Source organism: Candidatus Vicinibacter proximus, assembly GCA_016713905.1.
Lineage (GTDB): Bacteria > Bacteroidota > Bacteroidia > Chitinophagales > Saprospiraceae > Vicinibacter > Vicinibacter proximus.
Map to the genome: position 1 here is coordinate 1,033,358 of JADJOE010000001.1, position 57,671 is coordinate 1,091,028.

At 38.4% G+C, this 57,671-nt stretch carries 40 protein-coding genes (2 of these 40 running past the window's edge); 20 read left to right on the forward strand and 20 right to left on the reverse strand.

The window, feature by feature from the left end; translation table 11 throughout:
• The 3 genes from IPJ83_04125 to IPJ83_04135 all read right to left on the reverse strand — a co-directional run.
• A protein-coding gene (locus tag IPJ83_04125) for a RagB/SusD family nutrient uptake outer membrane protein (GenBank protein MBK7879729.1) crosses the window boundary here: on the reverse strand, nt 1-177 show its start. 1,290 nt of this gene lie to the left of the window's left edge; only the first 177 of its 1,467 coding nucleotides appear in the window; its start codon is at nt 175-177; its stop codon lies off the left edge, out of view.
• Nucleotides 178-202: 25 nt separating this feature from the next.
• Nucleotides 203-3,385, reverse strand: coding sequence for a SusC/RagA family TonB-linked outer membrane protein (locus IPJ83_04130; protein ID MBK7879730.1), 3,183 nt, complete (start codon nt 3,383-3,385; stop codon nt 203-205).
• Nucleotides 3,386-3,758: 373 nt separating this feature from the next.
• Nucleotides 3,759-4,688, reverse strand: a complete 930-nt coding sequence (locus tag IPJ83_04135; protein ID MBK7879731.1) for a TIGR01777 family protein — start codon at nt 4,686-4,688, stop codon at nt 3,759-3,761.
• A gap of 40 nt (nt 4,689-4,728) precedes the next feature.
• On the opposite strand from IPJ83_04135, the gene IPJ83_04140 reads away from it, so the two are divergent.
• Together IPJ83_04140 and IPJ83_04145 are read left to right on the forward strand one after the other, a co-directional pair.
• The gene (locus tag IPJ83_04140; protein ID MBK7879732.1) at nt 4,729-6,465 is read left to right on the forward strand and encodes a hypothetical protein; all 1,737 of its coding nucleotides are present in this window, start codon (nt 4,729-4,731) and stop codon (nt 6,463-6,465) included.
• Between the two features lie 4 nt (nt 6,466-6,469).
• On the forward strand, nt 6,470-7,501 hold the full coding sequence (locus IPJ83_04145; GenBank protein MBK7879733.1) for an ABC transporter permease: 1,032 nt from the start codon (nt 6,470-6,472) through the stop codon (nt 7,499-7,501).
• Between the two features lie 6 nt (nt 7,502-7,507).
• Here IPJ83_04145 and IPJ83_04150 read toward each other — a convergent pair whose 3' ends face one another.
• Nucleotides 7,508-8,926 (reverse strand): TolC family protein, encoded by a 1,419-nt coding sequence (locus IPJ83_04150; protein MBK7879734.1) that lies wholly within the window; start codon nt 8,924-8,926, stop codon nt 7,508-7,510.
• 488 nt (nt 8,927-9,414) lie between these two features.
• On the opposite strand from IPJ83_04150, the gene IPJ83_04155 reads away from it, so the two are divergent.
• From IPJ83_04155 to IPJ83_04215, 13 genes are all read left to right on the forward strand, one after another.
• On the forward strand, nt 9,415-9,651 hold the full coding sequence (locus IPJ83_04155) for a hypothetical protein (GenBank protein MBK7879735.1): 237 nt from the start codon (nt 9,415-9,417) through the stop codon (nt 9,649-9,651).
• Entirely contained in the window at nt 9,603-9,851 is a 249-nt protein-coding gene (locus IPJ83_04160; GenBank protein MBK7879736.1) for a hypothetical protein, read from the forward strand. Before IPJ83_04155 ends, IPJ83_04160 begins: the two co-directional genes overlap by 49 nt.
• A 387-nt stretch (nt 9,852-10,238) precedes the next feature.
• Nucleotides 10,239-12,443, forward strand: coding sequence for a T9SS type A sorting domain-containing protein (locus IPJ83_04165; GenBank protein ID MBK7879737.1), 2,205 nt, complete (start codon nt 10,239-10,241; stop codon nt 12,441-12,443).
• Between the two features lie 194 nt (nt 12,444-12,637).
• Nucleotides 12,638-16,543, forward strand: a complete 3,906-nt coding sequence (locus IPJ83_04170; protein MBK7879738.1) for a gliding motility-associated C-terminal domain-containing protein — start codon at nt 12,638-12,640, stop codon at nt 16,541-16,543.
• A gap of 104 nt (nt 16,544-16,647) precedes the next feature.
• Nucleotides 16,648-17,319, forward strand: a complete 672-nt coding sequence (locus IPJ83_04175) for a sigma-70 family RNA polymerase sigma factor (protein ID MBK7879739.1) — start codon at nt 16,648-16,650, stop codon at nt 17,317-17,319.
• A complete protein-coding gene (locus IPJ83_04180) occupies nt 17,306-18,223 on the forward strand; it encodes a tetratricopeptide repeat protein (protein MBK7879740.1) in 918 nt (305 codons plus the stop codon). The genes IPJ83_04175 and IPJ83_04180 overlap by 14 nt, the downstream gene beginning before the upstream one ends.
• 43 nt (nt 18,224-18,266) lie before the next feature.
• Nucleotides 18,267-20,231, forward strand: coding sequence for a tetratricopeptide repeat protein (locus tag IPJ83_04185; protein MBK7879741.1), 1,965 nt, complete (start codon nt 18,267-18,269; stop codon nt 20,229-20,231).
• Between the two features lie 165 nt (nt 20,232-20,396).
• Nucleotides 20,397-21,464 carry a CHAT domain-containing protein gene (locus tag IPJ83_04190; protein MBK7879742.1) on the forward strand — a complete coding sequence of 356 codons (1,068 nt, stop codon included), beginning with the start codon at nt 20,397-20,399 and terminating at the stop codon, nt 21,462-21,464.
• Between the two features lie 410 nt (nt 21,465-21,874).
• Nucleotides 21,875-24,622 (forward strand): CHAT domain-containing protein, encoded by a 2,748-nt coding sequence (locus IPJ83_04195; GenBank protein ID MBK7879743.1) that lies wholly within the window; start codon nt 21,875-21,877, stop codon nt 24,620-24,622.
• Between the two features lie 529 nt (nt 24,623-25,151).
• Nucleotides 25,152-26,642, forward strand: coding sequence for a hypothetical protein (locus IPJ83_04200; protein MBK7879744.1), 1,491 nt, complete (start codon nt 25,152-25,154; stop codon nt 26,640-26,642).
• Nucleotides 26,643-26,830: 188 nt separating this feature from the next.
• Nucleotides 26,831-27,331 (forward strand): hypothetical protein, encoded by a 501-nt coding sequence (locus IPJ83_04205; GenBank protein ID MBK7879745.1) that lies wholly within the window; start codon nt 26,831-26,833, stop codon nt 27,329-27,331.
• Between the two features lie 64 nt (nt 27,332-27,395).
• Nucleotides 27,396-27,881 carry a T9SS type A sorting domain-containing protein gene (locus IPJ83_04210; GenBank protein ID MBK7879746.1) on the forward strand — a complete coding sequence of 162 codons (486 nt, stop codon included), beginning with the start codon at nt 27,396-27,398 and terminating at the stop codon, nt 27,879-27,881.
• Nucleotides 27,882-27,886: 5 nt separating this feature from the next.
• Complete coding sequence (locus IPJ83_04215; GenBank protein MBK7879747.1) at nt 27,887-29,683, forward strand: tail fiber domain-containing protein; 1,797 nt, start codon at nt 27,887-27,889, stop codon at nt 29,681-29,683.
• A 356-nt stretch (nt 29,684-30,039) separates the two neighbouring features.
• Here IPJ83_04215 and IPJ83_04220 read toward each other — a convergent pair whose 3' ends face one another.
• The 8 genes from IPJ83_04220 to IPJ83_04255 all read right to left on the reverse strand — a co-directional run bounded on the left by IPJ83_04220 (nt 30,040) and on the right by IPJ83_04255 (nt 37,930).
• Nucleotides 30,040-30,969, reverse strand: a complete 930-nt coding sequence (locus IPJ83_04220; protein ID MBK7879748.1) for a winged helix-turn-helix transcriptional regulator — start codon at nt 30,967-30,969, stop codon at nt 30,040-30,042.
• 384 nt (nt 30,970-31,353) lie between these two features.
• Nucleotides 31,354-32,712 (reverse strand): hypothetical protein, encoded by a 1,359-nt coding sequence (locus IPJ83_04225; protein ID MBK7879749.1) that lies wholly within the window; start codon nt 32,710-32,712, stop codon nt 31,354-31,356.
• Nucleotides 32,688-34,097, reverse strand: a complete 1,410-nt coding sequence (locus IPJ83_04230; protein MBK7879750.1) for a DUF4062 domain-containing protein — start codon at nt 34,095-34,097, stop codon at nt 32,688-32,690. The genes IPJ83_04225 and IPJ83_04230 overlap by 25 nt, the downstream gene beginning before the upstream one ends.
• 426 nt (nt 34,098-34,523) lie before the next feature.
• Entirely contained in the window at nt 34,524-34,955 is a 432-nt protein-coding gene (locus IPJ83_04235; GenBank protein ID MBK7879751.1) for a (4Fe-4S)-binding protein, read from the reverse strand.
• Complete coding sequence (locus IPJ83_04240) at nt 34,952-35,356, reverse strand: OsmC family protein (GenBank protein MBK7879752.1); 405 nt, start codon at nt 35,354-35,356, stop codon at nt 34,952-34,954. Before IPJ83_04240 ends, IPJ83_04235 begins: the two co-directional genes overlap by 4 nt.
• An 11-nt stretch (nt 35,357-35,367) precedes the next feature.
• The gene (locus IPJ83_04245) at nt 35,368-35,937 is read right to left on the reverse strand and encodes a nitroreductase family protein (GenBank protein MBK7879753.1); all 570 of its coding nucleotides are present in this window, start codon (nt 35,935-35,937) and stop codon (nt 35,368-35,370) included.
• 9 nt (nt 35,938-35,946) lie between these two features.
• On the reverse strand, nt 35,947-36,819 hold the full coding sequence (locus tag IPJ83_04250; GenBank protein ID MBK7879754.1) for a pirin family protein: 873 nt from the start codon (nt 36,817-36,819) through the stop codon (nt 35,947-35,949).
• A 91-nt stretch (nt 36,820-36,910) separates the two neighbouring features.
• Complete coding sequence (locus tag IPJ83_04255; protein ID MBK7879755.1) at nt 36,911-37,930, reverse strand: aldo/keto reductase; 1,020 nt, start codon at nt 37,928-37,930, stop codon at nt 36,911-36,913.
• Between the two features lie 514 nt (nt 37,931-38,444).
• Here IPJ83_04255 and IPJ83_04260 point away from each other — a divergent pair.
• Both IPJ83_04260 and recQ read left to right on the forward strand, forming a co-directional pair.
• Nucleotides 38,445-39,914, forward strand: a complete 1,470-nt coding sequence (locus IPJ83_04260) for an anion permease (protein ID MBK7879756.1) — start codon at nt 38,445-38,447, stop codon at nt 39,912-39,914.
• A 72-nt stretch (nt 39,915-39,986) separates the two neighbouring features.
• Entirely contained in the window at nt 39,987-42,356 is a 2,370-nt protein-coding gene (gene recQ / locus IPJ83_04265) for a DNA helicase RecQ (GenBank protein ID MBK7879757.1), read from the forward strand.
• 332 nt (nt 42,357-42,688) lie between these two features.
• Here the strand turns inward: recQ and IPJ83_04270 are convergent, their stop codons facing one another.
• From IPJ83_04270 to IPJ83_04280, 3 genes are all read right to left on the reverse strand, one after another.
• Nucleotides 42,689-44,026, reverse strand: coding sequence for a hypothetical protein (locus IPJ83_04270; protein ID MBK7879758.1), 1,338 nt, complete (start codon nt 44,024-44,026; stop codon nt 42,689-42,691).
• A 124-nt stretch (nt 44,027-44,150) separates the two neighbouring features.
• Complete coding sequence (locus tag IPJ83_04275) at nt 44,151-44,849, reverse strand: Crp/Fnr family transcriptional regulator (protein MBK7879759.1); 699 nt, start codon at nt 44,847-44,849, stop codon at nt 44,151-44,153.
• 70 nt (nt 44,850-44,919) lie between these two features.
• Entirely contained in the window at nt 44,920-49,008 is a 4,089-nt protein-coding gene (locus IPJ83_04280; protein MBK7879760.1) for a gliding motility-associated C-terminal domain-containing protein, read from the reverse strand.
• 354 nt (nt 49,009-49,362) lie between these two features.
• On the opposite strand from IPJ83_04280, the gene IPJ83_04285 reads away from it, so the two are divergent.
• Nucleotides 49,363-49,926 carry a CPBP family intramembrane metalloprotease gene (locus IPJ83_04285; protein ID MBK7879761.1) on the forward strand — a complete coding sequence of 188 codons (564 nt, stop codon included), beginning with the start codon at nt 49,363-49,365 and terminating at the stop codon, nt 49,924-49,926.
• A gap of 186 nt (nt 49,927-50,112) precedes the next feature.
• On the opposite strand, the gene IPJ83_04290 is transcribed toward IPJ83_04285, so the two are convergent.
• Complete coding sequence (locus IPJ83_04290) at nt 50,113-50,808, reverse strand: NAD-dependent deacylase (GenBank protein ID MBK7879762.1); 696 nt, start codon at nt 50,806-50,808, stop codon at nt 50,113-50,115.
• Between the two features lie 150 nt (nt 50,809-50,958).
• On the opposite strand from IPJ83_04290, the gene IPJ83_04295 reads away from it, so the two are divergent.
• Nucleotides 50,959-52,284 (forward strand): serine hydrolase, encoded by a 1,326-nt coding sequence (locus IPJ83_04295; GenBank protein ID MBK7879763.1) that lies wholly within the window; start codon nt 50,959-50,961, stop codon nt 52,282-52,284.
• A 717-nt stretch (nt 52,285-53,001) separates the two neighbouring features.
• On the opposite strand, the gene IPJ83_04300 is transcribed toward IPJ83_04295, so the two are convergent.
• Nucleotides 53,002-54,300: a DUF5103 domain-containing protein gene (locus tag IPJ83_04300; GenBank protein MBK7879764.1), complete on the reverse strand. Its 1,299-nt coding sequence runs from the start codon at nt 54,298-54,300 to the stop codon at nt 53,002-53,004.
• Between the two features lie 52 nt (nt 54,301-54,352).
• Nucleotides 54,353-55,396, reverse strand: coding sequence for a 23S rRNA (adenine(2503)-C(2))-methyltransferase RlmN (rlmN, locus tag IPJ83_04305; GenBank protein MBK7879765.1), 1,044 nt, complete (start codon nt 55,394-55,396; stop codon nt 54,353-54,355).
• A gap of 191 nt (nt 55,397-55,587) precedes the next feature.
• Between rlmN and IPJ83_04310 the strand changes: the two genes are divergently transcribed.
• Nucleotides 55,588-56,595, forward strand: coding sequence for a DUF3089 domain-containing protein (locus tag IPJ83_04310; protein ID MBK7879766.1), 1,008 nt, complete (start codon nt 55,588-55,590; stop codon nt 56,593-56,595).
• A gap of 62 nt (nt 56,596-56,657) precedes the next feature.
• Here the strand turns inward: IPJ83_04310 and IPJ83_04315 are convergent, their stop codons facing one another.
• Together IPJ83_04315 and IPJ83_04320 are read right to left on the reverse strand one after the other, a co-directional pair.
• On the reverse strand, nt 56,658-57,122 hold the full coding sequence (locus tag IPJ83_04315; protein ID MBK7879767.1) for a hypothetical protein: 465 nt from the start codon (nt 57,120-57,122) through the stop codon (nt 56,658-56,660).
• Nucleotides 57,119-57,671 carry the 3' portion of a DNA-3-methyladenine glycosylase 2 family protein gene (locus IPJ83_04320; protein MBK7879768.1) on the reverse strand. 62 nt of this gene lie beyond the right edge of the window, so the window shows 553 of its 615 coding nt (coding positions 63-615); its start codon lies off the right edge, out of view; the stop codon is at nt 57,119-57,121. The genes IPJ83_04315 and IPJ83_04320 overlap by 4 nt, the downstream gene beginning before the upstream one ends.

The window sequence follows — 57,671 nt, forward strand, 5'->3', positions numbered from 1 at the left end:
GCTGTACAGATTGTTCACCTGAGCTAAAATTTTTCCCGGTGTGCTGAAAGCATTTTTTTCATCCACACTGGTCTTGGAAGTGGTGTCGAGGAAATCGTCATTGCACGCAGTAAAAAGTATGCACACAACAACAAAGGAACTCAAAAAAACTTTGGATAATTTATTTAGATTTTTCATGATTGCTGACAAATAGATAAAAAAATTAGAAACCAACATTTAATCCAACAGACATCACCTGCGCGTTAGGCGGTACATTCTGATCTTTTCCGGAGTGAATGGAATTTCCATTGATGGATACTTCCGGATCTGATCCCCGATATTTGGTCAGTGTAAATACATTCGAAGCCTGGAAGTAAACACGTGCAGAAGAAATTTTTCCATTGAAATATCTTGCTTTGAGTGGTATCTTGTAACCCAGCGCAATGTTTTTTAATTTCAAATAATCACCGTTTTCAACTTTGGAAGTAGCTGAAAAAGAGAATCCTGCGGAAACATTGTCGCCGTAATATAATTTCTGAATTTCGGTTTTTTGTCCCGGAGTGGTCCAACGTTCTTTAATGAATGTACCATTGTTAAAATATCTTTGATCTGAATTGGTGGCTCTAGTTCCGTTGTATAATTTATTACCCATCACATAGGTAAAATTCACATCGAGATCAAAGTTTTTATAAGTGAATCTGTTGTTGATTCCACCAAATAATTTTGGAAGGGATGGTCCCTGAATTACGCCATCTTTATAATTGTCGATAGCCGGTGCAGCTGTTCCATCCAGATAGGTCCATCTTGGCGAACCAATATGATTGTACTGAACTTCTCTACCCTCACTGTTGACAAACACCATCAATCCATTATCGGGATTAACGCCGACCGTCGGAACAGCAAAAATGGATCCAATGGAATAACCCACTCTGGTCATGTTTTGCACCCCGAAAATACTTGGCACGTAAACATCACTGACCAGTGAGGTTACTTTGTTGGTTAAAGTAGCCATGTTAAAATTAAGGTCCCATTTGAAATCTCCTTTCTGTACAGGCACACCATAAATGCCTAATTCCACACCTTCATTGTACATGCTGCCCACGTTGGCATTAATGAATCCGCCGGGAATACCGGTAGACAATGCCTGTGGTGCTTTCAGGATCAGGTCATCAATTAAATTTTTATAATAGTCAAATTCAATTCCAAGTCGATCATTGAACAAAGTCAAATCAAATCCCAAATCAAGTTTGGTGCTGGTCTCCCATTTCAAATCCGGATTTCCTGCCTGGGCATAGTTTAGTGTAGCAGAACCTCCATAAGTGGAAGATGTGTAAGCTCCGATGGCCGGATAATCACCAATTTCACTGTTTCCTACAATTCCATAACTTGCTCTTAATTTCAAATTGCTGACCCAATTTCTCAATGAGGATTCCTGAAAGAAGCTTTCCCGGGATACATTCCAACCAAGAGATCCACCTAGAAAATTTCCATATTTATTTCCGGCAGACAGTGCAGACAATCCATCTCTTCTGAAATTAAAACTCAACAAATATCTTCGGTCGAAGTCATAAGTAAGATTTGAAAAATAGGAAAGTAGTGCGTTTTCTGAATATACATTTCCGATCGGTGCTATGTTAACAAATCCACCCTGATAATTGGAATAATCCGGATCGGTAATGTTGGTACGCTGTGCACCCCAGGAATCGATGGTGGTGTGTATTCTTTCATAACCTACAAGCAATCCAAGGTTGTGTACATCTGCAAAAGCCTTGTTGTAGTTTAAAGTGTTTACCCAATCCGCGCGGTAATATTTGGAAAAAACATTGGTGGCACTTCCGTTGGCACTGGCTCCTCCTCCGTGCAATGGATTGAGAAATGATTTGTTTTGCACCTGAAGATTGTTGAGACCATAACTGGTTCTGAACGTAAGGTTATTTAAGATCTTCCATTCAGCAAATACATTTCCCAAAAAAGTATTGTTCTCAGAGGTATTGACATCCAGTTTTTGTACCAGTGCAAGGTTGTATGCATTGATGGTTCCGATGGTACTTGGATTGTTCAGACCATATCCCACACTGTTTCCATTCTGAATGCTGTAAGATCCATCTGCATTGTATACCGGCACATTTGGTGGTAATACAAATGTCATACGCGCCAGAGGCTCATTGGTAATGTATTCAGAATTGTAAGAAGATGAAGCAAGGGTATTGCTTGCAATGGCACCGGTGTTTGGTCCTTTATTCAATCCATTACTGTAGGATAGGTTAGCTCCGATTTTAATGTAATCGTTAATCTGATTGTCGATATTTAATCTGGTGGAATATCTTTCAAAGCTGTTGTAGCGAATGAAATTATTTTGATCTGTATAGCCGAAGGAGAAAAAATAATTGGTTGAATTATTGGCACCGGATACATTGAAATTATGATTGTGTGACCATCCAGGTCTGTAGGCAACATCATACCAACTGGTATTCACTGTAGAGCCATCCGGATTTTTCATCAGAAAATATCCCGGAGCTCTGCCTGAATTTACCATCGCCTCGTTTTTGATGGTGACATAATCTTCTGCATTCAACAATTCAGGTAAATTGTAAGGTGTACTTCTGCTCACCCAACTGTCGTAATTAATTTTGACTCTTCCTTTTTTTCCTTTTTTGGTGGTAATCACCATCACACCATTTGCAGCACGCGAACCGAAGATTGCTGCTGCTGATGCATCTTTCAAAACGTCTATGGTCTGGATGTCACTTGGATTAATGTCAGACAACGGGTTGTTTCCTACAAATCCACCTATAGACCCTACGAAAACAGTCACCCCATCCACAACTACCAGGGGAAAAATTCCGGAGGTGATGGAGTTTATACCGCGTATTCTAAGGATAGGTGTGTTGTTGAGGATGTTGGATGGCTGGAGAATTTCTATTCCCGCAGCACGTCCACCGAGCAATTGATCAAAGCTGGAAGCCGGTCTGTTCAACAATTCTTCGGAACCTATTTTGGAGACAGCACCTGAAAATTCACTTTTCTTTTGCACGGTATAGCCACTTACGACCATCACCTCATTCAATTCCTTGTATTCCGGTTCGAGTAAAACTGTAATTACTCCGGGTTCGTTAACATTCAATTCCAAAATGCTGTACCCCAAATAACTGAAGGTTAGAGAAAGAGGAAACTTATTCGGTACCTGAATGGAAAACTCTCCCAATACATTTGTGTTTGCTACTGCACCGCCACCTTTCATGACAACGTTTACCCCTTCGAGGACTGCGTTATTTTTGGCATCTTTTACAATGCCAAAGAGGGTGGTTTCCTGGGAAAATAACTGGCTTGTGAACAAAAGAAAAACAAGGGTGATGAATCCTGATTTAATATGATGCATAAACAGATAATTTTTAGCTTTGGACATAATTGGGATATTTAGAGACATCGGTTGGCGTTAAAATATATTCTTTGCTTTATTGAAAAAGCAGGAATGGACGACAAAAGTAACCTGATTCAAACTAAATGAATTGTTCATATCCATACATTCCAACATAAGAGGACCAATAGTACTAAATAATTGATGGAGTTGGCAAAATAAATGACCAATCCTGGTGAAAAGATTCCTTATAATGGCAAGACAATAGAAATTTTAATTCCCTGGAATAAAATTATGGATAAGAAGAAATCTATCTACAATTTTCAAATTCTCTCATTAACCGTTTAGCGCTTCCGCCAGAAGGCGGACAAGTCCTTCACTTGAAGCACTGTTGTGCTTTATTTAACTTTGCGAAAATCGTTCAGTCATTTTTCATCAACGCATCCACCGTACTGTAGATATCCGGAAATTTGAATCTAAAATTGTGTCGCATCAGACTTTCAGGGAGGACGTGGTTATCCATGGTGAGCATGGTAGAAAATTCGCCTAGAAAAATTCTAAGGAAGAACTTTGGAATCCCGAAACTTAAGCAAGATTTTGGTTGATACGAGATTATTAATTCAATGATTTTTTTTAGTTCCACCGGATAGGGTGCGGTCAGATTTACCACCTTGTCTAAATCTTTTCCCTGAATAAGGAATAATACAGCCTGACATAAATCATCCATATGAATCCAGGAATAAATCTGATGCCCATTCCCAAACCAATTGAAGACTCTGAATTTTTGAGTGAGGAATAATTTTGGCCAGATACCGCCTTTGTTGGACAGCACCAGTCCGATGCGAATCCGGGTAAGTCGGTCGCAATATTTTTCCAAGGTACATGCTTCGAACTCCCAATGATTGACCGTTGGTGCCAAAAATCCTTCAAATCCTGGCATGGACTTTTCATACAATACTTCACCAGGCTTATGTCCGTATATCCCTATGGCGCTTGCATTCAGGATCAAAGGAAGCCGGAGGTCCAGTTCCTTCATACAGGTTCTCAATGTTTTGATGGCCTGCAACCTTGAATTTAGTATCTTTTTTTTGCGACCGGTGGTCCAGGGCCATTTCGCAATACTTTCTCCGGCAAGATTGATCAGAATGGGCTTGTTGTCAAATGCTGCAGGGTCTACATATTCCTGATCCGGATTCCAAAGATAAATGGGGTAGGGTGCATTTTCCCGTTTGGTACGACTCAGCCAGCTGATGTTATAGCCATTATCTGCCAGGAACTTGCTCAAAGCCTCTCCAATCATGCTGCTTCCGCCTGCAATGAGAATGTTTTTCAATTCTGTATCTGAAATCATGATTAAGCTTTACATTAGTGCGTTACAAACAATTCTCCCGATGATTAAGTTTTCTCCAGGAATCCACGCTCTAACGACTTTATTACTTTTCATCTGTCTTTTTATCAGTTGCAAAAAAGAACCCAAAGAAAAGGAACTTATCTTAAAAATAAGAATCGCTGAAGAACCCGATTGCTTGCATCCGGTCATCTCACAGTCCTCTCTCGCGACTCAGATAGAAGTACTGATCATGCCACCTTTGTTTGAGTATCATCCCGACAAACTGGAACTTTCCCCAATGCTGGTGCGGAACATGGGCCCGGCACAAAGTATAAACGACAGTATTATTGCCTATAGCTATGAGTTGCATCCACAAGCCGTGTGGGATGATGGCAGTCCGGTCCAAGGATCGGATGTGGCCTTTACCATCAAAGCGGCATTAAATCCTCTTTTAAAAAATGGGACCTGGCGCGGATTTTTCAAAAATATTGTGGATTTCAAAATGGACTCTGCCGATCCCAAAAAGTTCAGCATCCTTGTTCGAAAAAATTATATGCTGGGTCAGGAAATGAGCGGGAATTATTGCTTGTATCCTGCCCATGTCTACGATCCGGCTCAAATGATGGATAAATTTACCATTCCCGATTTGACAACCAAAGATTCTGCATCCTACAATCCTGCAGAATGGGATCTGTTGAATCGTTTTGCTGCAGAATACCAAAGTGCAGAATTCTGTAAAAATAAAATTCAGGGTTGCGGTGCTTACCGATTGAAAAACTGGGAAAGCGGAACCAGGATTGTTTTGGAAAAGAAAGCAAATTGGTGGGGAGACAGTCTGGCCAGCGCATATCCCTTACTTGCAGCATATCCAAAGGAAATTCAATATGTTGTCATTCCGGACGAAGCCGCTGCAGTGGTAGCTTTGAAAAACCAAAGTATTGACTTGCTTACCGGATTAAGTCATAAACAATACGACGAATTAAAAAATAATTCTGCCGATCAGTTTGAATTTGCAAATCCATCTTTATCACAATATTATTATCTCGAAATTAATCACCGTAATCCTATTTTAAAGGATAAATCTGTACGTCAGGCCCTGGCCAAATTGCTTGATTTGGACAAATTCATTCAGACACAATTCAATGGACTTGCAAGCAGAATTGTGGGTCCAGTAAATCCTTCCAAATCTTATTACAATCATTCACTAAAACCTGTCGGATTTTCTCCTCAGGAGGCGGTTAAATTGTTGGCGGAGGCAGGCTGGAAAGACAGCAACGGCAACGGTACACTGGATAAATTAATCGAAGGTAGGCAAACAGAGTTGGCGTTGAATTTATTTATTTCCGGCAAAGAAATTGGAAAAAACATTGGTATTCTGCTGCAGGAAGAAGCTACTAAAATTGGCGTAAAAATAGAATTGGTCAGCAAGGAGTCCGCGATGATGATGAAGGACATGAATGCACATCAATTTGAATTGGCTACCATGGCTGCGCGTCAATCCCCATCTCTTTGGGATCCCTATCAGGCCTGGCATTCATCCAATACCAAAGCAGGAGGATTTAATAAATCAGGTTTTGCCACGGCACTTTCCGACAGTTTGATTTTAGCCATTCGCAATGCAACTTCTGAAACAGAACGCGATGCTGCTTATTTGAAGTTTCAGGAACTGTTGTACAATGAGCAGGCACAGATATTTTTATTTGCACCTTTGGAACGGTTGGTGTATAACAAGAGGATTTCCCTGCAAGCCACTTCTCGCAGACCGGGATATTCAGAAAATTTGATCAAGTTACGTTAATGCGATGCTGATTTTTATCCTCAGGCGATTGTTGAATGCATGTATCCTGATGCTTTGTATTGGACTGATCGGGCATTGGATGATTCAAAACATTCCTGGGAGCTACGACGACATGAGCAGAGAAGAAGATGCACCCGATCCAGAACAGACCAAAAATGTTAAGACAATCTTGCCTTTATTTTATTTTGGATTCATTCCTGAAAAGAAAGCCGACAGCATCCGTGCAATTAATTCTTTGATGCCGGAATTCAAATGGAATGGAACACACAATCTCTATCATCGATGGTTATGGCATGCCTCAGAATCCCTTAGGGATGGGATACCTGTTCAACAGAAAATACTCCGCGCCATACAATGGACAATGGCTTTGCAAATTCCTGCTGTATTGCTCATTTTTGTTTTAGGATTATGGTTGGCATTTCTGGTCACGCGATCCAAAAATCAGAAATTCAGAAAATTCATGGATATGGGCCTCACTGCACTGCATGCTTTTCCGGTGTTTTGGTTCGGGAGTCTGTTGTTGATATTTTTTTCAAATCCAGATTTTTTCAATTGGTTTCCTGCTATTCCGGAGGTTGGTGAAGGCTCGGATCCTCTTGCACTTTGGATGCATCAACCCACATTTTGGATTTTGCCGATCGTTGCGCTTGTATTTCCTTCTTTGGCGGTCATATACAATTTGTTTAGAAAGGGACTGGAGAATGCTTTTCAAAAACGATTTTGGATGCGGGCCAAAAGCAGCGGTATTTCGGAGTTGGATGGGCTTAGGCATGAATTGATTCCGCATGCCATGATTCCTGTCTTGGCCTGGATAGCTTCGGCAGTGCCATTTCTGATCAGTGGTTCGATTTTGATCGAAACCATTTTTAGCATTCCCGGTAGCGGAAGACTTTTATATAACTCGATTCATTACCGGGATTGGCCAGTGGTGCATGGATTATTTATGCTCGCTGCAGGGATGACCTTGTTGGGATTATTAATTTCCGATGTTTGTCAGCGATTAATGGATCCAAGATTACAGCAAGGAGAAGCTTAAGGCGGTCTACAATTTTATTTCTTTTCCTGCATAAAAGTCAAGCACTTTTTGTTTGAATATCAGGTCGTATTTTGAAATCAGCAAGCTCAATTCTGCGGTCTGTAAATTATTTTGAGATTGATTTAATTCGAACAAATTAGTAGCACCTATTTCGAATCTCTTTTGTGTAAAATTTTGAGAAGATCTCGCAGCTTCATAAGCGCTGTTGGCGGCATCATATTCCTTAATGGCTGCCTTGACATTTGCGATGGCCTGTGAGATGTTTTGGCTAAGATTCAGGCCTTGCGTTTCAAAATTTATTCTGCTGCGTTCTGAGGCAAGTTTAGCGCGTTTTACATTGGCCCGGTTGCGGTAATTATTGGCTATGGGAATGTTCATAGAAACACTGAAACTATAACCCAGATATTGGTCAAACTGATCTGCAAAAGGAATGGCTTTTTCATTGGTGCCAATGACCAGCGGTTCTTCAAACACCACATTTTTACCATCAATGCGGATACCGGGGATGGCCCTGCTGCCGATGATGCTGTAGGAACTGGGTATTTTTACATTTGAATAGCGGGATCCGGCAAATATATTTCCAAACAAGGAGGGAAAGAATGCCGCTCTTGCCATGCCTTCACCTAATTTGGCTGCTTCGAGTCGCAATTTGGCGGCCTTCATTCCCGGTTGGTTCACAGAGGAATATTCATATAGATTCTCATAGGTGTAGGATTCTGATTCCAGATTGCGCAGCTGTTCTTCTGAAAGAGGCTCAAGGCTCATTTCCAGGTCTGACCGCAGCCGAAGGGATTGTTTCAGAGACAGCCATGCCAGGTCGAGTGCATTTTCTGCACTGACCACTCCTTGTTCGGAGCGGGCTACCTGGGATTTAATTTCGTACAGGTCTGCCTCAGGTCTGCCTCCTGCACTGATCATTTTTTGGATTTGTTCCATTTGCTGTCGGATGGCTTCAAGATTTTTTCCGGCGATCTCCAGCCGTTCGTCTGCAAGCAACACATTGAGGTATTGGCTGGCAACCTGCAGGGCAATGTCGTTGGATGTTTGCTGGTATTCCTCCTTGCTTGCGGATAGATTGATTTTGCTTTGGTTGATACTTTTATTCACCAGTCCTGCCTGAAACAAAATGACGGAACTGCTGAGCCCGTAGTTTCCATTGAGGATGTCCTGGGTGATGAAGTCGTTTGAGGTGGGGTCAATGTTGCGGCCAATGCTCCAGCCCATGTTGATGTTACCGTTCAGGTCCGGCAACCTCTTGTATCTGTTTTCCTTCAGATTGATTTCTTCGCTGAGTACGTTGACCCTCCCGGATTGTAAAGTCAGATTTTCTTGTTGTGCCTGACGGATGCATTTGACCAGACTCCATTGTTCCTGAGCCTGTGTGGCCAGTGGAGCGAGCACCCAAATTAGAAAAAACTTTTTCATAGATTAATGATAAACTAACGCAATATTAGGGATTTTCATCCATTGCGGCTGCTTTGTTTCGACCAATGCCCTCCTGGAATGGACAGAATAGGCACAATGTTAAAGTAGCAACTATTCCATAGTCATTCACACGATGCCTCTCTTGTCTGAACTGGGATTTATAAGATTATTGGGAGTTGTGGGAAGGAATATTGTCTGAACTGGGATTTGTGGGATTATTGGGAGTTTTGGGAAGGAATATTATTTTCTTTTGAATTGTTCAAAGATGTAATATTCTTGGCCATGTCTAAAATATCATCATCGCGATCTTATTAATCACATACATCCCAAGAATCATGGTTCAGACAGTTGACGGGCATTTTGTCTGAACTTGGATTTATGGGATTGTTGGGAGTTATGGGAAGGAATATTTTTTTCTTTTGAATTTATTGAAGTTGAAACATCCTCAAGATTTAATAATATTCCATCCTCTCAATCTGATCAATCTCATGCATCCCAAAAATCATGGTTCAGACAGTCAACGGGATTATTGTCTGAACTGGGATTTATGGGATTGTTGGGAATATTGTCTGAACTGGGATTTGTGGGAAGGAATATTTTTTTCTTTTGAATGGATTGAAGATGTAATATTCTTGACCATTGTAAAAAATACCATCATCTCGATCTCACCCATCCCATGCATCCCAAAAATCATGGATCAGACAGTCAACGGGATTATTGTCTGAACTGGGATTTATGGGATTGTTGGGAATATTGTCTGAACTGGGATTTGTGGGAAGGAATATTTTTTTCTTTTGAATGGATTGAAGATGTAATATTCTTGACCATTGTAAAAAATACCATCATCTCGATCTCACCCATCCCATGCATCCCAAAAATCATGGATCAGACAGTTGACGGGGAACTAAGTGTGATGAATTTATAAGTTCATAACTAAATACAAAATCAATACGGGTATTCCCTTAATTTTCTAAAATCAGTGTTTCCGCTGATGAAAGGAGAAGAATGTTGAAAGAACTATGTAGAATTAAATCATTGTTCATACTTTCATAAACACCCTGCCTATGAAAACGGTGTACCAGAAATCAAGATTGCTGGATTGATTTCGGAAATCTGCCATATAATCCTGTGGATGAGTTATGGCGAAGGATAGCAGCATATCCGCATTATTTTCTTATTTTTAACTTTCTTAAAATTGATTAATATGAAAGCATATTATTTAATTCAGAATAATCATAAAACAAAAACAGGGGATGTCAAATTAAATATCCTCATATCGTTAGCATTTCTTAATTTCCAAATTATATTTTTTATGATCAGCAGTACTGCAAGGCTTAGTGCCCAGGATACACTCATCTGCGACAATGGAGGATTTGAGGATGATTTTTTATACTACTTTGGAGCTGCAGGATCTTTTTTGAAAGGCAGTAATTCGTGCATCCCTGTGGTTTCAGGAGTGCCAACAGTTTTTACTTCAACATCTTTGCCCAGTTCCCGTAGATTTGAAATAGTATCCTCTGGAACGGATAATTTAGTTGGTATAAATCAAACTAAGTTTGGGAGTAAGGCAGCTAGAATCAATTATAAATATGGACATGATGGGAGCATGAGTTGCAATGGTTCTCAAGATGTAAACAAGTTAACAAAAAGATTTAAAGTAACGGAGGAAAATAGAGAATTTACCGTATGGTATGCAGCAGTATTGGAATATCCTACGAATCCAGTACACAATGACGACCAACCATTCTTCAGCATTAAATGTGATTTGGCTCCATCTTATGATCTTTGCTTCGATTCAGATTTATTAAATTGTCCTGAAACTTATTCGGATTCTATTTGCCCATTTGTACCGATTAAGGTACTTGATTGGGCCTGTCATCGGGTAAAAATTCCTCAGGATCAAATAGACCAAATTGCAACCCTGGAAATAATGGCATCCGATTGTGGAATAGGAGATCATATAGGATATGCCTACATTGATGGAATATGCGAAGAATGCACAGGCAGTGCATTGGGTTCCGGAAATTTATATGACCATCCACTTGACGAGACAGGATTGGGCATTGATCATTATACCTGTGATGGAGATTCAATTAAAATTTGTGGAGATTATACTATACCCTCTATTTGTGGGGAGTGGAGATTAGATTCTATTAAAGTACCAAATTTTACAATCTACGAAGTATCCATTGATACTACTTACCATACATTCTGTTTTATATTATCCAATGATAGTTTTCTAATCGATACCTGCAGACCCTTATTTGTAGAGTTGTATTTTAGTGATGGCACAATCAAATTGCCAACCGTACTTACCAATACGATAGAAATATGTACGGATGATTTTCAAGGCATCGTAATTAGCGCAACCAGAGGTAATTGTTATGATAACGGAACTTCTGATTTGTTGTCAGATGACTATTATTATGTTTATTTAGAGATAGACAATACCTATGGCAAAAGCTGGACCATTAAAAGAGCGCTTGATGATCCGTATGATGGTGAATCAGGCGTTTATACACTTGGAAGCGGATCGGTTGATAGCATATTAGTTTTAGGTCCGTTTTTAATTCAGGAGGGAAGCTGGGAAATAAGAGTAGATATTGCAAATTGCGATTTTACAGATGGAATCGAGCCACCGGATTTCTGTGGAGCTTGCAGCTATTTGAATAAAACCGAAATCAACGAAATTACTTGTAAAGATGAAACCTCATCTACTCCAACTGATGATACCTGGAAATTTACTCTATATGTTGATAGATTAGGATATAGTGGAGATTACGCGCTTTATAAGAATACTAGTTACGTTAATGATTTCAGTTATAATAACCCACATACCATTTCGGCAGGTTCAATTTCTGGTGGATGTATTAAAATAAAGTTAGAAACAAAAGATTTAGATCCTAACTGTATTTCAGAATTCTTAATCTGTCCACCAAAATCCTGTTCTTCCGGAAGCGAATGCAATCTTGAAGCTTATGTAAGATATTATCAATGTGAGGATGAGGAATTTTCGTTTGGATTAGAAATAGTAAATCCAGGATCAGGCAGTTTATGTTACAGATCTAATTCCGTAGCAGCACCAATGGACTCGACCAATTTAAATAACCGTACAGGAAGTCTCCCTTCAGGTTCCATAGGAACTTTTACCGAAGATATATACTTGACCGTTTATCTCTGCAGTAACCAAGCTTGTCTTAAAAAAATTTATGTACCCTACCTGAATTGTGATGGGGATAATTATGGGGAAGGAAGTTCTTCAAGATCAAAACAGTCGATGAATGCTCCTGACATATTAATCATTCCCAATCCGACAAGAAATGGGGTGTTCAGGATATATTCCAGATTTGAATATACCACAATGGATATTCTGGGTGTGGATGGCAAACTGTTGTATTCTACTTCGTTTAATGGAAAATCAATCAGCTTAAATTTGGAAATACCTTCTGGTATTTATTTCCTAAAGTATTCAGATGGAATTACTGAAAATAGATTAATAAAATTTATTAATCATTAATTGATTTCATTTGGAGAGGATTAATTGACATTTAATCCTCTCCAGATTTTTAAATTTTTTTTAAGACTAATTAAAATTTTTATTGAACAAGAATGAAATTCTATAATTTATTGGTTGTAATCATTTTAATTTCTATAAAAGCTGTTCAATCACAACATTGCTTTATTTATCCAGACTCTAGGCATTGCTATAAGATGGAAAAATTCACCCCAATCGCTACCAGAATTGAAAAAAAATTAGAACTTTCTAATCAAGTTATTGATGGTTCTATACAATTATTGGTTGATATTGATGGGGATTGTAAATCGGAACTTATCACAATCTCAAGAAGAGGTGATTCTATTTTTATTATAGATTTAATTTCTGGGACTACAAAAATAAAATTTCCAATAAGTACCGTTGACGCTAGTAGTCATAGTATTTTACTCGTTGATTTGGTTGGAGATAATTCTCCAGAAATTATAACGCAAACAGTTAGAAATCCTGCAAATCCCGATAATTTTGATAGCGACAGACTTATTTGTTATGGTGTGAATGGTTCAATTCTTTGGATATCTGACACCACTGTGAACGCAGTTAATAACATAAATGCTCGTTCTGGAACTATTGGAATCTGTGACTTTAATAAGGATGGAATACCAGAAGTATATAACTCAAATAAAATCTTTAATGGTTTAACCGGTAAAAAGTTAGTAGATGGTGGCAATAATGGGCTAGGTTTCAACTTATTGTCAATTGGATCGTATTTTCCTATTAGTGTTGCAGCCAATCTGGATTCTGATACAAGTGATTTGGAATTAGCGGCCGGATTCAGTATTTATAAGGTAATCATTACTAACCCAAATGGAGTGACAGGAAACACAATGATTGCAAACAATATTCTATTCAACGGTACCATTGAAGATGGAACGACCAGTGTTGCAGATATCAATTCTGATGGGATATTGGATGTGATTGTATCTGCAACAAACCGGAATAAAGATCCTATTTTATATGCATATTATTTAGATAATAATAATCTTAGCTTGATTGGATATGTCATATTTCCAAATGCTCTTCAACTCTCCAATGCATCTATTGGCAATTTAAATGGTATTGGCAATCCAAGCATTCTTGTAAATATCTCTAAAAAGATGTTCTCTTTTAGGTTCAATGGTTCACAACAATTAAACCTTGATTGGATGTTAAATACGACGGATACTTCAGGTGTCTGTGGAGTCAGCTTACTTGATATTAATGGCGATGGTAAGCAGGAGTTCATCCATAGAGATATGAATAGAATAAGCATTTTTTCTGGAGAAGGTAACAATCCAAAAATTATTAATCAAATTGAATGTTATTCTGTAACTGCTCGAGAATTGCCTACTATTGCAGACTATAATCAAAGTGGTGACATTAAGATTTGTATAACATGTACCGATCCACCTCCATACAGGAACGCTAGAATTACCGTATTCGGACCACCAAAAGGAGACCAATGGGCCCCTGCCCGCGGCATCTGGAATCAGTATGCCTACAACCCACTGTTCATCAACGACGACCTTACAGTGCCGCGTTACCAGAAGAATCAGGCGACGTATGGGAATGGGAAATACAACAACTTCATGCAACAGGAATCCCTGCTGGATTCCAATGGCTATTACAAAAGACCCGCTGCAAGTTTGACCGGAAAGATTCAATGCATAAACTACGATCCCATCACAAGACTTTACTCCATCACCTTTGATTTATTCAATCGCAAGGATGCTTCTGCGGCGGCAGACTCCAATCTGGCGATTTCTTTTTTTGACGGGGATCCTACCGTTGCCGGAACATTGATCGGCCATTATTATACGCTGAGATCCATTTATCCGGGAGACAGTTTGCTGAATCTGGAATTTAAATTTTCTGCCGGCAATCTTTCAGATCTGTTTATGGTGATCAACTCGGTACGCAATACCCCGGGCACCTTTGGAGATAAAGATTTTCTGCAAGCAGAATGTGATTACACGGATAATATTTCCCGTACAATTGATCTTCCGAAGATTGACAGTATTCATGCAATGATTTGCAAGGGATCCTCTTATCGGTTTGTGGATACCAGCATCGTGGATGCAGGTAAGTATTATCGCAAGCTAAGTTCTGTGAGAGGATGTGATAGTTTAATTACGATATTGGATCTTAAGACAGCTGATACCATTTACATCAATCAATCCATTCAAACTTGCGATGCATACTTCTGGAACCATCAGACCTTGACACAGACGGGCATTTATCGCTTTGACACCATTAATCAATTTGGTTGCGACAGCATCGTTAACCTGGATTTAAGGATCCTTAAATCCAATGCAACAAACATCAGACACACTGCTTGCGATGCATACAGCTGGAATGGACAAACCTACGATACCGGTGGAATCTATTCGTACAAAGCAAAAAATAGTTTCGGCTGCGACAGCACTGTAACTTTAGAACTCACTCTTCACTATTCCGATTCCAACCGTGTGCAAATCGAAACCTGCAATTCATTTGTTTGGAATGGAAGGACCTATACACAGAGTGGTGTGTACACACTGGACACCGTCAATCAATTCGGTTGTGACAGTGTGGTGCAATTAAATCTGAGCATAAATTCTCAGATCAATAAAACCATAGTTCAAACTTCTTGTGATGCTTATCAATGGAATGGACGCAATTACAGTCAATCAGGAATTTATACGGATACGACACAAAGTTCCGAAGGCTGCGACAGCATCACTACCCTGCAACTAACCATCCATAAATCCAACAGTTCGAATACGGTGCACACCACTTGCGACCGCTATGTATGGAATGGAAAGACCTATACCCAAAGCGGTACATATACTTTTCAAACACAAAATGCAAGTGGATGTGACAGCACTGCTACTTTGCAACTGACTATTTCAAATTCAAATCAATCGTTAAGCAATCGTACAAGTTGCGATGAGTACAGCTGGAACAATGTAAAGTATACACAAAGTGGAACGTATCCATACAAAACAATTAATTCATCAGGATGTGACAGCACGGCAGTTTTAAATTTGGTCATACATAAGTCGGATAGTTTGCTGCAAAAACAAACGGCATGTGAGACATTTGTTTGGAATAATGTGACCTACACACAATCCGGAAAATATATTTTTCAGACAATCAATCAATATGGCTGCGACAGCATCATTACTTTGGATTTAAACATTGTTTCATCTACCAAAAAAGATACTTCCATTACCATTTGCGACAGCATAATGTTTCTGGGTAAAAATTTAACAAGTTCTGGAAACTATTCCTTTCCACTAACCAATGCGGCGGGTTGTGATTCCGTCGTAAATCTGAATTTGAAAATCAACTCAATCTATTATAAACAGAATGTTACAAGTTGTGATGCATACGTCTGGGATTTGAATGGCAAAAAGTTTGACACTTCCGGAATGTATTCAGAAAAATATACAAACAGCTCAGGTTGTGATTCTATTTATTATTTGGAGTTAACCATCCATCCGAAGTATGAATTCACACAAGAAGCAGAAGCATGTAAGCAATACCGGTGGTCACTCAACAATCAATTGCTTACAGAATCCGGCTTGTACACTGTTCCACTCAAAACCCATCAGGGCTGTGACTCCATCCTCAGTTTGGATCTTACGATAAATGATGATTTTGTAAAGCGGGATACGGTCTTCACAGATACGACCTACACCTGGCCCGTCAATGCACAGACCTATGAAAAGTCCGGAACTTATCAAGAGTCCTTCCGTTCGACGGTAGGTTGTGATTCGCTCCACTACCTGTATCTGCTCATCAAAAAGAATTACGGAATCTACTATCCGAATGTAATCCACCCCGGCGGGGTGAACAATGGATTTACATTATTCGATGATGGATCGACCATTGCGCAGATCACGAAATTATCAATCTACGACCGCTGGGGATCGCAGGTATGGCAACAAGAAAACTTCGCTGCCAATGATCCCTCGCTGGGCTGGGACGGCAGCTTCAAGGGGAAAGCAGTCGTTCCGGGCGTATATGTGTGGCAAGCACAATTGACCCTGCAGGATGGATCGGTGATCTCCTGGCAGGGGGAGGTGACGGTGGTGAGGTAAGAATATTGTCTGAACTGGGATTTATGGGATTGTTGGGATTTGTGGGATTGACTATTTAAGAAGGATCTCCAATTTCAGATTTTACTACAAGAAGTATTAAACGGATGAATTTACGAAGGGTAGCTTGTTTTTTATATATTTGGAACAAATTTCCACCGATTACTATGTTGCCACCAAAAGTAAATTTTGAGGAATTAGATGGGAATACCATTATTTCCTTAATGGCACAGGGAAATATGCAAATTTTAGATCAGGTATATGACGCCTATAAACCGGCTTATCTTAATTGGGCCAGGAGACAATTCTCGTCCATCAATCAACAGGATTTGTTGGATAGTTGGCATGATGCAGTAATTGCATTTTATGAACAAGTCATTGCTCGTAAGCTGGTTAGTCTAAGTTGTGCTTTGAAGACTTACTTATTTACTATAGGGTACCGATCATTGTTGAGAAAGCATAAAAAAGTTAAGGAAATAATTGAGGATACAGAAATAGATAAGCATTTCCTGGAGGCTTCTGTTAATTTGTTTTTTGAGGAGGAAGATCCCTTTCTTGAGCAAAAATCCATACTTCTAAAAGCAATTAATGAATTGCCAGCCCAAAGTCAACAGGTTTTGATGTTAAGATTTATCGATGGAAAATCATTAAAGGACATATCGGAAATTGTACATTACAATTCTTTAAATGTTTTGAGTGCAACCATATCCAGGAGTTTGAAGCTATTAAAGAGTAAGATTCATGACAAATTGGAAATAAAAAAGCATGAAGGAAATTGATCAGGAATGGATTGAAGCTTATCTGGCAGGGGAACTGACTGATAAACAAAGAGCTATTTTGGAATCCAGGATGGCAGAAGATGCTGTCTTAAGACAGGAAGTTGAAGATTATAAATTGAGTATACAAGCCTTGCGTCTCAAAAGAAGGGAGGAGTTGAAGGAGCGTTTTAAGAATAGAGATCAGGTAAATGCAAAAGTTTTTCCCTGGAAATTAATTGTCTTGGCCATTTTACTTATATGTGTTCTGTTTTGGGTATGGAATAATCAAAATGGAAGTCCTCCAATATTGCATGAGGTAGAGCAATTAAGCGATTCAACCTCCATAAGAGAAGATTTAAATGTTCCGGCAGATACGCTTAAGAACATTCCAAACCCAACAGAGAATGAAGCGAAGAAAATTATCCCAGCTCCGGTAAAAAAATTAAAACCCTCTGCTAATAAATTAAAACAACAACCCATAGCTGCCAACGGTTACACCCATGAGGAATTATTTGCAATGAATTTTAAGCCATACAAGGATGAAACAATGAATTTAAACTTACGGGGAAATGAACCATTAAGTGCTTATGATCAATTCATAAAATTCTATTGGGATGGAAAGTATCAGGAAGTTATTCTTTCGTTTAATCAATTGAATACTGCTTTGCAAAATAATGACAACGTGCTTTTTATAAAGTCAAATGCTTTAATGTACAATGGAGAAATTGATCAGGCCAAGCAGTTGCTCGAAAGTATTATTAGACGCAACAGGACAAGATATTCGATTGAGGCCAGATGGAATCTTGGATTATGTTATTTGAGAACCAATGATTTGACAAAAGCCAAAGAACAATTTAGGGTGGTAAAATCTTTTGATCAGACAAGATATAAAATGTCTGTTGAAAAATTATTGCGACAATTCTGATATGGGTTAATTAATCTTTGAGAATTGGATGGGAAACTTTTATATGAATAATTTCATAAGAATCAATCGGTCTGAACATCGTTCTTTAAAGATTGATTTTAGCAAGTTGAAATGCATTTGCATCATCATAATAATTTGGAGACCTTTTCTAGTATTTTCACAAAGTGTAGATTCCATCGCCATTAAGGAGATTGATAGTTTGATTCAGGTGTCACAAAAATTTAATTCAAAAGATAATTTTGTCAAAGCACTTGAAGTTAATTCACTCTCTGAAAAAATTGCTTTGGAAAAGTTTGGACGAGAATCAGTTTCATATGGTAAGATTTGCCATAACAAGGGAAGAATATTGAATTCTAAAGGGGATTACTTACAAGCTGAAAGCGCATACTTGGAAGCAAAATTCATCAGGGCATTGGTTTTAGGAGAAGAACACCCTGAGTATTTGGGGACATTAATCAACCTTGCAACTTTGTATAGTAAATTGTCGAGATTTGATGAAGCTGAAGCACTATTTTTAACTTCTAAATCTAGTTTTGAAAAAAATGTTAAAAATTTAGAGCATCCTTTTTATAAAAATTGTATTATTAATTTGGGTAATTTGTATTTAAAATTGGGTAAATTTAGCAGTTGTGAGGTACTATTTTTACAATCGAAAGCAATAAGTGAAAAAAAATTTGGGAAAAAACATGCCGATTATGGCCAAGCATTATTAAATCTGGCAGTTTTATACAACAAAGTAGGTGAATATAACAAGGCAGAATCATTGTACTTAGAAACGAAATTAATTTATGAAGGATTGATGGATAAAGAAGATCCAAAATTATTAAAACTTCTTAATAATATTGGAAGATTGTATTTTGATTTATTTCAATATGACAAGGCTGAAATTTTCTATACTGAATTGAAAGTAATTTATGAGAAAGCACATATCAGGGACAGCATCGAATATGCTACCTACCTGGATAATCATGCAATTTTATACTTTATGCTTGGTCATTATGATAAGGCAGAAACTTTCTACCTTAAATCTATTAATATAACTGAAAATATTTTAGGGAAGTATAATCCAAATTATCTTTCATGTCAAAATAATCTAGCCATATTATACCAAACTATTGGCCAATATTCAAAGGCAGAATACCATTATATTGAATCCAAGGAAATTCGCGAAAAAGTTTTTGGCAATAAGCATTTTGAATATGCTGCAAGTCTGAACAATATGTCAAGTTTTTATTGTGAAATTGGCAAATATGATAAAGCAGAACTACTCTGCTTAGAAGCCAAATCAATCATAGAAATATCACTCGGTAGTGATCATCCTGAATATGCAAATGTTTTAAGCAGTCTTGCAAACTTGTATATGAATATTGGTAAATATGACAAAGTTGAAGGTCTATTGTTAGAAGCCAAAGAGATATATGAAAAGTCACTTGGAAGGAATCACGACTCTTATTTAAGGTGCTTGTGGAATCTTGGAAAATTTTATGGATTACAATGTAAGTTCTCCGTTTTAGACCATTTATTTACAGAATTAGGCACCCTCTATCAGGCAAGAATGACCAAGATGGTGTCATTCCTTTCAGAAATTGAGTTGAATAAGGTTAGTACAGATTTTAGAATCATTAATGATAATTTGAATTCATTACTGCGTGCAAAAATGACTGTGGAAGATTTAAGTCAGGGAAGTATGCTTGATGACCTGGCATATGACTACACTCTATTTAGTAAAGGATTTCTCTTGAACGCAGCCATGCGATTAAATAATCTTTCAAATACTTCTGTGGAATGCACTGAGGGAAGACTTCAACTTAAGAATTGTTTAAGACTCTTAAATGCAGAATATTCAAAACCCATTTTTGAAAGAAAAGGTGTATTAGAACTAGAAGAACAGTCCAACAATTTAGAAAAAAAACTGATTAATAATGTATCTGGATATGGGGAAATATTTAGGCAAGTAAAATGGCAGGAAGTTCAATCTGTTTTAAAGTGGAATGAAATATCAATTTAGTTCATTCATTCTTTCTATTATAGTAATTACTACCATACAAGAAATATAGACAGCATTTCATATGCAGCTCTGATATTGCTACCAGGCGATTCTACACCTCGTTTTGTTCATTTATTCGAATCAAGTGACCTGAATCAGTTATTGACTTATTCACAATCTAAGGGAATGGATTATGTTGCAGAAGTATATCGCCCTAGCCAAGGTTATGAATCAGACTTTAGTTTACACAATGCAAAATCTCTTTATGAATTGATCTGGCAGCCTTTGGAACCCTACCTTAAAGGTGTGCGTAGAATTTATTATTCTCCAAGTGGATTGTTGCATCGAATCAATCAAAATGCAATTGCTATTAATGATCAAACTTTGCTTTCTGATAAATATGAATTGATTCAATTGGGCAGCACAAGACAATTGGTGTTAAACGGAGATGGAAAAAATTCGCAAATTCTTGATGCTTGTATATTCGGCGGCATAAATTTTGAAATGGATACCACTTCATCGATTGAAGAAAATAATCGGTTAAATATTGATGGGATTGCATTGAGAACTGAACTCAGTTTTTCTGATACAGATTCAACCTTGAGGGGGGGGAGCTGGACCTACCTCAAAGGATCTGATCAGGAAGCAGATGAAATCAACAGTATAATTCGTAAGGCAAGTATCCGCAGTCATCTCTTTAAGGGACATGAAGCATCTGAACAAGCCTTCAAAAAGCTCGGAGACTTTGAAAATGAATCACCAAAAATCATTCACATCTCCACTCATGGATATTTTTTTCCTGATCCAGGGTATGTGGTCTCCTCAAATATCGTAGAGGCAAGCGACGGTGAGACAAGTAATCCAGACAAGAAGGCCAGAGCAAAAGTGGCATTGATTAAACCAATCCTAATTCATGGAATAGAAGAACCTGGTTTTAAGAGGTCCGAGCATCCTATGTTACGATCCGGTCTTATTTTGGCAGGAGGTAATCATGCCTGGAAAACAGGTAAGCCTTTCAAACCTGATGCGGAGGATGGTATATTAACCGCTTATGAAATAAGCCAGTTAAATTTAAAAAATACAGAGTTGGTGGTGCTCTCTGCATGCGAGACAGGGCTTGGAGACATACAGGGTAATGAAGGAGTGTATGGACTTCAGAGGGCCTTTAAAATCGCAGGGGTTAAGAACCTGATCATGTCTTTATGGCAAGTGCCGGATCAACAAACCAGCGAACTCATGACTTCTTTTTTATAAGTATTGGCTAATTAATAAGAAAAGTATTCGCGAATCCCTAAAATTAGCCCAGAATGATTTAAGGAAGAAGGGTTTGGAGCCTTTTTTTTGGGCGGGGTTTGTGTTGGTTGAGTGATACAATTGAATTTAAATATTTAGTTTAATTCCATGAATAGATTATTCGTTTTCCTATTATTTTATTTCTATGATTCACTATTAAATGGACAAATTGTTGATTCAATTATAATAAAAAAGTTGATAGTTTAATTATTGTTTCCAAAGAATTTGCAAGTAGTAAAAATTATCTTAAGGCTATTGAGATAAATTCTATTGCAGAAAAATTAGTTTTAGAAAAACTTGGTCAGGAATCAGCTGCATTTGGAAAAATCTGTTTACATTATGGAGTCATAATGTATTCTAAAAGAGACTATTTGGAAGCAGAAAAATGGTACTTATTAGCAAAGGATATTCAAGAAAGAATATTAGGTAAGCATAATGCTGATTATGCAAATACATTAAACAATCTAGGTATTTTATATTGGAGCAAAGGTGATTTTATCAAATCGGAACCATTCTTTATTGAAGCGCTAGCTATTAGAGAATTAGTTTATGGAAAATTTAATTCCGAATATGCTAAGAGTTTAAATAATTTAGCTCAACTATATACTAACTTAGGTAAATATGATAAAGCAGAATTATTTCACGTTGAATGTAAATCTATTAGACAAAAAGTCTTTGGGTTACAACATCCAGATTATATTGGGACTTTAATAAATTTGTCATCTTTATATAGAAATATTGGCGATTTTGAGAAATGTGAACCACTTTTGCTAGAAGCCAAGGCTTTATGGGAAAAGTTTTGGGATAAATTGCATCCAACTTATTCGGCAATTCTTATAAATCTAGGGCTATTGTATTATGATTTAGGACAATATGAAAAAGCAGAAGTTCTTTACTTGACTGCAAAATCTATTTTTGAAACTAAAACAATGGATTTTAATAATCCTTTTTATTTTAATTGTATTATCAATTTGGCGACTTTATATCAAAATTTGGGGAATTACCCAGAAGCTGAAGCTCTTTACATAATGGCAAAAGATATACAATTTAAGTTGTATGGAAAAAACCATCAAAATTATGCAACAAACTTGAACAATCTAGGTACCTTGTATAAAGACATGGGTCAATTTGAAAAAGCTGAAAGTTTATTGATAGAAGCAAAAGATATTCGTGAAAGTGTGTTAGGGAAAGAACACAATGATTATTTATATAGTCTAGTACAATTGGCATTTTTGTACTTAAAAAACAATAATAATGCGAAAGCGGAAATATTACTTCTTGAAGCTAAGTCAAAACAGGAAGAAATATTGGGAACAGAACATCCAGACTATATTTGGAGTTTAAAAGGTCTTACTGATTTATATATTGAATATGGTAAGTATGATTTAGCATTTAATCTAGTTCAAAGGATATTTGAGTTGAATCAAGGATTTATATTTAAGGTTAATAATTTTCTGTCTGAAAAGGAAATGAGTCAATTTTTAAATAGGAGTTTACAAGTTCAAGATCTAAGCCTTTCCTATGCGAGCGAAACAAGAAGTAATTTAGTAGGTAAAACTTGTTTTGATATTTCTCTTTTTTATAAGGGAATAATCCTTAATTCAACTTTAAAAATCAAGCAACTTGCGTTATCAAATCCTGGGTCTGTTGAAAATCTTAATCAACTTAAATTTTATCATCGGTTATTATCAATTGAATATTCTAAGCCTAAATCCGTACAAAGGAATCTAGTTGAATTGGAAATTAAAGTGAACAGTTTAGAAAAGGAGTTAAACAGGTCAAATTCAGACTACAGAGAAATTTTAACACCTGTTAACTGGAAGCAAGTACAAAACATGCTCCGCATGGGGGAAACAGCAATTGAGTTTGTGCATTTTAAAAATTTGATTGGAAGCCAATCCAATATTAATACGTATGCAGCCCTGGTATTGCTTCCGGGTGATTCATTTCCTCATTTCGTGCCTCTTTTTGATGAAGAGAAACTGAATCAATTCTTGTCGAATTCCCAATCAAGGAGAATGGATTATGTTGCTGATTTATACAATTTATCAATTCAACGGGGAGCATTACCCAATGAAATTACTAATTCCCTTTATGAGTTGATATGGAAACCATTAGGTCCATACCTTAAAAGAGTTACTAAAATATATTTTTCTCCAAGTGGATTATTGCATAGAATTAATCAAAATGCTATTGCTATAGATGATAAAACATTACTTTCTGACAGATATGATTTGATCCAAATGGGAAGTACCAGGCAGTTGGTAATTGATGATAGGCGAAAAGTCCCAAAAGTAGTTAATGCCAGTATTTATGGTGGAATCAACTTTGATGTTGGCTCCATGGATATAATGCCGAAAGTTCAATACAGGGACAGTAATAGCTTTTCGCTCAGATCTGAACTTAGTTATTCAAATACTGATTCCACTTTAAGAGGTGGAGCATGGACCTACCTCCATGGATCTGATCATGAAGTAATAGAGATTAATAAGATATTCAACAAGGCAGGTATTAAATCAAATTTTTTCGAGGGCAAAAAAGCGACTGAAGAAACTTTTAAAAAGCTTGGAGAGTACAACAAGGAGTCGCCTCAAATCATTCATATTTCTACACATGGGTATTTTTTTCCAGATCCAGAAGTTAGTCGTCAGTCATCATTTATAAGCCTTCAGGAAGAACCCGTTTTTAAAATATCCGAGCATCCTATGTTGCGATCCGGCCTTATTATGGCAGGTGGTAATTATGCCTGGAAAACTGGTAAGCCCGTATATCCTGATGCGGAGGATGGTATATTAACCGCTTATGAAATAAGCCAGTTAAATTTAAAAAATACAGAGTTGGTGGTGCTTTCTGCATGCGAGACCGGGCTTGGAGACATACAAGGTAATGAAGGAGTATATGGACTTCAAAGGGCTTTTAAAATCGCAGGGGTTAGGAACCTGATCATGTCTTTATGGCAAGTACCGGATCAACAGACAAGTGAACTCATGACTACCTTTTATAGGTATTGGTTAATTAAGAAAAAAAGTATTCGCGAATCCTTAAAGCTCGCTCAGAATGATTTACGAAAACAAGGCCTGGAACCTTTTTATTGGGCAGGATTTGTGTTAGTTGAATGAATATTCAAAAAATTCTCGCACTTATTCTCACTCAGTTTCCCTACATAATTTGTCCTAGGTGAAAAACACAATCTTATTTATTGTCAACCTTAATCAAATGAAAATTTCCTTTAAAAGGGTTTATGCGATCTAAGGTTTTACTGCCTATTTGCAAATGCAATCCTTTAGTTTTACTCAAAATAGCTTCCATCGACCATCTAAATCTTTCGATTAAAGTTGATTTAAGTCAAGTTTTCCAAACTTAATTGATTTTTATTTTAATCGGCTAGGATGCACTCATTACTAAGTATTTTAATCCTATTGTATTGATTTACAACACTTGTATTCCAGAATGCATACCGCAATTATGGTGCTTAAGTTTACTTTGGGTCCAAAAGTTTAAAATATTTTTCGTCTGATGTTAAGATTTTAAACATCAAGTATACTAACTATTATTAGTACCACACTCAAGGTTTTGAACTGACTTTGTGTTGTGCTGATTAATCGAGAAGCCGATAGCGATAATGGAGGCATAATTTGAACTTTTAATATGATGAAGAATATTATTATTGTATTATTATTACTGACTTCATTTACACCCATTATTATTTGTCAATCTACTGGAAAGATAACGATTAGTAAGGACTTTTATGATTCAATAAAGAAGTTACATGGCAGTAATCTATTAAAAACCGAACTTACCCTTGATGTTTGGCGTATTGATTATGTTAGCGTATTTGTAAATGTTAATGGAGTTAAGTCTCCAATTACACGGATCTATTTAAGAGAAAAAACAATTTCGTCGATCAAGTTAACTGAGGATTTTGTGGAGGACAAGGTTAACTTGAAATTCAATCTTCCAAAGATTTCTAATCCTGGTAATTTTGTATTTGTTTATTCTTTAGGTACTTACCCAGATGACTACAAAACTGTAAAATTGGATCATAAAGTCGATGATGGTTCTAAAAGAAGTAATGTGGAATATCAATCCAATATTGCTGCTAAGATAAATATCAAAAATAGAAAATGGGGGATGGTGAGTATTGATAAATCAGCAAAACAATATAATCTTGAGATATTTTCATCAAGGAATGTAGTGCAATATGGATGGGCATCATGGATTAAAGATAATTTTTTCGATCCAATATGGGATGGTGCAGAATTGGCTTGGGAGGGAATTAATAATTTATCATGCTTTTTAGTAGGATCTGACGCAGGCAATATCTTGGTACAAGTTGGAACCATCACATTGGCACTTGGAAAAGATGATGGCGTTATTCTTCCACGAAATCGTCAAATATCACTTTCTGAGTACCAATGGGCCAATGAAAAAATATTTAATGGTAATTTACCACCTCGTGATAAAATTATAATTTCCAACCTTTTGGGCAAAGGTGGAAGAGCGTTCGTTTTTCCTGCCTGTGGAAAACTTACTATGCATTTAGGTGCTAAAGGTTATAATAACCCCATCAAGTGGTCTGATAAAGAAAGCATCATAGATGGTCAAATATTTATTCATGAATTGACTCATGCGTGGCAAATATCAACAGTTGACGATTTAGATTTTGTTAAAACTAGTTTGAATGATCAGTTAACTATACCTGGAAATATTCTTTATAGTTTTAATTGTGGTAAGGATTGGAAGAGTTATAAATTTGAGCAACAAGCAAAAGCAGTTGAGAATTGTTTTATCAATCGAGAAAAGGGAATTGGCAATTCTTGTGAGGAAAAATACATTGTAAATAATATTCGGAATGGAGTATCTTTTCGAACACCCGAGTGTATTAAATTATTATCAGATATAGATAAAGTAAAAAATAAGATTACAGCAAGAATTAAGAAGTTGAAGGAAGATTACCTCAAAAGTATAGGAGAAACCATTGCGCTGCAGGCTGATGGGACTCCAAAAGTGGGTAGTGAAAAGGGACTTGATAATGTAAAGATTCCTTCAACTACTCTTGAAAATGACTCTATTTTGAAGTCATTAAATGCAGAGCTAAAAACTCTGGAGTTGAGAAAAAAGGCTATTAAATGTCTATAACTGTATTCAGATATAAATTTAGGTAGTGAGGTCTAATTTCAAAATATTCATTATATGTTAATGGATTGATCTCAAGTATATTAAATTTTTTGTAACCAAATTATTTGAACAAGTAAATAGCCAGTAATGGTGGAAATATCGAGAAGCCGATAGCGATAGTGGAGGCATAATATTTTAAAATTTAAAAAATGAAAAATTTATTTATTCTTCTTCTACTCGGGATTTTTACCAATTCCGGATTTACACAAGTTGCAAAAAGTACCGACAATGAAAACAAGTTAAAAAATTGTGCACAATGTACCGCCAAGGATTCTAAAGGAAATTGCGCGGTTTATGATTTTAGCAGTTGTCAAGCCGATGTGGTTAAAACTAAATACAAGACCTACAAGGATATAGCGAAGACAGAAACCAATCAAGTTAAATTGCAGAGAATTATTTTTAAGGATTTTAAGAAGGGAATTTTAAACAATGGATGGATAGTTGGCGGAAATTACAATGGCACTCTTATTTTAGTAAATGCCAAAATGAATGCAACCGGTACTTTAATATGCGGTTGTTGTGGGGTGCAATCTATTGTTCATGATGGCTCACATTGGGTTACTTGTGCAACACCTAATGGAGATTGTAAAAAGTGTGATGATGGACTAATTGTGAAAAGTATGGGTTCATTAGGTTTGTCTAAAAGATAAATTTGCTTTCTATTTTTTGTATATTTATTTCGTGCAAAAAATTTAAACATGGTAAAGTATGATCATGAATTATCAGAATTATAAAATCTTGATTGCTTTTACAATACTCATTATTGTGATTTCCAAAGTTCAATCACAAAATAATTTTGTTTCCACTGGAGCTAATATTTCTGGTAGTGGAGGTACTCTGAGTTATTCTCTTGGACAACTGACTTATTCCGCGTTGAATGGTTTAAGTGGCAGCATTTATCAAGGAGTGCAGCAACCTTATGAAATTTATACAGTAGGAATTGAGGATGTAAAACTGAATATTTCTTTATCTATATATCCAAATCCCACTTATAACAACCTGGTTATTAGAATAGACGAATTTGCATCCAACAATTATAATTACCAATTGATGGATCTTCATGGAAAACTTTTAATTAGTAATAAAATATTGAATAAACAGACAATTATTGATGCAAGTGCTTTGCCGCCGTCCGCATATTTATTAAAAATTATTCAGGATTCCAAGACCATTCGATCATTCAAAATTATTAAAAATTAATCCTCATGAAAAGAATTGCCATAGTTTATTTATTGTTATTTATTTATATTGGAGTCTTCGCTCAACCAAATAAAATGAGTTATCAGGCGGTAGTTAGAAATGCTACAGGTCAATTGATAGCAAATGGAAATGTTGGGATTCGTTTACAAATTTTGCAAGGTTCAGAATTTGGGGCTGCTGTTTTTGTAGAGACGCATCTGACCTCTACCAATGCCAATGGATTAGCAACTTTTGAAATTGGTGGAGGAACTAATGTTTTAGGAAGTATTGCAAATATCGATTGGTCTAACGGTCCTTATTTTTTGAAGACAGAATCTGACTTGAATGGAGGAACAAATTATACCATTTCTGGTACCAGTCAAATGCTCAGCGTACCTTATGCATTGTTTGCCGGTTCGGGTTTGAAGGGCGATAAGGGCGATCCGGGTGCAATGGGAGCGAAAGGCGATAAAGGCGAAAAAGGAGATCAAGGTATTGTTGGACCAAAAGGTGATAAGGGTGACCCTGGTGCGGATGGACTTAAGGGTGAAAAAGGAGATAGAGGAGACGAAGGACCTGTTGGCCCTAAAGGAGATAAAGGTGAAAAGGGGGATATTGGTTTAACAGGATTGAAAGGTGATAAGGGAGATACGGGTATGGAAGGGCAAAAGGGAGATAAGGGAGACCCAGGTGCAGTGGGACCAAAAGGAGAAAAAGGTGATCAGGGAAATACTGGACCTCCTGGAAGCGCCAATATAAATGGGACTGCCGGATATATTATTAAATTCAGTGGATCTACTACCGGCGACAATTCAATAATGCGTCAGGAAAATGGAAATATTAATATTAACAATCCGGCAGGAACAGTTGGCAAACTTAATGTCAAAGGGGCAAGTGGTGGTTATGGGATCCATGGTGAATCAGAATTTATTGGCGTTTTCGGAGATGGGAGTATTGGAATTTATGGCAATGGAATAAGTGGGATTGGGGTTAAGGGAGTTGGTGTAGTTGGTGTTCGGGGCGAAGGAACAAGTGGGGAGGGGGTTAGAGCGAGTTCTGAAAGTGGCGACGGAATAAGTGGAATTTCCAATTCAGGGGATGGCGTTTCTGGTGTGTCAACTAGCGGTCTTGGTGTACGTGGAACATCGGCTAACAGCGATGGAGTGTTTGGTATTTCTACAAGCGGCGCAGGGGGGCGCTTTAATTCTACTTCAGGTACTGGTATTGTCATTGGGGTAAGTAACTCCCAACAAGCATTGCTTGCAGTTTCTGGCGACTTAATTTTGTTAACGGGACAAATTGGAATTGGGGTCGCTGATCCAACTTTTAGATTACACCTTCCAAATACCAATACTAATATAGGCGGGGTTGGGAGAGCGTTTAATTGGACGGTATATTCAGATAAGAGAATAAAGTCGGATATTAAAGAGATTCGATATGGGCTTAAAGAAATACTTCAAGTAAGGCCTAAGTCTTATTTTCAGCATGACTCCGAATTTGAAGATGGAAAACTTAAATTAAAAGAGGCAGGATCACAAAATATTGGTTTTATTGCACAGGAAATTTATGATGTTATTCCAGAAATGGTTTCTAAACCATTAAATGAAGCGGATGAATTATGGGGACTTTCTTATGAAAGGTTAATACCTGTATTAGTCAAAGCAATACAGGAGCAACAGGAATATATAGAATCCTTGAAATCAAAACTCGCAAACCAAACAGTTTCCATCAATAAGATCCTTAAAATGCAACTTGAATTAAAAGATGAAATTGATACCCTCAAGGAAAAAAATATAAAAACAACATCCTTTAAGAAATTTTAACAGATAAGTCAAGTGGTAGGAGTACTCTTGAGGTATTAGTAATAAACTTAAATGTGATTGAATTTGTGAAATTGAATACATTAAATTAAATCTCCCTCCCCCATAATTAAAATTATTGTACCCCTATGGTAAGAAAAATAAAATCACCAATTTTTATGAAATAATAAAAGACCTTCATTAGGAGGTTAATTTATTTATTTATCAAAAATTTAACTGTTGTAGTCATTTTTTTTTATTGGAAAATATTAAATTACACAAGGAACTTTGTTTAATAATAATGTCTACTCAGAGTATAAGGTTTCTCTCCCAAAATGAACAAATGGAAAGAAAGTTATTGAAAAAAATTATTTAGGTTTTCACCCTACGCTTACTTTACCAGTTTCCAACCGATATCCTACTCCATGCACCGCCACGAGTCCAACAGTTGGATCAGCGGCTAACTTCTTTCTCAACCTGGACACAAAAACATCAATACTTCTTCCAACCAACACGCCTTCATCTGCCCAAACCTCGCGGAGGATAAAATCGCGCTCAAGCAATTTGTCGGGGCTGTTGGCAAAGAGCCGAAGTAATTTGGTCTCACGGAAAGTCAATGATTGTGGTACGCCATTACAATGCAATACTTGACCGGCAACATCAAGACGAGAATTTCCGATTTCCAGTAAATCTTCTCCGGAATCAGAAGTGATCTCACTTTGCATAGATTTTTTTTGACGGAAAAACCAAAAACCGCCAAGTGTAAGTAAAATTAAAAACAGGTATCCTGCTTTATTATACAGCAATGATTTTTTAGGGCTGCTATCTAAAAATGTGATTTCAATATAATGGCAACCCACGGGCATCTCCCTTCCGGCACAAGGCACCGTGCCATTATTTAAAAAATCTGTCTGATGAAATCCCAGATCTATTGTTGCATTTTCACAATTTCGTACCGTCACTTCGTAAGGATTTTTAATACCGTACACATCGAGGGAGGATTGGAGCATAGCCGGAAGTTGTTCGTATCTGAAAGCTTGAAGCAGTCGCACCCTCCACACGCCTGGTCCTGCTTGCTCAATCGCCGGAATGCGACTCGTGCTGTCCCCTGAAAGTCGAAGCAACCCATCCGCCGTCCTGCGGAGCGCAAGGTTTACTTTTTCAGCGGAAATACTTTGTGGCCCATCCGGTTGTGCATTAACCAGAAATAGAACACCCAACAAAATAGGGATCAACAATAGTTTTTCTGAATATTTGAATCCCCAACGAAAAACATCCTCAAAAGTAACTTCTTTTAAATCAAGAGACACATAATAAACTTACAATTTGATGGATATATTTTAAAACCAAGCATCCATCCTTTTTTATACATACTTAAATCACAAGATTGGGTTTACCGAGATTTTTACCAATTACATTTTATCGGCTGTTAAAGGACAGTGATAAAAAAGCATTGGCGATTTTCCAGTAAAAGGATATACTCATTTTCAAGATGTAAAATTAGAAACGCTCAGGATGGTGTGAGGTTTCCAACTGTAAAACCTTGTAAAGGAAATGTAAAAGAAGCATTATTGCTTTATCGATACCTTATTGCTGAAGCCTGAAGAATTGTATTTGCAGATGATACCAAACACATTCATCTTTAATGACTTCAATTAAGTGCTTCCTAAAAAAATTACCATAAAATAATCACATCAGGAATGATCAGCCAATGCATATACAATGGCTTCTGACAATGGCATCCTTTTTCCTGCTTCATAATAAGCTTTGTTTGTTGGAAGGTGCATATCCGGTTTAACAATGGACATCGTCATTTTGTATTGAGCTTCCGCGCCTCCTACAACAGGGAAGTTTGATAATTCGATAAAAGAATCCAAAGCTCCAAGAATTTTATATGCTTTTTCATCATTTCCCTTCAATTTAAAAAATGCACTTGCTTCCATACCACCATACACTTCGCTTTCTTTTTCTCCAGCCAGACGAGAATATTCCAATCCACTCATCATGGGCGCTTCTGCTTCTTCGATTCTACCCTGCATCATTCTTGCATAGGCCAATCCCATCATAGCAGCTGACTTCAACCCTTTATAACCTTTCTCAGGTAGCATATTGTACATTTCAATTGCGTCCTGAGCTGTTTTTTCGTAATCATTGTGTTCATCCATACATGCTAAACTAAAACGTAATATGTAAAGGGCTCCAAGGATATAAGTGTTGCCATCTTCCTCTGCAATTTTTTTTCCAAGTGCCAGATTTGCTTCCAAAATGTCCATTCTTCCCTGTTGCCTGTAGTATTCGTAAGACCATAAATAGAACATGCACAAGCAAACTCTGTCCTTGGTCTTTTCTGCAAGTTTTAATCCTAAATCCATTTTTTGTGCGGAATCAGGGAAGGCTAAAAAAGACCCATAACAACCATCGAAACAATTGGCGTATGCCAAAGAAACTTCATCTGTGGTGTCTGATAAAATTCGCTGAGCTTCATTCAACATGGGAAATCCATTGTCGAAATCGAATAAAAATAAAGTACAATACCCTGCCCAAGTAAGAGTCCTCCCTCTGGTCTGAGGACTTATTTTTTCAGAAGTCCAAAAACTCCTGTCCGAAATGTGTGCATCGGCAATCCAATGTGCGGTCTCAGAAAACCCGCCTCTTATAGTCCAGTATGGAGCCAGATATGCAATGAACTTCCACGCTTTTTCAAAATTTTCAATTTCAATAAAAATATAAAATGCAGCACGGATGTTTTGGTATTCAATTTCAAGTTTATCCAACCAGGCATCTCCGTTTCTTATCCATAATTTTCCATCGGCCTCTTCACAAAGTTTTAGAAAATATTCAGCAAAGCGCAATTGGGTACCTTTAAATTCTGGTGATTTTTCCAGCATTTCTCTTGCGTATTCATGTACCGTCTGCAGCATATTAAAACGTGGTTCGGCACTGTGGCTCACCAACACCGGTTTGATAAGACTTACATCAAGCAATCGCTCCATCATTTCCTCCACATCAGTAAAAGTAGTGCCATCATTCATAATAACATCTGCATCTTCCATTGTCCAGCTGCGTTTAAAAACCCCAACTGCCGAAAAACTTTCTGCGTGTCTTCTGCCAACAAATTATAACTCCATTCTATTGCACCGCGCAGCGTCTGCTGCCTCTCCGGCAAGTCTTTGTGCCCTTTTGATACAAGGTCTAATGTTTTTTCAATGCGCGACATCAGGGCGGCAGGTTGAAAGAATCGGGTACGTGCAGCTGCGAGTTCTATGGCCAGTGGTAAACCGTCCATACGTTGACAGATCTCAACAATGGCTTCCGTATTTTCCTTAGAGAAGGGCATCTGAGGATTTACCTCAAGCGCCCGCTCGACAAATAACTGCGTTGCAGAATAATCCTGCAGTTCGGCTGATGTTATGAGTTTATTTAATTCTGGAAGTGAAAGCGTGCTCAGGTTGTAGATGCGTTCATTTCGAATGTGCAAGGAGGTGCGGCTCGTAACCAATACTTTTACATCCTTGCAGAAAGTAAGGAGCTTACTGATGAAGGTAGAGGCCTCTATTACCTGTTCAAAATTATCTAAAATAAGCATGAAGTTTTTATCAGACAAGAAATCGATCACTGTTTGTTCGATTGGTTGTTTGCCACTGTCTTGCACGCCAAGAACTTCAGCAATGGCTGCACCCACCAACCGATGATCAGTCAGCGGTGCCAATGAAACAAATACAATACCATCCTTAAATTGATCTTTTATCACATGTGCAAGATGAACTGCAAGGGTGGTTTTTCCTGTTCCTCCAGCACCAAGTAGGGTAATCAATGCCACACCGGATTTGGTCAGCATCGATTCAATTCTTTCTAAGTCTTCTTCCCGGCCATATATTTCAGAACGGATGTTTGGAATTTCTACAATTCTTTTTAATTCAATATTTAATTCAGCAGATGAATTATTATCCAAAGCTCTTTCTCCCAACAAAGCATTTTCAAAAATCTCAGACATGAGAACTGATAAGTCATTTTCAATGAGCTTTTGTAATTCAGCTGCAGTAGAAAATTTTTGATAACAAGCAGAATCGCTTTTCTCGATGTCTTCCAAAAGTCCTTTTAATTTATCTTGTCTTTCATTCGATTGCTTAACATAAATGAGTTTGGGTTTTTTATTCCCACACAATCTGTATTCATCCTCCAATCCTGAGATATCTGAGCCAGGTGCAATCCAACCATAACTGTTCCAATAGATGCCCAAAAATATATGGCTTTGGTCCAGATAAGCTGAATACAGGTCTCTGGGAGGGTGTGGTCTAGCTCCTGCTTCAAAAAAAACAGGTATAAGCCTTAGGTTTTCAATAGCCTGACGGGCTGCCTGACGCTCTTCTGCCAATTCGTTTATAGTGGAGCTGATAAAGACCCTGACTCTCTGATCAGGCGTTTTAATGATAGCCATCGCTTGTTGAATTTAAAAGTAAATATAGCAAAAACTATCTGCCAAGCTCCTATGTCATTCAACCATCATAATTTTGGGAAATATCAGTTTCTGTTGGAGAAGAATGTTGGTAAATTATTACAAGCTCTTTAAATGTATTTTTAAATTGTAGGGGAATGATTAATACGGCTCTGTCTAAAAATTATAGAAAGTTTTAAGTTGGTATTTTCGCAAAACCTTTATGTTAATATTTTAGTTAGATTTTGAAATTTAGTATGAACTCGTTACGAGATCAAAGAATTGAATCTTCGGGATAGTCAAAACTTAAATTTGATTTTTAATTTTTAAAGTTGGAAGTAACTGTTTTAAAGTTTCATGAGGATAAAAAGCAGTAATGCCATTAGGACTAAATAGAGACCATTGAATAATTTTGGTAATATTATAAAATTAAACAAAGTGCTCCCGGTGACTGCCGTCACAATAGGGTTTATTTTTTGAGTGGCCACAGCGGCACAATGCACATTTTTTGGTTTTGGTTTCTTCACGTCCATCCGGGTGTTTGATGATGACTTCTCCAATTACCATTAGAGGGCCCTTGTCCATAACTTCCACTCTGGTGAGCTCTTGTTGAATCTCTTGTGGCTTTTCCTGCTGATCGTTGTAGTAAAAACTCAGCGCTCCACTGGGACATTTATTTATTTGTTCGACGATGCGGGGAGTGTCTGCGCCAGCAGGTTTGATCCAGGGGCGTTCAGCAGGATTAAACACCTCCGGCAATCCTGCGGCACCTCTCCAGCAAATGGTAGAATGGATACACACTTGAGGTTTCCAAACAATGGTGATTTCACCATTGGAATATTTTTTGGTAATTTCTTTCATGCCAATTCACTGGTAATTTGGATAGGGTGGGTCAGTATTTTATGTATGTGACATTTATCTGCAATCTGTAAGAATCTTGTTTTTTGCTCTTCAGAAATAGCTCCTTCAAGTTTAATCTTCCTGTGCAATTTTGTAATGCCCTGTTCTTTATCTTCTTCAAACCAAATGTCTACGTCAACTGCCTCCAGTGCAATTTCCTTTCGGTCTGCATACATCCGTAAGGTGATCGAAGTGCAAGCCGCAAGGGAAGCGCACAGAAGATCGGAGGGCGAAAATCCAAGATCTGCTCCCCCATTTTCCACAGGTTCATCAGCCAAAATTTCGTGTTGGTGATTACTCAGTTGAGTTTTATAAACTTGTTTTTCTATGTGTGCGTGAATGTCTGATGACTTGTTTTCCATCTTAAGGTAGTTTAAAGTATAAATTCATGAAGTTCTTTTCTGTTTCTTGCAGTCAGTTCACGAGTTTTGTAAGGCTCTGCTAGTTTTTCAGCATCATCAAGATATCCAAGAGCAATGACCAGCATGGGTTTTTGCAGATCCGTTAATCCAAATGATTCGATGATTTTAGATTTGTCAAAACCTGCCATTGGATGCGCATAAATATTCATCGAGGTGGCTTGTAAGAGCAACAATGCGTTTGCCATTCCAAGATCGTGATCGGCATAGAAATTAGTTTTTTCATTTTTTTCAAAATGAGTTCTGGCAATAGAAAGGATAAAAGCGGCAGCATTTTTACACCATGGTCTGTTTCCTTCCATCAGTGCCTCATATATCCTTTCAAATACATCGGTACCTTTTGATGCAAGAATGAATTGCCATGGTTGTTCATTATTTGCACTGGGTGCCCAGGAGGCCGCTTCTGCAAGAGTGTGCAAATCTTCGGTGGAAATGCTTTTGGAAGAAAAACTTCGGGCGCTCCACCGGTCTTTGATCAATTCAAGAACAGGGTATTTTGTTTTTGCTTTTTTAATGGAATTCATATTTTAAATTTAAATGCTCATGGGAATTTCCATCAGCAATATTTCTGAAGAACTGTCTGCCTGAATGGTTATCTTATTCGTGTCCCAGATACCAAGCCCATCTCTGGATTTTAAAGCTTGACCATCAATGATTACATTGCCTTGGATGATAAATGCATATACACCATTTCCTTTTTTCTTAATTGGATAATCCAGGGAAACACCTTTATCCAATTGACCCAGATGAAACCATGCATCCTGATGTATCCATACACCTTCATCATCGGGATTGGGAGATAAAATTTGTTGCAGCTTGTTATGTCTTTTCTCTGCTTCCAAAGTCAGCTGATCGTATCGAGGTGTTACATTTTTCTTATTTGGAAAAACCCAAATTTGCAGAAATTTTCCTACCTGGTCTTTGTGGTGATTGTATTCGCTATGCGTGATGCCTGTCCCTGCACTCATCACCTGTATATCTCCATTTCTGATGACGCCCACATTCCCCATGCTGTCTTTGTGCTCTAAAGCACCTTCCAATGGAATCGTGATGATCTCCATATTATCATGCGGATGGGTTCCGAATCCTGTTCCCGGATCAATACGGTCGTCATTCAGTACACGCAACACCCCGAAGTGCATTCGTTCAGGATTGTAGTAATTCGCAAAACTGAATGTATGGTGCGTATCCAGCCAACCATGATTGGCGTGTCCTCGTGTCTCAGCCTGATGTAATATTTTACTTGCCATGATGTTTGATTTTGTGTTTGGAAGATGATTGAACCCAAGAATTTCCAACGGCTTGAGTTCGTCAATGTCATTGTGAATAATAGAACCTATGGCAGAAGAACTAGCCAGGATACCTGTGCCGAGCAGGCCTTTTTTTAAAAAATCTTTTCTGTTCATAATTCAAATTATTTATGTTTCAAAATTAACACGAGTTGATTCTTCTTCCAATAATCCAGTTTATCAATTGCGCTTAATGTAAGACAAGAAACTAGAAGCCTTTTTCAATTTTATCGTAAAAACCACCGTAGGTTACCGTCTTGACCCCATCTTCATTGAAAAAATCACCAGGAAAGCCAAGATCTATCTTGCTGACCTCATGTAATTGCTGCATATGATGCGGTTCCAGTTTGAGGTCGATCGCCTTTATGTTTTCTTGCAGCTGGCTTAGTTTGGTGGCACCTACAATTGGAATTGCAGAAATCTTTTGCTGCATGGTCCATTTTAAAGCCACATGTGAGGCTTCCACACCTAGTTCTTCAGCGACGGCCATAACGACTTTTGTGACCGCTACTGCGCGTTCATTGAGCCTGATACTTCCTTCTTTGATTCTTCCCGGATCACCTTTTAAGTATTTGCCGGTAAGTGCACCACCGGCCAATGGAGCCCAGGGCGTAATCGTGAGGCCATGCTGCAAAGCCATAGGTATAAGCTCTCGCTCTGGGGTTCGTTGCAGCAGAGAATATTCCATTTGGAGCGCAATAAATTTTGACCAACCCATGAAATGTGCAAGAGTTTGCGCTTCACTAATGACCCATGCTGGTGTATCACTGATGCCTATGTAGTTAACCTTGCCCTGTCGTACCAGATCATCCAGACCACGCATTACCTCTTCGACAGGCGTGAGCCGATCCCAGATGTGTAGATAAAGCAGGTCTATAAATTCTGTATTCAATCGCTTCAGGCTTTCCTCTACACTTCGCATCATGTTTTTTCGGTTGTTGCCGGATGCATTGACATTGGTAAGATTGTCATGCAGGGTGTATTTGGTAGCAAGGACATAATGATCTCTGTTGCTGTGTACAAACTCACCTATGATACGCTCACTGGTGCCTTCTGTATAACGATTTGCTGTATCGATAAAATTACCTCCGGCTTGTGTAAAAGCCTCCAATATTTGAAAACTTGTTTCTTTGTCCGCACCCCAATTCCACTCTTTGCCAAAACCCATCGTTCCAAGACATAATTCGGATACTTTAAGACCGCTTCTACCCAATAATTTATAATGCATCTGTGTGGTTTATTTGAAGTATAAGAACAAGTCGTGTATTAAATGGTTCTGAACTGCAACAAGCTTTGTTACCAATGAAGTGGTTTTAAGCTCAAACAGATCAGAAATATTTGTTTTTCGAAAAACCTAATTTTGAAATTCATTTATTTTATCCATCGTAAAAAGACAATATATTCTAGGTTTAAAATGGTAAATGATATAAAGGTTTAGGACTAAAATGAATCATCATCATTTTCTATAAAATGAGTCATTTTTCTTCCATTAATTTTAAAAATTTATTTGCAATTTTTTTTTTCGATTGACTCATGTAATGATCCTATACTACTGGGGTGCTGATGGAAAATGGTAGTTTGAATGGTGAAAAATTTTATTAATTATTACCCACAATAGTTGAATGAATGGTCAAATGTATAATTATAATATTGTGCATTACCATTTTCTTCTTGCTAGTGAAATTGTAGTTATGAATCCTTTCTCCTCATCGAATCTTCTTAATAAATAGATATCTTGCACCATGAATAAAGACCAGAAGGAATTTTATGGAGCAGCCGCCATACTCCTGGGTTTGGTTTTGCATTATTATTTGAATCCATGGGGAATGGACATCAAAGTATTACGCACAATAAGTGTGGGCATTTTGATGATATCGTTTTGGGTAATGGATTTTTTACCTTTGGCTGTAGTTGCATTGTTTCCATTGGTTTTGTTTCCGCTGATGGAAATTGAATCACTGGACAATACCGCAAGACACTATGCAGATCCAATTATCTTTTTATTCATGGGCGGGTTTTTCCTGGCACTGGCCATTGAAAAATGGAATCTCCATCAGCGTATAGCATTGAACATCCTCCGGTTGACCGGTAGCAATGGAAACAGGATCATCCTGGGCTTTATGTTATCTACTTTTTGCATCAGCATGTGGATCAGCAACACCGCAACAACAATGATGATGTTTCCCATTGCATTATCTGTACTCAATCTGGTCCGAAAAACCAATTCAGGCACAAACACCGATGCATTTGCAGTTTCTATCCTGCTCACCATTGCCTATGCTTCCAACATAGGTGGACTTGCCACCATCATCGGCACACCACCCAATGTAGCTTTTGTTGGCTTTTTGCGAGATACGGCCGGCATTGAAATTTCCTTTATGCGATGGATGATAATTTGCTTTCCGGTTGCTTTGATTATTTTGTTTTTATTGTATGTATTGTTTACCCGTTTTTTATTTAAAAACAATTTAGGCGATCAGGAATCCACCGCAGAATTTATTCGCAATAAGATCCTCCAATTGGGTGCGTGGAGTCTTGCAGAAAAAAGAGTTTTAGGCGTTTTTTGTTTTGCCGCCGTCATGTGGATCACAAAAGACCTCTGGGTAATTTGGACCGGCTTACCCATTAACGATACCATGATTGCGATTGCTGCAGGGATACTCTTATTTATTCTCCCCTCAGGCTCTAAAAATACCATAAGTCTGCCTTCAGAAGAAGAGGAAGAACCCATCGCAAGGAATAGATTATTAAACTGGTCCGACACCCACAAAATGTCCTGGGGTATTTTACTAATGTTTGGAGGAGGGCTTACCCTGGCTAAAGGTTTGGAGCATGTTGGTGTGATGAAAAGTTTGGGCGAACATATTGCAAGTATCGCCCCTTCGCAGGAATTTCTATTGATTATTTTGGTTACAACAGTCTCGATTTTTTTATCGGAGATCATGAGTAATGTTGCTCAGGTGATCGTAATGGCACCGATTATTACCACCGTAGCCATAAACCTACAAATAGATCCTCTCCTTTTAGGAATTCCAATGACGCTTGCTGCCAGCTGTGCAGGTATGTTACCTATGGGAACTCCACCCAATGCCATTGTTTTTTCAAGCGGTCGGATACCCTTAAAAAAGATGTTGCGGGCAGGTTTATTTTTAAACCTGATAAGCATTCTAGTGATCAGTGTAGTTTGTTATGTGATTATCCGCTTAAAATAATTGCTCTTTGTGCCTATAGGTACATGATTTTTGTAAATTTGCAGCCACTATTACGAACACCTAAATATTCATATGCAACAAAAATTCGAATTGCTGAAGAAGTACTTCGGCTATACCAGCTTCAGACCTCAACAGGAAGCCATCATCCAATCTATCCTGAACGATCATGATGTTCTGGTCCTTATGCCTACAGGTGGTGGAAAATCCATCTGTTTCCAGATCCCTGCCTTGATCAAATCAGGCATCACTTTGGTAATCTCTCCCCTGATAGCACTCATGAAGGATCAGGTAGAATCCCTCAAAGCCAATGGAATTGCTGCAGAATTTATCAACAGTAGCCTGAGTCCGCAAGAGGAGGTAGAGATTACCAATCGTTGTATGGCAAATCAAATCAAATTGCTCTATGTCTCGCCGGAAAAAGCACTTAGCGTCAGTGCAGGTTTCCTCAGTATGCTCCCTGTGTCCATGATTGCCATCGATGAAGCACATTGTATTTCTCAGTGGGGCCACGACTTTCGCCCTGAATATGCACAGTTAAAAGCTCTGAGATCCATTTTTCCAAATGTGCCTTTCATAGCATTAACTGCAACTGCCGACAAAACAACCAGGAAAGATATTGTACAACAGCTGGCACTGAAAGAACCTAAGCTTTTCGTTTCTTCATTCGATCGTCCAAATTTTCACATTACAGTAAGAAGTAATGTCAAGGAAAAAGACAAAATTGAGGAAATCATTTCTTTCATCAAAGCGCATCCGCAAGAAAGTGGTATCATCTACTGTCTGTCCAGGAAGGGTACTGAGGCTCTTGCCGCAGTACTCGTCCAGTCAGGGATTCAGGCTGCCTATTATCATGCGGGAATGAACAGTGTGGATAGATCCCATATTCAGGAGAAGTTTATCTACGACGAAATAAAAATTATTTGCGCAACCATTGCCTTCGGAATGGGGATTGATAAATCAAATGTAAGGTGGGTAATACATTATAACTTACCTAAAAATATAGAAGGTTACTATCAGGAAATCGGAAGGGCTGGAAGAGATGGAGCTGCTGCAAAAACCATATTGTACTATAACATCAGGGATCTGATGATGCTGAATAAATTTGCTGCAGAAAGCGGTCAATCGGAGTTGAATCTCGAGAAATTAAAACGAATGCAACAATTTGCAGAAGCAAGGGTCTGTCGTAGAAAAATATTGTTGGGTTACTTTGGAGAAAGCTATGATAAAAACTGCAATTCTTGTGATGTTTGCATGGATCCACCCACTTATATCGACGGTACACTCATTGCACAAAAAGCAATTTCTGCATTACTGAGAACCAATGAAAATATTGGGATCAAAACCCTTATTGACATTCTAAGGGGATCCATGAATGCAGAAATTGTGGAACATGGATATGATAAAATAAAAACACATGGTGCAGGACGAGAATATACTTCAGAAGTATGGCAATCTTATATTCTCCAGTTGCTGCAAATAGGGGTTTTTGAAATGGCATATGATGAAGGTTTTTCCTTAAAGGTCAGCCCATTTGGAAGGATGGCTTTAAACGGAAATCAGATCATTGAGCTCACTGCGTTTCAACCAAAAGCCTTAAGAGAAAAAATTGCGGCAGAAGCCATTGTCGAATCAAAACAACCACAGACCATATTCGAATCCTTACGCCAACTTCGAAAAAAAATTGCCGTAGAAATGGGTCTTCCGCCTTACATCATTTTTCATGACAGCACCTTGCAGGAAATGGTAGAAATGATGCCTACCTCGCGTCTAGAAATGATGTTAATTAATGGGATGTCGCATACCAAATATCAGAAGTATGGTTTTCGTTTTGAGCAATTGATCATCGAACTTAAAGGAAAAAACAGAGATGAGGAACAAACACAAATTGATGTAATCCTCAGCGAAGAAAGTGTGTTGAAGTACATCGAAGAATTGAAAAAATATCCTGTAAGAATATCCCATACGATCATTGGTAAAGTTTTGTTGGGTTCAGAAAGGGAGATGATTACGGAGGAGTTAAAGGATTTAAGTTTTTATGGTATCCTAAAAGGCAGGTCCAACTATAAAATGATCAGTCCTATACTCCAGCAAATTTTTAAATCAAATAAAATCACAACCGGTACAGTTGCTGAAATCAATGCACAGAATTTTTTTAGTCTCCCTTCTCAAAATGAATTATCCGATGAAGAAATTCAGGCTGTGAGAAGGCAGGTATCCGGTTTTGATTTGAGCAGACCCGATGATGAAATTGACAATGATTTTATTCTTCAGACGCGCAAGCAATATCCCCGCGCTTATGAATTTTGGAGTGCAGAGGAAAATAATTTGCTATTGGGTTTGTGTAAAAAAACAAACGATCTGGAAGTGCTTGCAGAAATATTGTTGAGAAACCCTAGTTCCATTAAAAGTCAGTTCAAGAAACTGGCAGTAGGGAGATCCTGATTTTTTCATTTAGAGTGAAATGGAAAATGAAGGCAGAATAAAAATGTCACCGCTACTGGTTTTTTATCTAAGTAGTTTTGGTGACATTGGAATGTCAACCTTTTTTGTATTGATGCTATATAATTTTAACGAATGGGTAATTCAATCCCATAGGGATGAAATTTTTATACCCCTGTAGGGGTAATAATATATATGAAACATGATTGAAAAGGGCAGCAACCAAATAGATCACTGCCCTTTATCAAATGTTATCGATATAAAATAAATGTAGGCTGTTATGTTATACTTCGAATTGTATTTGAAAAATTCATATTTTAAATCGTCTACAAAAATCAATTACAACCCATGTCCTGTTTAGATTGAGGGTCACTGTTCGGAAAACAATTTCCCGACAATACCTGAACCGGTTTATACCTTATCAAATTAGGGTCAAACAATCCGTTTTCCAAAAACTCTGTCAATTTATCTATTTCAGTTTCTGTCAAACCAAGAGGCTTGAATTGCCTGTCAATATTGCTTTTAGGAACATCCGGATTTTCGGGTATGGCTAAGTTGAAATACTCCACAACTTCGCGAAGACTGTGTTTGCTGGCACCATGAAAATAAAATCCTATATCTTTTAAGTTATAGAGTTGTGGTACTTTGAATTTATACAAATCATAATCGTTAAGAGAGAAACCACCTCTGCCCTTACTTCTACCATCAGTTGTTTTAAATACTTCGTAGCCATTCTGGTCCAGATTTTTCACCCCAACTCCGGCAAATCTCTGACCATTCAGGGAAGGGCTGTTGTGACAATTTACACATTTAGCTTTCCCAAAAAATAATATAGCCCCTTCTTTTTGTTCGTCGGTCATTGCCTGGTGATCTCCCTTGATCCATTTTTGAAAAGGTGCTTCATTGGTGAGGACCGTTCTGAAATAAGCTGCAATGGCATTTGCTGCATTTTGGACAGTGTAGCGGTCTTTCTCAGGGACATCAGCAAACGCGTTATCGAACAAAGGCGTATAACCCAGTTTGTCCATCAATTCTTTATTGATGACTTGTCGATGAACAAATAAAGCTCTCGGAATTACTGCTTCTAATCCTTCCCTTTGTTCTCTATTAATGGTAGTAAGAGAATCTGCAATGCCCCAGGCGTTTTCTGTACCTACGTTCATTCCAAACGAACCAAATGCACCGTTCCATAGTGCATTTCTGACATAGGCAAGATTAATAGTTGGCAAGGGTCTGGCTCCCTGGGCATCCACTTCAGTACCATCGTAAGAAGGGTTTTTCAATCTTCCTTCCCCGGTATTTCCGAATCCTAACCCACCATCGGCAATTCCTTGAAACCTTCCGGCGGTAAAGTTTTTTTCAGGTACGTGGCAAGTGCTGCAGGAGTAAGTTGCCATGGAAACTGATTTTTTCGCAGCCATTCCCAGTCCTGTTTCAAAAAACAACAATTTTCCCAATCCCACCTTGGCGGAGGTAACCGGATTTTTAACGTCCTGGTTGGGTAATGATTTATAATCTTTGCTGTTGGGCATTGCATACCAATCTGCCTTCCCGTTGAGGCTGTTTTGATTGAGCAAATTTGTCAGCTCTGCATCCTGCTCTGAAATGGTTGTCTCCTTTTTGCAGGAAACAAATGTGTACATCAAAATAACTAATACAAGTAAATTCTTCATAAATGGGATATAAAGTTTAACCAATAAGCGTCAAAATTGAAAGGAATGTTCGGCCGCTTTTGTGACGGATGTCACAAAACTGAAAATAATTCAAAAAAAATTAAAATACCTAGTTAAATCGGAACTATTGCATGAACTTTGACAATCTGGTTTCATCCAGAATTCTAATTTTCTTACCTGCAATTTTAATGATGCCCTCGTCTTGTAGTTTATAAAGTTGACGGGTAGCCGTCTCTCTGGTAGTTCCTGCAAGATTTGCGAGCTCTTCTCTTTTAATGCTGATATTTAGGGTGGATTGGTCCCGTTCATAACCATAATTTTGAACCAAAAAGTGCAAGGCAACGCCTACTTTATCATGAGCCGTTTGTTGAGCAGTGACGGTAATTTTTCGCTCCGCCTCTTTCAATTCCTCAGCCAGCAGATGTGCAATTTTCATGACCAGTTGCCCTTTTTGTTCTGCCAGATTTATGAAGGGCAGCTTCGGAATAAAACAAACCATAGAATCTTCCAGCGCAGACGCAGTGCAGGAATAGGAATCATTGCTGATCAATGCACGATGTCCCATCACATCACCTTCACTCACCATATGGACAATTTGTTCTTTTCCATCATGCCCTATTTGGGATATTTTTATTTTTCCGGAAATCAAGCAAAACAAGCCTTTTGGAAAGGCACCTTCTTTAAACAACTGCTCACCTTTTTTAAATAAGCGACATGTTTTTATTTGATCCAACGCATGAAGATCTTCAGTATTCAATTCATTAAAAATTGAATTTGTTCTGACCTTGCATTTGCAGCACATGATATTTTCTAACTCTATCACTTTAATTTAAATTTGCCGGATCAAGGAATTGAATTTTTAATTTTCATCTTAAACTTACACATCTCATATTTTATCTCATCAAGGTAAAATCACCTGTTAGCAATTGTGTTTGACCATTCTTCCACTCTACTTCCAACACATATAAAAAAACAGCAGGATTAAGTACTTCGCTTTTAAATTTTCCATCCCATCCTTCTGATGGAACATTGGGTTCGAAGTTATTTTTTCTAAAAACAAGTTCACCCCATCGGTCGTAAATGGAAAGAGATTTGATTGTTCGGTAACTGTCTTCCGAAACAATCGGAAATAAGTAATCATTGATACCATCTCCATTAGGACTGAATGCATTTGGCACCCAAACACCTCGTTTAATGATCTGAATTAAAATGCTGGCACTGGCTGTACATCCTTGTTTGTTGGCGTAAGTGATGGTAAAGCTGGTTTCTGTATTGAGTCCTTTAAGATTAGGTTCCGGACAATCTGAACAGCTCAGGAATTCAGCAGGAGTCCATAGGATCCAGGCAATGGAATCTGTTGGAATTGAAAAGACAGGTTTTAGTGTAAATGGATCGCCCGCATTTATTTTTACAGAGCTTGGTAAATTGACGCCGGTAGCAGAGGGCGTAAGGATTTGAAAATCTTTGGAGACAATGCATCCATTGGCATCGGTAACTTCCAGTCTGTGTACACCCGGGGCAAGTCCGGTAAGGTAAAGTTGGTTGATCATTTTTCCATCAAGGAAATAAGTAAATGGTCCTGTTCCTCCAACGATGCTCAGAATGTTTACAGAAGCCTCGTCACCTGTACATTTTGGTTGTTGCAGATCAAAATTAATATCGACAGGGAGATTGGTGTTTTCTAAGATGGTGACGCTGTCCAGACTTTCACAACCATTTGTGGGATTCGTGATGCGCAGGTAATAAGTACCGGCTTTATTTCCTTGCGCATTTAAATCATTTGGATTGCTGACAAGATTGCCATTTGAAGTAGTCCACAATACATTGAAATTTGATCCGGAATTTTGAACAGTGGCCGTGACTGGAATGATGCGTCTCGAACAATTCAACTCTTGTGGTTGCAGGATTCGGATGATTGGTTTTACTTTATTTTCTACTACGGTCACGCTTGTTTCTTCCGTGCATTTGTTTTTTTCATCTGTGACGGTTAATCTGTATTGGCCTGTGCGATCCACCCTTACAAAACTGGAATCAACACCACTGATGATGTTGCCATTCACTGTTGACCATTTGTAGGTTAATTGGGGAGTTTGTCCGTTAGCATTGGATTGAAGTATTACGAAACTCCTAAGGCAATTTATGGTGTCAGGAAGAGGAAGAATAATTGTTGGTTTTGACAAATCCGGAACAATGGTCAACTGATCAAAAGCGACACATCCGTTTTTTATATTTTCTACCCGAAGAGAGTAATCACCCGGTGCGTCCGCCCGAATGGTTTGTGCATTTGAATTACCGTTGATAATACCTCCATTGGTCGTCCACTGAAATGAATATTGAGATGAATTTCCCGTAGCAACTCCTGACAAATTAAGAGAAGTGGTGGCACAATTCCAGACTGCATCGTTACCGGCATTTGCAATTGGGGATAGGGTGTCTACAGATACCTCAACGATAGCCTGCGAACTGCATCCATTGGTTGCATCGGTAACTATCAGCACGTATTGTCCAGGAATTCGAACGGTTGGATTCAACGTCGACGGATTTGTGATGTTTCCACCCGAAGGACCGGTCCACAGTACGTTCAATGGATTTCCGGAGGATGAATTTGCAGAAGCTGATAAGTTGATGCTTGTTTTTTTACAAGTCAGAGTATCTGCTGCTCCGATGGCAATGACGGGTTTGTTAAGGTCAGGATTCAAACGAATGCTGGCCGAATCACTGCATCCATTGTCAACATTAAAGATGGTAAGCTTGTAGATGCCGGGGGCAGAAGCATTAATTTTCGGGCTTCCATTTCCGGACTGTATATTGCCATCAGGAGTAGTCCAATTAAATCTGAGGTTGCTACCGGTACTACTCGAAGATGCATCAATACTGATGATGCTGTCCTTGCAACTAAACAGTAGATCAGGACCTAAAACAACTTGAGGTTTGATTTTATTTTCATCCACGAAGACGGAATCAATGTTTTCACATCCGTTCATTGGATTGGAAACTTTTACAAAATACCAACCCTTTTGATCAACAACCGGAGAAGGTGTATTTCCACCTGATAAAATATTTCCGGTTGGGGTAGACCACAAAAATATTACGGAATCTTTTGGATCAAAATTTGCCTGGAGTTTGATGGTAGTTTGATTGCAGTTTAGCAAACTGTCTTTTCCTGCATCCACAAAAGGTAAGATTCTGGTATCGATGATTTGAAGACTGTCCAGAATCTCGCATCCATTTCTATCATTCACCAACCGAAGTTTTACTTTTGCTTTGGAAGAAATAGTTTTATTATTCAAATCATTTTCCACCGGAAGTTTGGTGTTGTCAATTTCCCAATAGTAATAATAGAATCCGGGTAAGTTGGGATTCATGTTAGTGACTATGGCAAAATCTTTTTTACAATCTATGCTCAGGTCCGGACCTAACTCCAGCATTGGTGGAAACGTGTCTGTCTCAACCAGTTTTGTGGCGCTGTCCATGCAAAAATTGACGGTATCTATAATTACCAGTTTGTATAAACCATTTTGACTGGAAGTAATTGAATTTTTATTGCTGATCGTGTTTTGATCCGGAGTGATCCAGGTCAATAACGTACGTAAAGAATCTCTCAAGCCGGATATTAAATTAACTTGTGTCTTACGACAATCCAACAGGCTGTCACCAAAAATTTTTGCAACCGGTCTGAGGGTATCTGCTGTAATGTCTACATCCATGATAAGAGTACATCCTGAATTGTTGTCCGTAACAGTTACCACATATTTTTTTATTTCCTTCACAAAGACAGACTCGGTATTTTGTCCTTGGATGATTGAGGAGTCAGGAGACCATTTATAGGAATAATCACCACTGCCAGAGGCCATGTCTACATCAATGGAAATACTGTCACCGCGGCAATTGATTTTACCATTGGCGACCACGGATCCCACCAAGATATCCGGCGCAATAAATTCGATGGATGCTTCTTGTTCACAAGTTGTATTGCCATTGGTATAAATTACTTTCACGGTATAAATTCCGGATCCGCGAGCTTTGGCAGTCAATCCATTTTGGGATAGAATTCTGCCTACATCAGTAGACCATTCATAACGAATATTCGGTCCGGTGGATGAACCAAGTGCGGTGAGATCAAAAGGCTCGGAAGAACATTTTGGTTTTTTAAGGATGTCTATTTTGGCTTTGAGGTCAATGATTTCGACCACCACCTCATCCATGTCGGTACACTTTTCGAAAAGTGCGACATCATCAATTGCAAAATCATTTCCTCCCCGAATTCCGGATCCTTCATTCATACATATTTGGGTAGATCCTGAGGTCGCAGTAAAACAATATTCAAACCGCTCCCAATTGCATAAACTGGCTGCCTGAACACCGCCAACGGACATTCCATTGATTTTAATGTTCAATTGCCCCGGATTGCTTGACACCACAGAGGTATGCCAGAATTCAAACAAGTACATTCTTCCGGCGACCGTGGGGATGGTTTGACACCAGAAATTCGTTCCGGCCGAAGGGTGCCCATTCAGCAACAACATGTTTCCTCCGCCAGATGTATGGTCACCACAGGGTGCGAAGCCTCCGTTCCATGAAGAAGGGTTATTGGTTACAAAATATTCTCCTTCGGTAGTGTTCGTAAAATTATAGGTATAGTTGGATGAAAAGCCTGTATTGCCGGCTTCAAAATCTCCGTTGGTGATCAGGTTGGTAGTGGATACTCCTTCTGCAGAAAGTTTAAAGGTGTATTTACCCGGCACGCGTGTAGTTACGAGGGGATCCAGTACATTGGGGCTGCTTAGGTTGGTGGAAGGCGACCACATAAACTTGGTGTAGTTACCCTGAATGGAGCCTTGAAGCTGAATGATCTGGGAAGGATCACAAATGACCATATCAGGTCCTGCATCAGCGTCTAAACCTGCACATTGTGCTTTGATTTCAGTGAGCGGGAATATTATCAATAAAAACGAAAGGAAAATTAAAAATCGGTAATTCATAAATTTTTGGCAAGATCAGTTATTCATTTATACATCCTGGAATGCCGGCCCTAAAAGTAAGCATATTCTTTTATCCTGTGTATCCGGATATCCAAATTTCATTCCATTTCATAGATCGGATAATACATTTGGGTACTTTTCTACATGCGAACTTTGCTCATCAGAAATATAGACTTCGCCCTGGGCCAGATGATAGTTTATGATCAAGTATTTAAGTATTGTAATTCATTTATCCAATGTGTTTAATTTGGAAACTTAGATGTATTTTTGACCGATTCCGTTTTAAAAGCTTAGTACTTTATTTGCAATAAGTCAGAACAGGGAGGAAATCATTTACCATAATAGAGGAACAATATGAATACAGAAATTACAAAAGCGATCCTAAAAATATTGCCATTCATTCTTATCATTTTGGTAATCCATTTCCGGATTCGACAAGGCAAAATAAATCCTCAGGATCTTTCATTAGCAAAACCAAAATCCTTGGGAATTTTTCTTAGCTGGATTATTGGATTTCTCTTTTTTATTTTAGGTATTGAGTTTATTTTGAATCAGGCAGGATTATTGGAATTAACGCCCTGGAATCATGATGTACCCACCACCATTCTAAGAATACTGGGTGCAGTGATTCTTGCACCTGTCGCAGAAGAACTAATCTTTAGAGGAATATTGTTGCATGTATTGGAGAAACGAAATTTAAACAGACATTTAGCCATTGCCATTCAGGCATTGCTATTTGTTGCACTGCATAATTTTGCATACCAAAACACCTTAAGTTCAAATCTGGGAATCGTGCAGAGTTTTGTAGATGCGTGTCTTTACGCTTATGCGAAATATAGCAGCAAATCCATCTACACATCCATCGCCATGCATTCCACAGGAAATATAATTGCCACATTAGAGCGTTTTTTAATCTAAACAAGTTTACAACTGGTTATTTCTTAATGCAATTACTGCATAAGTCGGCACAGACTCAAAGCAAAAAAAAAAATTTAGTTGTTCATTAGTAAATATTCTCATGTAAGCTATAAAAATAAACACTTACAATTCAATTACAATAAAAATAATGCCTAAAAATATTTTTAAAATCAAAAATATTTTTTCCTAAATCTTACCAAAAAAATCTTTCAATTTTTCAACGCCTTCCGTTGCTGTACCGGGCCATACCTGTAGGTTGTCAATTGAATAAAGATCCCTTGTCAGATTGGGGTTTTTGTCAATGTAAAACATGGGAATTCCTTCAGGGGTATAGGTCAATAACCCTGCAGCAGGATATACTTGCAGTGAAGTGCCGATGATGACAAAGTAATCTGCCTGTTGGGCAATTTCCATAGCACGATACAATAGTGGCACTTCTTCACCAAACCATACTATATGTGGCCTGAGCGGAAATCCTTTTTCGCAGCGATCTTCGGCATTCAAATCTTTTTTCCATTCGTATACCAATTCAGGATGTCCGGTGCTTCTCACCTTTAGCAATTCGCCATGAAGATGAAGCACTTTACTACTGCCTGCCCGTTCATGCAGATCATCTACGTTTTGAGTAAGGATATGGACATCAAATTGAGATTCCAGTTCTGCAAGTCCATAATGTGCATGGTTTGGATTTACGGTAAGCAATTGTCTCCTTCGTTGATTATAAAAATCCAAAACGAGTTCACGATTTTTTCGCCACCCTTCTGGAGAGGCCACCTCCATTACATCATGTCCCTCCCACAGTCCTCCCGCATCCCGGAAGGTGCTTATCCCACTTTCTGCGCTCATTCCTGCACCGGTCAGAACTACTAATTTTTGTTTCATGTAGGTGTATTAACTGGAGAAAAAGAAACCCAAGATAAGTTAAAATATTTTATAAAAATCATAGCACTCCGGATTAAACATAAACAATTTAATGCAGTCTAAGCTTTACTATCTACTTTGGAGTTTTAAGTTTTTGCAACTTTTTTTATTATGCCAATGATATTTAACTGGAAACCTTGCTTGGGAATCTTTTCCTTTATTTTGTTTACTTTATCCCTGCACTGCCAAAATATATATTTTCCGCCTGTCACGGGCAGCGTCTGGGAGACAACAAGTCCTGCATCGTTAGGCTGGTGTGAAGAACATTTACCAGAATTGTATGATTTCCTTGAAGACGCCAATTCAAAGGGTTTTATAGTTCTGAAAGACGGTCGTATCGTTTTGGAAAAATATTTTGGCACATTTACAAAAGACAGTCTCTGGTATTGGGCATCTGCAGGCAAATCCCTGACTTCTTTTTTAGTTGGCATCGCGCAACAGGAAGGCAAACTTTCCATCGAAGACCCAAGTTCAAAATATTTGGGAACCGGTTGGACCGACTGTACCGCACAAGAAGAAGCACGTATTAAAGTAAGGCACCAGCTTACCATGACCACAGGTTTGGATGATGGTGTTCCTAATGTTGATTGTACGGATAAAGATTGTTTGAAATGTCTTGCTGAGCCTGGGAAAAGATGGGCCTACCACAACGCGGCTTACACCCTTTTGGATAAGGTTATTGAATCTGCCACTGGAGCAAATCTGAATTCTTTTGTACTCTCCAAACTGAGTACCCAGACAGGAATTTATGGTAGTTTTTTACCGATTGACTTCAACAATGTTTTTTTCAGTAAGCCAAGGGTCATGGCACGATTTGGATTATTGATGCTGAACAAGGGCAACTGGAACGGCAACCAGATTTTAAAGGACATGGATTATTATCAGAAAATGATTACAACTTCTCAGGATCTCAATAAATCTTACGGTTATCTGTGGTGGCTGAATGGCAAAGCTTCATTTATGGTTCCCGGCCTTCAATTTGTTTTTCCGGGATCTCTCACTCCAAATGCACCTACAGATATGTTTTCCGCACTCGGAAAAAATGGTCAGATCATTCATGTGGTACCCAGCCAAAATCTGGTGGTAGTAAGAATGGGAAATGCCCCCGGAACAGGAGCAGTTCCCATTACATTGCCTGATACCATTTGGCAAAAATTAAATAAGGTCATGTGTCTGCCTTCTGCAACAGATGAATCTGCAACTCAAAATTTGAATGCAGTAAAAATTAATCAACAAGCGGATCATATAACGGTGATGTGGGACGACAGGCAATTTGATTTGAAATTGATTAACTCAGCAGGCGATATTCTTCTTCAGAAAAACTCAGTAAGATCAGAAGTTCAAATCAACGCACATTGGATTAACCCCGGGATATATTATATCCGGTTACAGGATGCAAATGGACGGTCTGTCGTAAAAAAAGTGATGATCCAATAATATAATCGGATTCAACTTTATTTTATGGTAAGCAGATGTGTGTTAGCTCAAAATGACACAAACTATTTGTAATATATAATTGGTTTAAACCTGTGATGGATGAAAAGAAAATGAGTCAGGTAAATTTTATAGAGATTAAGAAGAAACCAACCATCTTTAAGAGTTGAATTTTGATTCCGATACCTCATCATATCGTTATTGGATGAGAAATTCAGCCCGGCCTTTTTCATTTTAGCTAAAACGGATTTAAAAAGCGTTCAAAACAAAATACTGTTTGAGCTCGCATGCAGGTAAGCTAATAAATTTATGACAAAAAGGCCTAGAGCTATTATTGCTGGTTAAGGTGACTGACCGATTTCCGCAATGCGGAATGAAGCACGACAGTGCTTCAAGGGAAGGAACCGCGAAAGCGGCTAACGAGGAAATTAGAGAATTTGAAAATTTGAAAATTAGCTAATGAATGACTGAACGATTTTCGCAAAGCGAAATGGCTTGCGACAGCAAGACAATTGAGGGAACAGCGAAAGCTGAATTTATTTGATTTGGAATAGAAATTCTAATGCATAGAATGGGTTTATTAAGACAAAAAAGAACAATGATAAAAGGATGGAATTTGGGTCAACTTTATTGAATTCCGGGGTCCGCAAAACTGGATTCTTCCAAAATTTTTGACTTGACCAAGGAAAATGGTATCAGTAAGGCTGTAAAATTTTGATCTTATTGTTTATTGGAATTAAATCTTCCAGCGAAAACCAAACGATCATAGCGGGTGCCGAATGGGCGGTAATAAACCATGATGAGATAATCGTTCTCGGTCTCATACCAATCGCCTTCGTAAAAGCTGGTAGTAATTTTTCCCTCGTCATCGGTAGTGGCATACATGTAATCGAATACCGCATTTTTGATGTAAAAGGTACCGGAATAGGCTCTTTCCGTTTCATCATATTCCATTCGGAACTCCTGCTTAAGTTTCCAGTCGGTCAATGCACCATAGAGGTAAACTGCATGATCAGAAGGTACATTGGTTTGCAGTTTTGCATGTGCCCAGACATATTCACTGCGATAATCTGAAGAGGCATCGTAATCATCTTCAAGTGCATACATCACTCTTCCGTTAAAATCAAAATCAGTGTGGTAATTTTTATACAATCTGGATTCTTCCGGTTTGAAATAACAATGAAATTCATTGTCTTTCTCATCCCAATAGGATATGCCCAAAGTCTTGTGCTGGATGGATCGCAAATCTTTTCGCCGGTATTCTTTCATGCCCGGAAAAAGTATGCCATCCTGTTTGGTATAATTCAATTGATTTCCGGAAAAAAACAAAGGCTCCGTCAATATCTTTTTTGTCATTGGATTCCCGTTCTGAAGGATTTCAATCTGTACCTCCAGGCCCGGATTATAAATAATACTCTGGCCACCACTAACGATCAGACTGATGGATTGATGGGTCAATACTTTCTCCGGATCAACAGGATTTATAAATCTTGGCGTCGCCCTGAAACTGTTGTCCGTTACATAAAATTTTCTGGTAAAATAGACTTCACCTGTATTGTCGTACACCGCCAGCATAAAATTCCCGGTGACCCTGAAACTCATGTCGGCAGAAGGAAGGGTAAGCTGATAATGTACATAGGGAGTGTAGGTCTGCGAAGAGGCGCGGAATTTTTGTATCTGCAACTCTGTAAAACCATCCAGGTATTCCAGCAATTGCAAATCAGACATAGTCCAGTCTTTGTTGTAATGACAAATCCCATAAAATAATTGTCTGGGCGTTCCTTCCATCAAATCAAAATGAACCTGGAGTTGATAAGATTTATTCAAATGGAGGATCGGTAAAAATACCGGATCATTATTTTCTCTTATGGAAATGGATTTTACCAATGCATTATATTGGGTATCTACTGCAGCTATCTTATTAAAGTTCAACTGCGCTTCCAGAATAGTGGAACAAAATAAAAAAAACACCAATACGATACCGGTGTTCCAAGGAGGTGTAAGGATGGTTTGCTTCATCTCCACAAATCAACGAAATTTCCCGGACAATGTTGCCTTTTATTTGTTCAGGTTAGTCCCGATTTGCCAACTGACCACAGGCAGCATCGATATCCTTGCCGCGACTACGACGGACGGTAATCATGACACCATGTTTGTGGACTGCCTTGGCAAAAGCCTCCAGACGATCTTCAGAGGATTTTTGATAATCAATTCCAGGGACAGGATTGTATTCAATGATGTTTACCATCACCGGAAAATGGCTGCACAAACGGACCAGATTTTTTACATCCAGCGCATTGTCGTTGTAATGTTCAAAGGCGATGTATTCATAACTGATCTTGGTTCCGATCTTGTCATAAAAATATTTCAAGGCACCCATCAATGCGTGCAGATTGTTGTGCTCATTAATGGGCATCATGTCCTGCCGTTTTTCATCATTAGCCGCATGCAGGGAGAGTGCAAGATTTACTTTTAATTCTTCATCTGCCAATTTTTTAATCATCTTGGCTATTCCAGCTGTGGATACGGTAATCTTGCGATAAGACATGTCCGGACCCACCTGATCATTCAATCTGCGAATGGATTGAATTACATTTTTATAGTTCAACAGTGGTTCGCCCATACCCATATACACGACGTTGGAAACAGGCTTTTCATAGACTTCTAGGCATTTTTTATTTACTTCGGCATATTGATCAAAAATTTCTGCAACGGTCAACTGTCGCAGCAGACCCATCCTGCCGGTAGCGCAAAAACTGCAGGTGAGGCTGCACCCGGCCTGTGAAGAAATACACACCGTGTAGCGATTTTTCTCCAGGACCGGAATCAACACAGATTCAATCTTTAAACCATCATGCAGGACAAAACGGAATTTGAGGGTGCCATCCCGACTCTTCTGCATTTTGTCCAGCTTCAGCGCTTTTATTTCGAAATGCTCATTAAGCAACCTACGTTGTTCGATGCTGAGATTACTCATGTCGTCAAATGAACGAACAGCATGTTTCCACAACCACTCCTTGACTTGTTTGGTCCGGTATTTCTCAAAGCCCAGTTCAAGCAGACTTGCAGCAAGTTGCTCGTCGGTAAGCTGTAGAATATCTTTCTTGTTACTCAAATTACTTGTATTATGAAAAGAATGCAAAATTAAGCTTTTATCCCGACAAGCTTGTAAAGGGTCTGTGAATACAGTTAACCGGGCATATGTAATGTCGTCTAAGCCATTTCAAATGGTTCACTAAAATTGGTTAGTTTTGTTGCTTAATCCATAATAACCGCCTGTCTGCCAGTTTATCCTTTATCTTAATTATGCATAAAATTTTTATCCTTTTCTCCCTCCTCACTTTATTTTCTTGTGCCGTTCCAAAACCGAAGGGCCCATTCAACCCTGCTAAAACAGGTCAGGCACCCAGATATCAGGATTCTTATTATTGGGCAGCTCTGCCTACCCGCAAAGATGCAGCCGATTCAGTTCCACCGGGCGTGGAGGATGGTTTATTGCCTCAGGATGTAGATGTGTTTTACCTTCACCCTACCTCATTTTTTAAGAAGAAATATGGAAATGGTTGGAATGCAGACCTCACCAACAACGAATTGAATGCGGCCACTGACAAGTCTGGCGTTTTATATCAGGCTTCTATTTTCAATCAGGCTGCGAAAGTGTATGCGCCCAGATACCGACAGGCACATTATTATGCTTTTTTTACAAAAGACAAAAAATCTGCTGATCAGGCTCTTGCGCTAGCCTACGAAGATGTTTACAATGCCTTTCTTTATTATTGGGACAATTTCAACAACAACAGACCAATCATCATTGTAGGCCACAGTCAGGGATCAGAATTGGCAGTACGTCTGCTTAAAGAGGTTTTTGACAATCCTCAAATGAAAAATAAATTGGTTGCAGCCTATATTCCGGGTTGGCCTGTTTACAAGGATCAGTTTAAGATTCTAAAAGAATGTAAAACACCTTATGAAACCTCTTGCATTTGCAGTTGGCGAACCTACAAAAATGGGACTAAACCAAAATGGTTGGACAAAGAAAGGGAGGTATTTATCACCAATCCGCTTAGCTGGACCAACGATCAGCTCAAAGTGCCTGAAGATGCCAATAAGGGAATGGTCATCAACATGGGTAATGAACCGACAAAACCCGGCGTGAGTGCTCAGATACACCGCAATATTTTATGGGCAAGTAAGCCGAAGTTTAGAGGAGCCATTCTATATCAAACCAAAAACTACCACAAGGGTGATTTTAATTTGTATTACATCAATGTGCGGGAGAATGTAAGGGATAGAGTTAAGGCCTACTGGAAATAATAGAATGAGGATTAATCTTACTTAAGTGGTCTAAAAATAACGATTACAAATTCTCGCTTGTACTAAGCAGCAGCACCCAGTAATTCGACCTCAGCCAGCAAGGCTGCAAGCAAAATGGTTCTGCCAGAATCACTCAGTTCGAATTCGTTTTCATCGTCCGGACCAACAGATAATTCAATAAATTCAATCAGGTCGTGTTGTGCACTGTGCTCGTAATAGTGGTCCAGCACAGAAGCCAGATCCTTTTTGTCATTGATGATTTCCCATACGGAATCTTCTGTTTTTTCAATTTGTTCAAGGTCCGGATTAGGCAATGGTCCTGACTTTCGGTAACTGTCATAGATCACCGCAAACAAAAATAGGAGATAATCCATCTCATCATCCGTCAGGGATTCTGCATTGGATCCTGCCAGTACGTCGAGCAATTCCTGGTGGTCGTTTTCCAGGGCCTCAAAAGCATCATCCACATCCTTACTTTGTGATTCGAATCGTGCAATGGTTTGGTCGATGGTTTGTGTGGTGATCATATTTTTAATTTCAAGTCTTTATAAGCCCAAAGATATAGACAAGCTGTCGAACGGTAAGGTTTCCAACGCTGAGAAATCTGCTCCATTTTTAATTTTAAGGCCTTTTTTTCTTCTTTCAGACGATAAATCTCCACAAGAGCAGTTTGAATGCCATAATCATCTAAGGCAAAGACATCTTCCCGCCCCAGGCAAAAGATCAACACCATTTCCACCGTCCACCTTCCCACACCCTTGATGGCAGTTAGTGAGGCTATAATTTCATCGTCTGTCATCGCATGAAACTGTTCATCTTGCCATCCATGGAGTTTGAAATATTCTGCAATATTTTTGATGTACTGTGCTTTTTGGTTGGATAGCCCACAACTTCTGAGCGTTTCGTGATCCGTTTGAATGATGTCCTCAACAGAAGGGAAATCCCCGCTGTATAAATCCAAAAATCGTTGATAAATGACTCTGGCGACTTTAGTGGATAATTGTTGACTGATGATAGAACTCACCAGGTCCTTCAAGACCATTCCATCAAAAGTCCGCTCAAAAATCCGTTCCGGA

What these genes read in the sequence shown, in the direction of transcription:
- IPJ83_04130 (MBK7879730.1), bottom strand. Translation starts at nt 3,385, where the DNA reads ATGTCCAAAGCTAAAAATTATCTGTTTATGCATCATATTAAATCAGGA.
- IPJ83_04135 (MBK7879731.1), bottom strand. Translation starts at nt 4,688, where the DNA reads ATGATTTCAGATACAGAATTGAAAAACATTCTCATTGCAGGCGGAAGC.
- IPJ83_04140 (MBK7879732.1), top strand. Translation starts at nt 4,729, where the DNA reads ATGATTAAGTTTTCTCCAGGAATCCACGCTCTAACGACTTTATTACTT.
- IPJ83_04145 (MBK7879733.1), top strand. Translation starts at nt 6,470, where the DNA reads ATGCTGATTTTTATCCTCAGGCGATTGTTGAATGCATGTATCCTGATG.
- IPJ83_04150 (MBK7879734.1), bottom strand. Translation starts at nt 8,926, where the DNA reads ATGAAAAAGTTTTTTCTAATTTGGGTGCTCGCTCCACTGGCCACACAG.
- IPJ83_04155 (MBK7879735.1), top strand. Translation starts at nt 9,415, where the DNA reads ATGCATCCCAAAAATCATGGTTCAGACAGTCAACGGGATTATTGTCTG.
- IPJ83_04160 (MBK7879736.1), top strand. Translation starts at nt 9,603, where the DNA reads ATGCATCCCAAAAATCATGGATCAGACAGTCAACGGGATTATTGTCTG.
- IPJ83_04165 (MBK7879737.1), top strand. Translation starts at nt 10,239, where the DNA reads ATGATCAGCAGTACTGCAAGGCTTAGTGCCCAGGATACACTCATCTGC.
- IPJ83_04170 (MBK7879738.1), top strand. Translation starts at nt 12,638, where the DNA reads ATGGAAAAATTCACCCCAATCGCTACCAGAATTGAAAAAAAATTAGAA.
- IPJ83_04175 (MBK7879739.1), top strand. Translation starts at nt 16,648, where the DNA reads ATGAATTTACGAAGGGTAGCTTGTTTTTTATATATTTGGAACAAATTT.
- IPJ83_04180 (MBK7879740.1), top strand. Translation starts at nt 17,306, where the DNA reads ATGAAGGAAATTGATCAGGAATGGATTGAAGCTTATCTGGCAGGGGAA.
- IPJ83_04185 (MBK7879741.1), top strand. Translation starts at nt 18,267, where the DNA reads ATGAATAATTTCATAAGAATCAATCGGTCTGAACATCGTTCTTTAAAG.
- IPJ83_04190 (MBK7879742.1), top strand. Translation starts at nt 20,397, where the DNA reads ATGGATTATGTTGCAGAAGTATATCGCCCTAGCCAAGGTTATGAATCA.
- IPJ83_04200 (MBK7879744.1), top strand. Translation starts at nt 25,152, where the DNA reads ATGATGAAGAATATTATTATTGTATTATTATTACTGACTTCATTTACA.
- IPJ83_04205 (MBK7879745.1), top strand. Translation starts at nt 26,831, where the DNA reads ATGAAAAATTTATTTATTCTTCTTCTACTCGGGATTTTTACCAATTCC.
- IPJ83_04210 (MBK7879746.1), top strand. Translation starts at nt 27,396, where the DNA reads ATGAATTATCAGAATTATAAAATCTTGATTGCTTTTACAATACTCATT.
- IPJ83_04215 (MBK7879747.1), top strand. Translation starts at nt 27,887, where the DNA reads ATGAAAAGAATTGCCATAGTTTATTTATTGTTATTTATTTATATTGGA.
- IPJ83_04225 (MBK7879749.1), bottom strand. Translation starts at nt 32,712, where the DNA reads ATGGAAGATGCAGATGTTATTATGAATGATGGCACTACTTTTACTGAT.
- IPJ83_04230 (MBK7879750.1), bottom strand. Translation starts at nt 34,097, where the DNA reads ATGGCTATCATTAAAACGCCTGATCAGAGAGTCAGGGTCTTTATCAGC.
- IPJ83_04235 (MBK7879751.1), bottom strand. Translation starts at nt 34,955, where the DNA reads ATGAAAGAAATTACCAAAAAATATTCCAATGGTGAAATCACCATTGTT.
- IPJ83_04240 (MBK7879752.1), bottom strand. Translation starts at nt 35,356, where the DNA reads ATGGAAAACAAGTCATCAGACATTCACGCACACATAGAAAAACAAGTT.
- IPJ83_04245 (MBK7879753.1), bottom strand. Translation starts at nt 35,937, where the DNA reads ATGAATTCCATTAAAAAAGCAAAAACAAAATACCCTGTTCTTGAATTG.
- IPJ83_04250 (MBK7879754.1), bottom strand. Translation starts at nt 36,819, where the DNA reads ATGAACAGAAAAGATTTTTTAAAAAAAGGCCTGCTCGGCACAGGTATC.
- IPJ83_04255 (MBK7879755.1), bottom strand. Translation starts at nt 37,930, where the DNA reads ATGCATTATAAATTATTGGGTAGAAGCGGTCTTAAAGTATCCGAATTA.
- IPJ83_04260 (MBK7879756.1), top strand. Translation starts at nt 38,445, where the DNA reads ATGAATAAAGACCAGAAGGAATTTTATGGAGCAGCCGCCATACTCCTG.
- recQ (MBK7879757.1), top strand. Translation starts at nt 39,987, where the DNA reads ATGCAACAAAAATTCGAATTGCTGAAGAAGTACTTCGGCTATACCAGC.
- IPJ83_04270 (MBK7879758.1), bottom strand. Translation starts at nt 44,026, where the DNA reads ATGAAGAATTTACTTGTATTAGTTATTTTGATGTACACATTTGTTTCC.
- IPJ83_04280 (MBK7879760.1), bottom strand. Translation starts at nt 49,008, where the DNA reads ATGAATTACCGATTTTTAATTTTCCTTTCGTTTTTATTGATAATATTC.
- IPJ83_04285 (MBK7879761.1), top strand. Translation starts at nt 49,363, where the DNA reads ATGAATACAGAAATTACAAAAGCGATCCTAAAAATATTGCCATTCATT.
- IPJ83_04290 (MBK7879762.1), bottom strand. Translation starts at nt 50,808, where the DNA reads ATGAAACAAAAATTAGTAGTTCTGACCGGTGCAGGAATGAGCGCAGAA.
- IPJ83_04295 (MBK7879763.1), top strand. Translation starts at nt 50,959, where the DNA reads ATGCCAATGATATTTAACTGGAAACCTTGCTTGGGAATCTTTTCCTTT.
- IPJ83_04300 (MBK7879764.1), bottom strand. Translation starts at nt 54,300, where the DNA reads ATGAAGCAAACCATCCTTACACCTCCTTGGAACACCGGTATCGTATTG.
- IPJ83_04310 (MBK7879766.1), top strand. Translation starts at nt 55,588, where the DNA reads ATGCATAAAATTTTTATCCTTTTCTCCCTCCTCACTTTATTTTCTTGT.
- IPJ83_04315 (MBK7879767.1), bottom strand. Translation starts at nt 57,122, where the DNA reads ATGATCACCACACAAACCATCGACCAAACCATTGCACGATTCGAATCA.